The organism is Pseudomonas brassicacearum (assembly GCF_918698105.1).
GTDB lineage: Bacteria > Pseudomonadota > Gammaproteobacteria > Pseudomonadales > Pseudomonadaceae > Aquipseudomonas > Aquipseudomonas brassicacearum_F.
Window position 1 is genome coordinate 1 of the sequence record NZ_CAKKMI010000001.1, and the last position, 56,541, is coordinate 56,541.

General features: G+C 61.9%; 51 protein-coding genes and 1 pseudogene (1 of these 52 only partly in view). 33 read left to right on the forward strand and 19 right to left on the reverse strand.

Annotated elements, in window-relative coordinates:
• Positions 1-96: 96 nt before the first annotated feature.
• Both choX and betC read right to left on the reverse strand, forming a co-directional pair.
• Positions 97-1,017: a choline ABC transporter substrate-binding protein gene (gene choX, locus LQ215_RS00005; protein WP_230146851.1), complete on the reverse strand. Its 921-nt coding sequence runs from the start codon at positions 1,015-1,017 to the stop codon at positions 97-99.
• Positions 1,018-1,032: 15 nt separating this feature from the next.
• Positions 1,033-2,547, reverse strand: a complete 1,515-nt coding sequence (gene betC, locus LQ215_RS00010) for a choline-sulfatase (protein WP_230146852.1) — start codon at positions 2,545-2,547, stop codon at positions 1,033-1,035.
• 114 nt (positions 2,548-2,661) lie between these two features.
• On the opposite strand from betC, the gene LQ215_RS00015 reads away from it, so the two are divergent.
• Positions 2,662-3,609: a choline sulfate utilization transcriptional regulator gene (locus LQ215_RS00015; RefSeq protein WP_230146853.1), complete on the forward strand. Its 948-nt coding sequence runs from the start codon at positions 2,662-2,664 to the stop codon at positions 3,607-3,609.
• Here LQ215_RS00015 and LQ215_RS00020 read toward each other — a convergent pair.
• Positions 3,606-4,274: an NAD(P)-dependent oxidoreductase gene (locus LQ215_RS00020; RefSeq protein WP_230146854.1), complete on the reverse strand. Its 669-nt coding sequence runs from the start codon at positions 4,272-4,274 to the stop codon at positions 3,606-3,608. The two genes, LQ215_RS00015 and LQ215_RS00020, sit on opposite strands and share 4 nt — an antisense overlap.
• A gap of 84 nt (positions 4,275-4,358) precedes the next feature.
• Here LQ215_RS00020 and LQ215_RS00025 point away from each other — a divergent pair, with 84 nt between their 5' ends.
• The 10 genes from LQ215_RS00025 to LQ215_RS00070 all read left to right on the forward strand — a co-directional run bounded on the left by LQ215_RS00025 (position 4,359) and on the right by LQ215_RS00070 (position 15,646).
• Positions 4,359-4,697: a DOPA 4,5-dioxygenase family protein gene (locus LQ215_RS00025; RefSeq protein ID WP_230146855.1), complete on the forward strand. Its 339-nt coding sequence runs from the start codon at positions 4,359-4,361 to the stop codon at positions 4,695-4,697.
• A 366-nt stretch (positions 4,698-5,063) separates the two neighbouring features.
• A complete protein-coding gene (locus LQ215_RS00030; RefSeq protein ID WP_230146856.1) occupies positions 5,064-6,371 on the forward strand; it encodes a CitMHS family transporter in 1,308 nt (435 codons plus the stop codon).
• Positions 6,372-6,432: 61 nt separating this feature from the next.
• Positions 6,433-7,200: a TerC family protein gene (locus tag LQ215_RS00035; protein WP_230146857.1), complete on the forward strand. Its 768-nt coding sequence runs from the start codon at positions 6,433-6,435 to the stop codon at positions 7,198-7,200.
• A 336-nt stretch (positions 7,201-7,536) separates the two neighbouring features.
• Entirely contained in the window at positions 7,537-9,195 is a 1,659-nt protein-coding gene (locus tag LQ215_RS00040) for a Na/Pi cotransporter family protein (protein ID WP_230146858.1), read from the forward strand.
• Positions 9,196-9,381: 186 nt separating this feature from the next.
• Positions 9,382-10,773: a M16 family metallopeptidase gene (locus LQ215_RS00045; protein WP_230146859.1), complete on the forward strand. Its 1,392-nt coding sequence runs from the start codon at positions 9,382-9,384 to the stop codon at positions 10,771-10,773.
• 274 nt (positions 10,774-11,047) lie between these two features.
• On the forward strand, positions 11,048-12,073 hold the full coding sequence (locus LQ215_RS00050; protein WP_230146860.1) for a DUF5924 family protein: 1,026 nt from the start codon (positions 11,048-11,050) through the stop codon (positions 12,071-12,073).
• A gap of 52 nt (positions 12,074-12,125) precedes the next feature.
• Positions 12,126-13,274 (forward strand): ABC transporter permease, encoded by a 1,149-nt coding sequence (locus LQ215_RS00055; protein ID WP_230146861.1) that lies wholly within the window; start codon positions 12,126-12,128, stop codon positions 13,272-13,274.
• Positions 13,271-14,074 carry an ABC transporter ATP-binding protein gene (locus LQ215_RS00060; RefSeq protein ID WP_230146862.1) on the forward strand — a complete coding sequence of 268 codons (804 nt, stop codon included), beginning with the start codon at positions 13,271-13,273 and terminating at the stop codon, positions 14,072-14,074. Before LQ215_RS00055 ends, LQ215_RS00060 begins: the two co-directional genes overlap by 4 nt.
• A 1-nt stretch (position 14,075) precedes the next feature.
• The gene (locus LQ215_RS00065; RefSeq protein WP_072343875.1) at positions 14,076-15,014 is read left to right on the forward strand and encodes an MlaD family protein; all 939 of its coding nucleotides are present in this window, start codon (positions 14,076-14,078) and stop codon (positions 15,012-15,014) included.
• On the forward strand, positions 15,011-15,646 hold the full coding sequence (locus LQ215_RS00070; protein ID WP_230146863.1) for an ABC-type transport auxiliary lipoprotein family protein: 636 nt from the start codon (positions 15,011-15,013) through the stop codon (positions 15,644-15,646). Before LQ215_RS00065 ends, LQ215_RS00070 begins: the two co-directional genes overlap by 4 nt.
• A gap of 20 nt (positions 15,647-15,666) precedes the next feature.
• Here the strand turns inward: LQ215_RS00070 and LQ215_RS00075 are convergent, their stop codons facing one another.
• From LQ215_RS00075 to LQ215_RS00095, 5 genes are all read right to left on the reverse strand, one after another.
• A complete protein-coding gene (locus LQ215_RS00075) occupies positions 15,667-16,896 on the reverse strand; it encodes a nucleoside recognition domain-containing protein (protein WP_230146864.1) in 1,230 nt (409 codons plus the stop codon).
• A 254-nt stretch (positions 16,897-17,150) separates the two neighbouring features.
• Positions 17,151-18,482 (reverse strand): glutamate/aspartate:proton symporter GltP, encoded by a 1,332-nt coding sequence (gltP, locus tag LQ215_RS00080; protein WP_230146865.1) that lies wholly within the window; start codon positions 18,480-18,482, stop codon positions 17,151-17,153.
• 701 nt (positions 18,483-19,183) lie between these two features.
• A complete protein-coding gene (locus LQ215_RS00085; RefSeq protein ID WP_230146866.1) occupies positions 19,184-19,648 on the reverse strand; it encodes an inhibitor of vertebrate lysozyme family protein in 465 nt (154 codons plus the stop codon).
• A 2-nt stretch (positions 19,649-19,650) separates the two neighbouring features.
• Complete coding sequence (locus LQ215_RS00090; protein WP_003177151.1) at positions 19,651-19,815, reverse strand: DUF1328 domain-containing protein; 165 nt, start codon at positions 19,813-19,815, stop codon at positions 19,651-19,653.
• A gap of 80 nt (positions 19,816-19,895) precedes the next feature.
• The gene (locus LQ215_RS00095; protein ID WP_230146867.1) at positions 19,896-20,183 is read right to left on the reverse strand and encodes a hypothetical protein; all 288 of its coding nucleotides are present in this window, start codon (positions 20,181-20,183) and stop codon (positions 19,896-19,898) included.
• A gap of 437 nt (positions 20,184-20,620) precedes the next feature.
• Here LQ215_RS00095 and algB point away from each other — a divergent pair, with 437 nt between their 5' ends.
• Both algB and LQ215_RS00105 read left to right on the forward strand, forming a co-directional pair.
• On the forward strand, positions 20,621-21,967 hold the full coding sequence (gene algB / locus LQ215_RS00100; protein ID WP_230146868.1) for a sigma-54-dependent response regulator transcription factor AlgB: 1,347 nt from the start codon (positions 20,621-20,623) through the stop codon (positions 21,965-21,967).
• 10 nt (positions 21,968-21,977) lie between these two features.
• The gene (locus LQ215_RS00105; RefSeq protein ID WP_230146869.1) at positions 21,978-23,768 is read left to right on the forward strand and encodes an ATP-binding protein; all 1,791 of its coding nucleotides are present in this window, start codon (positions 21,978-21,980) and stop codon (positions 23,766-23,768) included.
• 16 nt (positions 23,769-23,784) lie between these two features.
• Here LQ215_RS00105 and LQ215_RS00110 read toward each other — a convergent pair whose 3' ends face one another.
• From LQ215_RS00110 to LQ215_RS00140, 7 genes are all read right to left on the reverse strand, one after another.
• Complete coding sequence (locus tag LQ215_RS00110) at positions 23,785-25,398, reverse strand: EAL domain-containing protein (protein ID WP_230147011.1); 1,614 nt, start codon at positions 25,396-25,398, stop codon at positions 23,785-23,787.
• A 75-nt stretch (positions 25,399-25,473) separates the two neighbouring features.
• Positions 25,474-26,253, reverse strand: a complete 780-nt coding sequence (locus tag LQ215_RS00115; RefSeq protein WP_230146870.1) for an N-acetylmuramoyl-L-alanine amidase — start codon at positions 26,251-26,253, stop codon at positions 25,474-25,476.
• A gap of 104 nt (positions 26,254-26,357) precedes the next feature.
• Entirely contained in the window at positions 26,358-28,454 is a 2,097-nt protein-coding gene (locus tag LQ215_RS00120; protein ID WP_230146871.1) for a diguanylate cyclase, read from the reverse strand.
• Positions 28,451-29,329 carry an endonuclease/exonuclease/phosphatase family protein gene (locus LQ215_RS00125; RefSeq protein WP_230146872.1) on the reverse strand — a complete coding sequence of 293 codons (879 nt, stop codon included), beginning with the start codon at positions 29,327-29,329 and terminating at the stop codon, positions 28,451-28,453. Before LQ215_RS00125 ends, LQ215_RS00120 begins: the two co-directional genes overlap by 4 nt.
• Before the next feature lie 15 nt (positions 29,330-29,344).
• Positions 29,345-29,986, reverse strand: coding sequence for a thiol:disulfide interchange protein DsbA/DsbL (locus tag LQ215_RS00130; protein ID WP_230146873.1), 642 nt, complete (start codon positions 29,984-29,986; stop codon positions 29,345-29,347).
• Between the two features lie 198 nt (positions 29,987-30,184).
• Positions 30,185-30,796 carry a c-type cytochrome gene (locus LQ215_RS00135; RefSeq protein WP_230146874.1) on the reverse strand — a complete coding sequence of 204 codons (612 nt, stop codon included), beginning with the start codon at positions 30,794-30,796 and terminating at the stop codon, positions 30,185-30,187.
• A gap of 46 nt (positions 30,797-30,842) precedes the next feature.
• Positions 30,843-31,133 carry a c-type cytochrome gene (locus LQ215_RS00140; protein ID WP_003177141.1) on the reverse strand — a complete coding sequence of 97 codons (291 nt, stop codon included), beginning with the start codon at positions 31,131-31,133 and terminating at the stop codon, positions 30,843-30,845.
• Between the two features lie 191 nt (positions 31,134-31,324).
• On the opposite strand from LQ215_RS00140, the gene yihA reads away from it, so the two are divergent.
• Positions 31,325-31,966 (forward strand): ribosome biogenesis GTP-binding protein YihA/YsxC, encoded by a 642-nt coding sequence (gene yihA, locus LQ215_RS00145; protein WP_003196227.1) that lies wholly within the window; start codon positions 31,325-31,327, stop codon positions 31,964-31,966.
• Positions 31,967-32,429: 463 nt separating this feature from the next.
• Here the strand turns inward: yihA and polA are convergent, their stop codons facing one another.
• Entirely contained in the window at positions 32,430-35,198 is a 2,769-nt protein-coding gene (polA, locus tag LQ215_RS00150) for a DNA polymerase I (RefSeq protein WP_230146875.1), read from the reverse strand.
• Between the two features lie 74 nt (positions 35,199-35,272).
• Here polA and LQ215_RS00155 point away from each other — a divergent pair, with 74 nt between their 5' ends.
• Positions 35,273-35,563: a DUF2782 domain-containing protein gene (locus LQ215_RS00155; RefSeq protein WP_230146876.1), complete on the forward strand. Its 291-nt coding sequence runs from the start codon at positions 35,273-35,275 to the stop codon at positions 35,561-35,563.
• A 60-nt stretch (positions 35,564-35,623) separates the two neighbouring features.
• Positions 35,624-36,574, forward strand: a complete 951-nt coding sequence (locus tag LQ215_RS00160) for a homoserine kinase (protein ID WP_230146877.1) — start codon at positions 35,624-35,626, stop codon at positions 36,572-36,574.
• A 133-nt stretch (positions 36,575-36,707) separates the two neighbouring features.
• On the opposite strand, the gene znuA is transcribed toward LQ215_RS00160, so the two are convergent.
• Positions 36,708-37,637 carry a zinc ABC transporter substrate-binding protein ZnuA gene (gene znuA / locus LQ215_RS00165; RefSeq protein ID WP_230146878.1) on the reverse strand — a complete coding sequence of 310 codons (930 nt, stop codon included), beginning with the start codon at positions 37,635-37,637 and terminating at the stop codon, positions 36,708-36,710.
• Positions 37,638-37,703: 66 nt separating this feature from the next.
• Between znuA and zur the strand changes: the two genes are divergently transcribed.
• Genes zur through LQ215_RS00185 form a run of 4 tightly spaced genes read left to right on the forward strand, consistent with a single transcriptional unit; the run spans position 37,704 to position 40,500 of the window.
• Positions 37,704-38,186, forward strand: coding sequence for a zinc uptake transcriptional repressor Zur (zur, locus tag LQ215_RS00170; RefSeq protein ID WP_109752856.1), 483 nt, complete (start codon positions 37,704-37,706; stop codon positions 38,184-38,186).
• Positions 38,186-38,968 (forward strand): zinc ABC transporter ATP-binding protein ZnuC, encoded by a 783-nt coding sequence (gene znuC / locus LQ215_RS00175; RefSeq protein ID WP_230146879.1) that lies wholly within the window; start codon positions 38,186-38,188, stop codon positions 38,966-38,968. Before zur ends, znuC begins: the two co-directional genes overlap by 1 nt.
• A complete protein-coding gene (gene znuB, locus LQ215_RS00180; protein WP_230146880.1) occupies positions 38,961-39,749 on the forward strand; it encodes a zinc ABC transporter permease subunit ZnuB in 789 nt (262 codons plus the stop codon). Before znuC ends, znuB begins: the two co-directional genes overlap by 8 nt.
• Positions 39,750-39,786: 37 nt before the next feature.
• Entirely contained in the window at positions 39,787-40,500 is a 714-nt protein-coding gene (locus LQ215_RS00185; RefSeq protein WP_230146881.1) for a PA5502 family lipoprotein, read from the forward strand.
• Positions 40,501-40,623: 123 nt separating this feature from the next.
• On the opposite strand, the gene katE is transcribed toward LQ215_RS00185, so the two are convergent.
• Positions 40,624-42,828, reverse strand: coding sequence for a catalase HPII (gene katE / locus LQ215_RS00190; protein WP_290369057.1), 2,205 nt, complete (start codon positions 42,826-42,828; stop codon positions 40,624-40,626).
• Positions 42,829-43,025: 197 nt separating this feature from the next.
• Between katE and LQ215_RS00195 the strand changes: the two genes are divergently transcribed.
• From LQ215_RS00195 to LQ215_RS00205, 3 genes are all read left to right on the forward strand, one after another.
• Positions 43,026-44,033: a methionine ABC transporter ATP-binding protein gene (locus tag LQ215_RS00195; protein ID WP_230146883.1), complete on the forward strand. Its 1,008-nt coding sequence runs from the start codon at positions 43,026-43,028 to the stop codon at positions 44,031-44,033.
• Complete coding sequence (locus tag LQ215_RS00200) at positions 44,033-44,707, forward strand: methionine ABC transporter permease (protein WP_003196204.1); 675 nt, start codon at positions 44,033-44,035, stop codon at positions 44,705-44,707. The genes LQ215_RS00195 and LQ215_RS00200 overlap by 1 nt, the downstream gene beginning before the upstream one ends.
• Before the next feature lie 79 nt (positions 44,708-44,786).
• Entirely contained in the window at positions 44,787-45,560 is a 774-nt protein-coding gene (locus tag LQ215_RS00205) for a MetQ/NlpA family ABC transporter substrate-binding protein (RefSeq protein ID WP_230146884.1), read from the forward strand.
• Between the two features lie 102 nt (positions 45,561-45,662).
• Here the strand turns inward: LQ215_RS00205 and LQ215_RS00210 are convergent, their stop codons facing one another.
• Positions 45,663-46,010 (reverse strand): DUF6124 family protein, encoded by a 348-nt coding sequence (locus LQ215_RS00210; RefSeq protein WP_230146885.1) that lies wholly within the window; start codon positions 46,008-46,010, stop codon positions 45,663-45,665.
• Between the two features lie 527 nt (positions 46,011-46,537).
• Between LQ215_RS00210 and LQ215_RS00215 the strand changes: the two genes are divergently transcribed.
• From LQ215_RS00215 to LQ215_RS00260, 10 genes and pseudogenes are all read left to right on the forward strand, one after another.
• Positions 46,538-47,404: a LysR family transcriptional regulator gene (locus tag LQ215_RS00215; RefSeq protein ID WP_230146886.1), complete on the forward strand. Its 867-nt coding sequence runs from the start codon at positions 46,538-46,540 to the stop codon at positions 47,402-47,404.
• 148 nt (positions 47,405-47,552) lie between these two features.
• Positions 47,553-48,593, forward strand: coding sequence for a putative 2-aminoethylphosphonate ABC transporter ATP-binding protein (locus LQ215_RS00220; RefSeq protein WP_230146887.1), 1,041 nt, complete (start codon positions 47,553-47,555; stop codon positions 48,591-48,593).
• Positions 48,593-50,302, forward strand: coding sequence for a putative 2-aminoethylphosphonate ABC transporter permease subunit (locus LQ215_RS00225; protein ID WP_230146888.1), 1,710 nt, complete (start codon positions 48,593-48,595; stop codon positions 50,300-50,302). Before LQ215_RS00220 ends, LQ215_RS00225 begins: the two co-directional genes overlap by 1 nt.
• Positions 50,303-50,319: 17 nt before the next feature.
• Positions 50,320-51,147 carry a phosphonoacetaldehyde hydrolase gene (gene phnX, locus LQ215_RS00230; RefSeq protein WP_230146889.1) on the forward strand — a complete coding sequence of 276 codons (828 nt, stop codon included), beginning with the start codon at positions 50,320-50,322 and terminating at the stop codon, positions 51,145-51,147.
• Positions 51,148-51,191: 44 nt separating this feature from the next.
• Complete coding sequence (locus LQ215_RS00235) at positions 51,192-52,211, forward strand: putative 2-aminoethylphosphonate ABC transporter substrate-binding protein (RefSeq protein ID WP_230146890.1); 1,020 nt, start codon at positions 51,192-51,194, stop codon at positions 52,209-52,211.
• Positions 52,212-52,361: 150 nt separating this feature from the next.
• A pseudogene (locus tag LQ215_RS00240) lies at positions 52,362-53,492 on the forward strand (TIGR03364 family FAD-dependent oxidoreductase); the annotation flags it as partial.
• Positions 53,493-53,624: 132 nt separating this feature from the next.
• Positions 53,625-54,098, forward strand: coding sequence for an HD domain-containing protein (locus LQ215_RS00245; RefSeq protein ID WP_230147012.1), 474 nt, complete (start codon positions 53,625-53,627; stop codon positions 54,096-54,098).
• Positions 54,099-54,335: 237 nt separating this feature from the next.
• Positions 54,336-54,710: a lysozyme inhibitor LprI family protein gene (locus tag LQ215_RS00250; RefSeq protein ID WP_033062452.1), complete on the forward strand. Its 375-nt coding sequence runs from the start codon at positions 54,336-54,338 to the stop codon at positions 54,708-54,710.
• Positions 54,711-55,080: 370 nt separating this feature from the next.
• A complete protein-coding gene (locus LQ215_RS00255) occupies positions 55,081-56,205 on the forward strand; it encodes a GGDEF domain-containing protein (protein WP_230146891.1) in 1,125 nt (374 codons plus the stop codon).
• Positions 56,206-56,369: 164 nt separating this feature from the next.
• On the forward strand, positions 56,370-56,541 hold the 5' portion of the coding sequence (locus tag LQ215_RS00260) for a hypothetical protein (protein ID WP_230146892.1). It continues 140 nt past the right edge of the window; only the first 172 of its 312 coding nucleotides appear in the window; its start codon is at positions 56,370-56,372; its stop codon lies beyond the right edge, outside the window.

The following is a 56,541-nucleotide window of genomic DNA, read 5'->3' on the forward strand; positions in this document are numbered from 1 at the left end:
GTCTGGGGAAAGATCGCAGCCTCGTTGCACTCGACAGCTCCTACACAGCCCAGCGGGAGCAAGCTCCCTCGCCACAAAAGCCGCTCGCCACCATGCCTAGAGCTTGGCCTTCACCGCCGCCAACGCATCCTTGCCATCGAGGGTCTTCACACCGTCCAGCCATTTATCCAGGACCGCCGGGTTGGCCTTGATCCAGGCCTTGGCCGCATCGGCGTTGCTGACCTTGTTGTTCACCACCTCGGCCATGATGCTGTTTTCCATGTCCTGGGTGAAGCTCAGGTTGGTCAGCAGCTTGCCGACGTTCGGGCAGGCCTGTGCATAACCCTTGCGGGTCAGGGTGTAGACACTGCCGGTGTCGCCGAAGTATTTCTCGCCGCCCTTGAGGTAATGCATTTTCAGTTGCACGTTCATCGGGTGCGGGGTCCAGCCGAGGAAGGTCACGAACTTCTGTTTCTTCACCGCCCGGGAGACTTCCGCCAGCATCGCCTGCTCGCTGGATTCCACCAGTTTCCACTCGCCCATGCCGAAGTCATTGGTCTTGATGATTTCTTTCAGGGAGAGGTTGGCCGGAGCACCGGAACCGATGCCATAGATCTTCTTGTCGAACTTGTCGGCGAATTTGTTCAAGTCGGCAAAGTTATGCACACCGGCGTCCCAGACGTAGTCCGGGACCGCCAGGGTGAATTCGGTGCCGTCGAGGTTCTTGGCCAACTGCGTGACGTCGCCATTGGCCACGAACTTGTCATAAAAGCCCTGCTGCGCCGGCATCCAGTTACCCAAAAACACATCCACCTGGCCATCCTTGAGGCCACCGAAGGTGATCGGCACCGCGAGGGTGTCGACCTTGGCCTTGTAGCCCATCCCGTCCAGCAGGAAACCGGTGATGGCATTGGTGGCGGCGATATCGCTCCAGCCCGGGTCGGCCATCTTCACCGTTTCACAGCTTTGCTCGGCCCAGGCCGAAACACTGCTCAACGCCAACAGTCCAGCGGTCAGTACTGTGGATAACTTTTGCATGGCTTGCCCCTTACGTTATTGGTTTTGGCAGGGTTGTGGATAACGGGCCTTGCGCTCCAGATCGTCGAGGTCGATGTGGTTACGCATGTACTGCTGGCTGGCGTCCACCAGCGGCTGGTGATCCCAGCTCTTGAGTTTGCCCAGGGTCAGCGCCTGGGCGACGAAACGGCGACGGCGCTGGCTGGCGAGCACCTGTCGATGAATAGCCGGGATGTCCCATTTGGCACGGGCTTCGGCGAGAAAATCGGCGAACAAGGCTTGATGCTCAGGGGATTGGCTGAGATTTTCCAGTTCCTTGGGATCGTTGCGCACGTCAAACAGCAGGCACGGGTCATCTTCGCTGTAAATGAATTTCCACGGGCCGCGACGGATCATCATCAACGGGCTGATGGTGCCTTCGGCCATGTATTCACCGAAGACTTCGTCGTGCCCGCCCTGCCCTTGCAGGTGCGGCACCAGCGAACGGCCATCCAGCGGCAAGCCCGGTTCCAGCGTGCCGCCGGCCAGCTCGACCAGGGTCGGCAGCAAGTCGGCAGTGGACACGGCCGCACCCACCCGGCCGCTGGCGAACTGCCCCGGCGCACTGATCAGCAAGGGTACGCGGGCAGCCATTTCGAACCAATGCATTTTGTACCAGAGGCCCTTTTCGCCGAGCATGTCCCCGTGATCGCCGGAGAACACGATGATCGTGTCGTCCAGTAGACCGGTGTCTTCCAGGGTTTGCAGTAGCTTGCCGACGTTACTGTCGATGTAGCTGCACGCGCCGAAATAGGCGCGGCGGGCATCCCGAATTTTATCCACAGGCAGTGGCTTGTCCCACAGGTCATAGACCTTCAGCAGCCGCTGGGAGTGTGGATCGAGCGTAGTTTGCGCCGGGGTCTGCGGCAAAGGGATGTCGTTGTCGTCATACAAATCCCAGAACGCCTTGGGAATCGTGTACGGGTCGTGTGGGTGGGTCATCGATACGGTGAGGCAAAACGGCTGGTCACCGTCCTCGCGGATGTGGTCGAACAGGTACTGCTGGGCCTTGAACACCACTTCTTCATCGAAATCCAACTGGTTGGTGCGCACGCACGGCCCGGCCTGCAACACCGACGACATGTTGTGGTACCAGCTCGGCCGCACGTCCGGCTCGTCCCAGTTCACCGACCAGCCATAGTCGGCCGGGTAAATGTCGCTGGTCAGGCGTTCTTCGTAGCCGTGCAGTTGGTCCGGCCCGCAAAAGTGCATCTTGCCGGACAGCGCTGTGCGATAGCCGAGGCGGCGCAAGTAGTGGGCATAAGTCGGCACGTCCGCCGGGAAATCCGCCGCGTTGTCGTAGGCGCCGATCTTGCTCGGCAACTGGCCGCTCACCAGGGTAAAACGCGATGGGGCGCACAGTGGGCTGTTGCAGTAGGCGGCATCGAACACCACGCCCTCGGCGGCCAGGCGCGACAGGTTCGGCAGCTTGATCGGCGAAGGACCGTAGATCGGCAACATTGGCGCGGCCATTTGATCGGCCATGATGAAAAGAATGTTCTTGCGCTTCATGTATTCGCGGCATTCCATAGTAGGCAGTTATGCGACATTGCTGCGATTGAGCATGTAGCCCCCGGGTTTTGGGGTAAAGCCCATGCAGGATAATGACTAGGATAAGCACAGCTTATGTATGACGCCTTGGGTAACCTGTCTCTGGAACTGCTCCGTGCCTTTGAAGCCGCCGCGCGACAACAAAGTTTCACCGCGGCGGCGATTGAGTTGGGCACCACGCAACCGGCCATCAGCCAGCAGATCAAGCGCCTGGAAGAGCAACTGGGGACGCGGTTGTTCGACCGTATCTACCGCGGCATCGAACTGACCGAGGCCGGGACCATCCTGTTCGAGCAGGTACAAGCCGGCTTGCAAAGCATCGATGCCGGGCTGAGCGCGATCACCGCCCAGCATCAGCATGAGGTGCTGCAAGTCGCCACGGACTTCGCATTCGCTGCCTATTGGCTGATGCCGCGCCTGCATCGCTTTCACGCCGCCAACCCGCAGGTGGACGTTAGCCTGGTGACCAGCGAACGCAACCACAACATGCTGCGCACCGATATCGACGTTGCCGTACTGTTCGGCGACGGTCGCTTCAAACAAGGCGAAAGTCGCTGGTTGTTCAGCGAAGAAGTCTTTCCGGTGTGCAGCCCGCTGCTGCTCAAGGAACGCCCCATGCCCTTGCCCGCCCAGGCCTTGGCGGAATTCCCGTTGCTGCACCTGCGAGCGGGGAACAACAACTGGTTCGAGTGGAGCGGCGTATTTCGCGAGCTGGGCATCACGTCACCGCCCGCCCCTGGCCAGTTGCGCTTCGACAACTACACGCTGCTCATCCAGGCGGCGATTGGCGGCCAGGGCGTTGCCATCGGCTGGCGGCACCTTGTGGATAACTTATTGGCCCAGGGGCTGCTGTGTCGTCCGATCGCTGAAACGGTGCTGTCGCGGCTGGGGTATTACGTGGTTTTGCCCCAGCGTAAACGCCGCGGTGTATTGATCAGGCAATTCGTCGATTGGCTGATGGAAGAACAGGCCAACAGTGCCGAATCGCTCACCGGGTTGCCGCTGCCTTCCATTGCCGTTTAATCCGCCTGCATGGCCGCGACAAAACTCACATGCTCGCCCACATGCAGGTTCAGGCGCAGCTCATCGGCGATGCCGACCGCCACGCGGTTGAGTCGCTCCAGGGATTCGGCCATGCCGGGTTCCAGGCTGGTGCTGACCTGGCTGAAATGTTCGATGCCCAAGCCTGGCGCGGCATAGGGTGCGTTGATCAAGGTCCACTGCAAGGTGCTGTTCTTCAGGGCATCGAGCACTTCTTCAGCGGCATGGCGCTGCAAATCATCGTCCGTCGGCTCCTCGTCGAGCATCGCAAAGTCGCCCACCAGGAACAGCCGGGGAATGTTCACTGCCTGCATGCCGGCGATCAGGGCATCTACGGCCAATACTTGCTCGACCGGGCCGGGAATCACTGTGCGCTCCACCTGCTCGCTGTTCATCGGCAACCCCGGCGCGTTCAGCAGACACACCACGGCGCTGGCTCCGGCAACACTTTGCTTGACCCGCTCGGGATCGAACAGGTCACCGGTCTTGGTCCGCAGGCCCGGGCGTGGGGCCAGGGCAGTAAGATCGTCGAGAATGGCGATGACTTCGTACTGACGCCGCAGCATCTCAGCCATCAACGCACTGCCGAGGCTGCTCATGGCACCATAGAGCACCACTTTGGTGACCGGGGTTTCGGCGTTTTTCATGGCTGCTTTCCTCTTTATCCCGCGTGTAAAGGCTCTGACCCGCGGCAAACGGCGAGGGTTCGGCCTCTTTTCAAGGAGTGACAGATGCAGCGGATCAAGGGCTACCACGCCCACGTGTATTTCGACGCCAGCACCCTCGACCAGGCGCGGGCCCTGTGCGAGGAAGCGGCGCAACTGTTCCCGTTGAAAATGGGCCGCGTCCATCAACGCCCGGTCGGCCCGCACCCGGACTGGAGCTGCCAGCTGGCGTTCGACCCGCAGTACATCGGCGTGGTCTTGCCGTGGCTGGCCCTCAATCGCAAAGGCCTGGTGATTTTCCTGCACCCGGAGACCGGCGATGACCTGGCCGACCACACCGACCATGCGATCTGGATGGGCGCGGTGCGGCCGTTGAATCTTTCGGCATTCAAAGCAAACACCTGATTCACCCCCTTGTGGCGAGGGAGCTTGCTCCCGCTCGGGCGCGCAGCGGCCGCAAAATACTGGGGCCGCTTCGCAGCCCAGCGGGAGCAAGCTCCCTCGCCACAAAAGCTGGACCAACCAATATCACTGGCGAAAGCTTACTGAAAGCTAGCGCCATTAGGATCACCTCACTACCGGCAACAGACCGGTCGGCCAAAGCGAGTTTTCAAGGCTCGTTCGGCCCTTTTAACAACAACAATGGTGATCCTGATGTCCGCTGCTACCTGTCCCGCTGCGCCCACTCCATCCGTCCGTCCCGTGCTCTGCATCACGCGCTGACCTGTCCGGTTCGCCTTTGCCCGCCGCGCCACGCCTGGAGTATTTCCCATGCTGACTTTCCTTGGCTTTGCCATGGTCATCACGTTCATGTTCCTGATCATGACCAAGCGCCTGTCCGCGCTGATCGCCTTGATCATCATCCCGATCCTGTTCGCCCTGTTCGGTGGCTTTGCGCCGAAAATCGGCCCGATGATGCTCGAAGGCATCACCAAGCTCGCCCCGACCGGGGTGATGCTGATGTTCGCGATTCTGTATTTTGCCCTGATGATCGACTCCGGCCTGTTCGACCCGGCCGTGCGCAAGATCCTCAAGCTGGTCAAGGGCGACCCGTTGAAAGTTTCGGTCGGTACCGCCGTTCTGGCGCTCGTCGTTTCCCTTGATGGTGACGGCGCGACCACTTATATGATCTGCGTGGCCGCGATGCTGCCGCTCTACAGCCGCATCGGCATGAGCCCACGCATCATGGCTGGCCTGATCATCCTCGCCGGCGGCGTGATGAACATGACCCCGTGGGGCGGCCCGACGGCCCGCGCCGCCAGTGCGCTGCACGTGGACCCGTCCGACATCTTCGTGCCGATGATTCCTGCAATGGCCGCCGGTGTGGTGGCGATCCTGCTGATCGCCTACATGTACGGCAAGCGCGAGCGCGCACGCCTGGGAGAATTGCATCTGGTCGGTGATGAAATCGACCACAGCGAAATCAGCGTTTCCCAGTTCCCGGACGCCCGTCGTCCGAAGCTGATCTGGTTCAACGGCGCGCTGACCCTGGGCCTGATGTGCACCCTGATCGCTGGCCTGTTGCCGCTGCCGGTGCTGTTCATGGTGGCCTTCAGTATCGCGATGATCGTCAACTACCCGTGCCTGCAACAGCAGAAAGACCGCGTTGCGGCCCACGCCGGCAGCGTGCTGGCGGTGGTCGGGTTGATTTTCGCGGCCGGTATCTTTACCGGTATCCTGTCCGGCACCGGCATGGTCGACGCCATGTCCAAGAGCCTGCTGGCGGTGATTCCGGAGTTCCTCGGCCCGTACCTGGCAGTGATTACCGCGCTGGTGAGCATGCCGTTCACGTTCTTCATGTCGAACGATGCATTTTATTACGGGGTGTTACCGGTTCTTGCCGAGGCAGCCAGCCATTACGGCATCACCGCTGTTGAAATGGCCCGTGCCTCCATCGTCGGCCAGCCCGTCCACCTGTTAAGCCCGCTGGTTCCGTCGACCTACCTGCTGGTAGCCTTGGCCGGGATCGAGTTCGGCGATCACCAGCGCTTCACCCTGAAGTGGGCAGTACTGGTTTGCCTGTGCATAATGTTCGCCGCCCTGCTGATGGGGATTTTTCCGCTGTTCAGTACTCTATAAAAGCAACGCCCGCTGCGCCGCCATCGGTGGCGCGGCCTAACACTCGCTCAAAGGAACTCACATGGAATGGCTGACCAACCCGGAAATCTGGGTTGCCTTCTTTACCCTGACCGCCCTGGAAATTGTCTTGGGCATCGACAACATCATCATGATCTCGATCCTGGTCAGCCGCATGCCCAAGCACATGCAGGCGCGCACCCGGATCTTCGGCCTGGCGCTGGCCATGGTCACGCGGATCCTGTTGCTGCTGTCCATCACCTGGGTCATGCGCCTGACCGCCGATTTGTTCGAAGTGTTCGGCCAGGGCATCTCCGGTCGTGACCTGATCCTGTTCTTCGGTGGCCTGTTCCTGCTGTGGAAAAGCTCCCAGGAGATGTACCACGCGCTGGAAGGCGAAGATGAAACCAACGACGAACCTTCGGGCAAGGGCGGCAGCTTCATCTACACCATCATCCAGATCGCGATCATCGACATCGTGTTCTCCCTGGACTCGGTCATTACCGCCGTCGGCATGGTTTCCCATGTACCGGTGATGGTGGCGGCGATTATCGTGGCGGTGCTGGTGATGATGTTGGCGGCGGGCACTATCAGCGAGTTCATCGACAAGCACCCGTCGCTGAAAATGCTGGCGCTGTCGTTCCTGCTGGTGGTCGGTACCGTGCTGATCGCCGAGTCGTTCGACGTGCATGTGCCAAAAGGCTACGTCTACTTCGCCATGGCGTTCTCCCTGGCGGTCGAAGCGTTCAACATCAAGATGCGCACGGCCATGGCGCGCAAGCGCAAGCAGCAGGACCCTGTGAAACTGCGCAAGGATATGCCGGGTCAGTAACGGTATAGGGCAATGAATGAAGGGGCTCTTGGAGCCCCTTTTTCATGCCCGCAAAAAAGTGGCCGGATGCAAAACCTGTGGGAGCGAGCTTGCTCGCGATGAGGCCATGACATCCAACATCTTCTTTGGCTGTCAGGCCGCTATCGCGAGCAAGCTCGCTCCCACAGGGGTTTTGGGTGTTTTCGAGGAATGTATTTTATGACGGTTTTGTTTCAAACGATTCTTTAGCTGTGCAATGCTGGCGCCCGAACCGTTCGCCAACTACAGCTTAAGTACAAGAACGAAGAATGTGGCATCGTCAATTTGTCCTTTTGGGACGCTAACAGGGGGCTTCTCATGCTGACCCTGCTGAACTTGCTCTCCGCCGTGGCCCTGCTGATCTGGGGCACGCACATCGTGCGTACAGGCATCTTGCGGGTCTATGGCTCGAACCTGCGCCATGTCATCGGCCAGAACATGTCCCGGCGCTGGCTGGCGTTTGTCGCCGGCATCATGGTCACGGCCATGGTCCAGAGCAGCAATGCCACGGCCATGCTCGTCACCTCGTTCGTCGGCCAGGGCCTGATGGCGCTGACCCCGGCCCTGGCGACCATGCTCGGCGCCGATGTCGGCACCGCGCTGATGGCACGGGTGCTGACCCTCGACCTGTCGTGGCTGTCGCCGCTGCTGATTTTCCTCGGGGTGATTTTTTTCCTCTCGCGCAAGCAGACCCGCGCCGGGCAAATGGGCCGGGTCGGCATCGGCCTGGGCCTGATCATCCTGGCCCTGCAATTGATCGTCGAAGCCGCCGCGCCCATCACCCATGCCCAGGGCGTGAAAGTGATTTTCGCCTCGCTGACTGGCGACATCCTGCTCGATGCCTTGGTCGGCGCGCTGTTCGCGATGATCTCCTATTCCAGCCTGGCCGCCGTGCTGTTGACCGCGACGCTTGCCGGTGCCGCGGTGATCAGCCTGCCCGTGGCCATCGGCCTGGTGATCGGCGCCAACATCGGCAGCGGCGTACTGGCGTTCCTCAGCACCAGCATGCAGAACACCGCCGGACGCCAGGTGGCGCTGGGCAGCCTGCTGTACAAGCTGATCGGGCTGTTGTTGATCATTCCGGTGCTCGATCCGCTGGTGGGCTGGCTGGACAACTTGGATTTCAGTCCCCAGGAAACGGTGATCGGTTTCCATCTGCTCTACAACTCCGTACGGTGCCTGGTGCTGCTGCCCAGCGTCGGGCCCATGGCCCGGCTCTGCGCCTGGTTGCTGCCGGAACGTCCGGACACCAACGGCACGGCCAAGCCGCGACACCTGGACCCTACCGCCCTCGCCACCCCGAGCCTGGCGCTGGCAAACGCGGCCCGGGAAACCTTGCGCATCGGCGATCTGATCGAAAGCATGCTCGAAGCCATGCTGGACGTGCTGCGGGGTACGCAGACGGCGGTGACCCAGGAAATACGGCGCATGAATGACGACGTCGAAGCCTTGTGCAGCGCAATCAAGTTGTACATGGCGCAAATGCCCCGTGAGGACCTCAGTGAGCAGGACAGCCGCCGCTGGGCGGAAATCATTGAGCTGGCGATCAACCTGAAACTGGCCAGCGACCTGATCGAGCGCATGTTGCGCAAGGTCCAGCAACAGAAGACCTCCCAGCGTCGGTCCTTTTCCGAGGTGGGCCTGGAGGAATTGGCGGGGCTGCACAGCCACTTGATCGCCAACCTGCGGCTGGGGCTGTCGGTATTTCTCAGTGCCGACCGGGAAAGCGCCCGCCAGTTGCTGCGTGAGAAACGTCGCTTTCGGGCGCAGGAACGGCGCATGGCCCATGCCCATGTCAGCCGCCTGCAGCGCAAGGTCGTGCAAAGCCTGGAGACCAGTTCCCTGCACCTGGAGCTGATCGCCGACATGAGGCGCCTCAATTCGCTGTTTTGCGGCAGCGCCTACGTCGTGTTGGAAACCTCCGAGATCGGCGCGCTGGCGGCGGATGAAATTTCCGACATTACCCATTCGCCGTGAACGACTGGCGCATTGGCCAGTCAGTAACAAAAGCCGGGGCCTGAAACCGTTTGCCAGCCCGCCTGCTCCCGCTGTCATGAACACCGCATAGATTCGATAGGGGGAGCGAACCGCCTCCGGGCGGCGCTGCGCCGATGACGGCCGGCCCGGCACCATGGACCCCCACTCAGCCGCCAGGAAGCCCTTATGCGTTGTCTGTTGCTCGCCTTTCTTTTGCTCGGCTCACTGCCCGTTGTCGCCCTGGACCGGTTCCAGGTCGAAGGCTATACGTTGCCCAACGGCATGCAGTTGTTGCTCAAGCCGGGCAGCGAGCGCGGGCATGTGGCGATCCGCTTGGTGGTCGGCGTGGGCCTGGACGACTTCAGTTGCGCCGACAAGGAACTGCCGCACCTGCTCGAACACCTGCTGTTCAGCGGCGTCGACGAGAGCGGTGAAGGCGGCCTGGAGGAGCGCATGCAAGCCTTGGGTGGCGAGTGGAATGCCTTCACGAGCAACGCCGACACCACGTTCGTCATCGAGGCGCCGGCGCGTAATCAACGCAAGGTCCTGGACCTGCTGCTGGCGCTGTTGACGCGCACCCGCATCGACGAGAAAGCCCTGGAGGCGGCCAAGCGAGTGGTGGAACGCGAGGACGGCGGCCACTACACCCACCTGCAACGCTGGCTCGATCACCAGGACCTGGGCCACAAGGCCAGCAACCAGCTGGCGGTTGAGCTGGGCCTGCGCTGCGCGGAACGGGCCGAGGTCCAGCGCCACACCCTCGCCCGCCTCGAACAGGTGCGCAACGACTGGTACGCACCGAACAACATGACCCTGATCGTGGTCGGCGACCTCGACCGACTGTTGCCGGCCTACCTGGAACGCGCCTTTGGCGAACTCGAGCCGGTGGAGCCCAGCCCGCACGAGGCGCTGCCGCAGATCCGCTACAAAGCAGTCACCAAGCGCAACCTGATCCATGGCCTGGTCGGCAACAGCGCCAAGCTGCATTGGCTGTTCCCGGAGCCGGTACTGGATGAGCAGCATGACGAAACCTTCGACCTGCTCAAGGATTACATGGACTGGGCGCTCTATCGCCAATTGCGCCTGGCCCGAGGCTTGTCCTACGGACCGTGGACCGAGCGCGAGGTGTTCGGCGGCGTTGGCTTCTTCAGCCTGAACGCCGACCTGTCCCGCGAAGACTTGCCCGAAGCCGAACAGGCGCTGGAAGAACTGCGCAAGACATTGCTCAAGGATGGCCTGGACCCCGCCGGCTTCGTGCGCATCAAACGCGCGGCCATTGCCCACCAGTCCTGGGCGGTTCAAGGCAACAGCGCACTGGCCGATTACTACTGGAGCGCCCTGGGCGATTATGAAGACGGCCGCTTCGCCAACCCGGCCCTGCGCCTGCAGGAGGTGAGCCTGGAACAGGCCAACGTGGCCCTGCGCGAATTGCTCAAGGACCCGGGTTACCTGCGCGTCGAGAAGCCGTTGCTCAGTGATGATGAGCTGGTTTGGGGGATGGCTGGTTTGCTGGGGTTGCTATTGCTCGGAATGGTGGTGTGGCAAGTACGACGGCGGGCCCGACCAGAATCTGGTTGATCCGCCCTGTGTTCGAGCTTGCTCGCGATGACTCCAGCCCAGGGCAACTCAAATCCCGTGGCGAGGGAGCTTGCTCCCGCTCGGCTGCGCAGCAGGCGCAAACCGGGCGATGCGGTTTACCTGGATAAATGCTGGGGCCTGCTTCGCAGGCCAGCGGGAGCAAGCTCCCTCGCCACAAAAGAGCATCACGACACGCGTCGCGATCCTCGCCATGTCACCGCCCTGACGATACTCTGTCAGGGATATTTCCTACGACTTACTGTGAAACCACCGAATGCAAAACCTGACGGTCTACATCCAGCGCATCCTTGAATTGATGAAGCGCTATCCAGGGGTCATTGCGCTCGGTGGTTTTATCTCCGGGGTCGGCAGTTTCATGCTGGTGGACCGCCAGCAGGGCCTGGCGACGTGGATCGCCATCATGATGCTGGTGAGCTGGCTCTGGCTGATGGTCGAGAACAGCATGACCCGGCTGTTCGCGCGGATTTTCAAACGGGAAATCCCCCAGCCGCTGTTGCGCTACGCCACGCAGATGATTCACCAGGAAAGCCTGTTTTTCGTCCTGCCGTTTTTCTTCATCACCACCACCTGGAACAGCAGCCAGCTGGTTTTCACCGGCCTGCTGACGATCGCGGCGCTGATTTCGATCATCGACCCGCTGTACTACAAATGGCTGGCGCCCCGGCGCTGGGCGTTCCTGGCGTTGCACACGCTGACGCTGTTCGCCGCCCTGCTCACGGCGCTGCCGGTGATCCTGCACCTGACCACCGACCAGAGCTTCAAGCTGGCGCTGGGCATTGCCATGCTGCTGTCGTTTCCCAGCCTGGCCTCGATCTTCCCGATCCGCACCGTGCGCAACGCCCTGGCGATCCTGTGCATCACGGTGGGGATTGGCGCCGCCGGCTGGGTGCTGCGCTCCTGGGTGCCACCGGCCACGCTGTGGATGACCGAAGTGGCGATCAGCACCCAACTGGAAGACCGCACGCCGGGCGCCAGCCTCAAGGAAGTCAGCGCGGCCCAGATTCGCGGCAACGGCCTGTATGCCTACACCGCCATCAACGCGCCGCGCGGGCTTGATGAGCGGATTTATCACGTCTGGCAGTTCAACGGCAAAGAAGTCGACCGCATCGCCCTGGACATCCACGGCGGGCGCAAGGAAGGCTATCGCGCCTGGACCCACAAGCAGAACTTCCCGCAAGACCCGACGGGTAAATGGCAAGTGCGGGTGCTGACGGAAAATGGCCAGATGATCGGCGTGCTGCGTTTCAAGGTGAACGCTGACGCACCCGAGGCAAAATAACGGCGGTCGTGCTATTAGGTAGCGCTGTTCAAGTCGAACGAGCATGGAGCTTATGACCCCCGGATCCCCCACTGGCACCGCCCGGCTGGACACGTCTCGCTCTCCGGCGCAGCTCTGGGTCGGCGGCGACTGGACGCTGGCCCATTACGCGCAGCTCAAGCGCTTGAGCGAATCCTTGCGCGGCCAATACGACGAAAACACCCTGATCGACCTCAACGGCCTCGGCGCCCTCGACACCGCCGGGGCTTCGTTGCTGGTGGAACTGCTGGGCTCCGAACGGCTGGGCAAGACCGCCGAGCACCCCGATTGCAGCTTGCCGGCCGCCGAGCGGGCGCTGTTGCAGACGGTCTATTGCTCGCTGACGGACTTTTGTGTGCCGGTGAAAGAGCCGCAGGTCAGCGTGCTGACACAGTTGCTGACGCGTATCGGCCGCGCGGTGGAAAAAATCTGGCAAGACACCCTGCAACTGCTGGGTTTTGTCGGCCTGATCCTGGAAACCCTGGCCCGCAACCTGTTTCGTCCCAGGCGCTGGCGCATGACAGCGATGGTCGTTCATATCGAACAGACCGGCCTGGACGCAGCCCCCATCGTCGCCCTGCTGACGTTTTTGGTGGGCGCGGTGGTGGCCTTTCTCGGCGCGACAGTGCTGGCCGATTTCGGCGCCAGTATCTTTACCGTGGACCTGGTGGCGTTCTCGTTCCTGCGTGAATTCGGCGTATTGCTCACGGCCATCCTCATGGCGGGCCGCACCGCCAGCGCGTTCACCGCGCAGATCGGCTCGATGAAGGCCAACGAAGAAATCGACGCGATCCGCACCTTGGGCCTCGATCCAGTCGAGTTGCTGGTGATTCCACGGGTGCTGGCGCTGTTGGTGGCGCTGCCGATGCTGACCTTCCTGGCCATGCTCTCGGGCATTATCGGTGGCGGCGTGGTCTGCGCTGTGTCGCTGGGTATTTCCCCGGCCATGTTCCTGACGCTGTTGCAGTCGGACATTGGCGTGCAGCATTTCCTGGTGGGGATGGTCAAGGCGCCGATCTTTGCCTTCCTGATCGCCGCCGTGGGCTGCCTGGAAGGTTTCAAGGTCAGCGGCAGTGCCGAATCGGTCGGGGCCCACACCACGTCCAGCGTGGTGCAGTCGATTTTCGTGGTGATTGTGCTCGATGCCGTGGCCGCGCTGTTTTTCATGGAGATGAACTGGTGAGCCAACCCCCGCGACCACCCGCCGAGGCGGTGATTCAAGTGCGCGGCCTGTGCAATCGCTTTGGCCGCCAGAGCGTGCATGAAAACCTCGACCTGGACGTGTACAAGGGCGAGATCCTTGCCGTGGTCGGCGGCTCCGGCAGCGGCAAATCGGTGCTGCTGCGCAGTATCGTCGGCCTGAACCGGCCCAGCGAGGGTTCTGTGCGGGTATTCGGCGAAGACTTGCCGAGCCTGCCCCCGGAACAACGTTCGCGGGTGGAACGGCGCTTTGGCGTGTTATTCCAGAAAGGCGCGCTGTTTTCGTCACTGACCGTGACAGAAAACGTCGCCCTGCCGCTGATCGAACACGCCGGGCTCAGCCGGGCCGATGCCGAGCACCTGGCGGCGGTGAAGCTGGCCTTGGCCGGCCTGCCGTTATCGGCCGCCGACAAATACCCCGCCTCGCTGTCCGGCGGCATGATCAAGCGCGCGGCCCTGGCCCGTGCGCTGGCCCTGGACCCGGACATCCTGTTTCTCGACGAACCCACCGCCGGCCTCGACCCCATTGGTGCGGCGGCGTTCGACCAATTGATCCTGACACTGCGCGATGCCCTGGGCTTGAGCGTGTTCCTGGTCACTCACGACCTGGACACCCTCTACACCATCAGCGACCGGGTGGCGGTGCTGGCGCAGAAAAGAGTCCTGGTGGCCGATGTCATCGACAAGGTGTCGGAAACCGACGACGCCTGGATTCACGAATACTTCCATGGCCCTCGCGGCCGCGCGGCCTTATCGGCCGCTACACAATCCAACGAGGTTTGACATGGAAACCCGAGCCCATCATGTGCTGATCGGCCTGTTCACCGTCATTGTGGTGGCCGGCGCCCTGTTGTTTGGCCTGTGGCTGGCCAAGTCCAACGTGGACAGCGAATTCAAGTATTACGAAGTGGTGTTCAACGAGGCGGTCAGCGGGTTGTCCCGGGGCAGCTCGGTGGAGTACAGCGGGATCAAGGTCGGCGATGTCGTCAACCTGCGCCTGGACCCGAACGACCCACGTCGGGTGTTGGCGCGGGTGCGCTTGAGCGGGGAAACGCCAATCAAGCAAGACACCCAGGCCAAGCTGGCACTGACCGGCATCACCGGCACCTCGATTATCCAGCTCAGTGGCGGCACGCCCCAGAGCCCGGCGCTGACCGGGCACGACGGGGAGCCGCCAGTGATCATCGCCGCGCCCTCGCCTATCGCCCGCCTGCTCAACAACAGCGATGACTTGATGACCAGCATCAACCTGCTGCTGCACAACGCCAATGAGGTGTTTTCCTCGGACAACGTCCAAAGCCTGGGCAAGACGCTGGAGCATCTGGAACAAACCACCGGGGTCATTGCCGAGCAGCGCGGCGATATTCGCCAGGCCATGCAGCAACTGGCGTCCATCGGCAAACAGGCCAGCGCCACGCTGGAACAGACCACGGCATTGATGCGCAACGCCAATGGTCTGCTCAACGACCAGGGCAAACAGGCGTTCGGCAACGCCGGCCAGGCCATGCAATCCCTGGCGCGCAGCACCGCGACCCTCGACAAGCTGCTGAACGACAACCGCGATTCGTTGAATAACGGCATGCAGGGCCTCAATGCCCTGGCGCCAGCCGTGCGTGAACTGCGCGAAACCCTGAGCGCCCTGCGGGGGATCTCCCGGCGCCTGGATGCCAACCCCAGCGGCTATCTGCTGGGCAATGACAAGGACAAGGAGTTCACGCCATGAAGCCGTCCAACCGGTTTATCCGCCCTCTTCTCTTGCTGGCAGGTTTTGCCCTGGTGGGCGGCTGCTCGATTTTGCCCAAGGCCGAACCTTCGGATGTGTATCGCTTGCCCGCCACTCAGGCCCCGGCATCTGCGGGCACGGCGGTGAGCTGGTCGCTGCGCCTGGCCAGTCCCCAGGCCAGCGAGGTGCTCAACAGCCCGAAAATCGCGGTGATCCCCCAAGGCAATCTGTTCAGCAGCTACGCCGCCTCGCGCTGGAGCGACCCGGCCCCGGTGTTGTTGCGCAACCGCCTGCTCGATGGCTTCGCCCAGGATGGACGCGTCAGGCTGTTGAGCGTCGCCGACAGCAACCTGCAAGCAGACCTGGAGCTGGGCGGGCAATTGCAGGCGTTCCAGACCGAATACCAAGGCACTGCGGCCAGCGTGGTGATTCGCCTGGACGCGCTGCTGGTGCGCGGCTTCGACCAGCGCATCCTGGCCAGTCGCCGTTTTGAAGTGCGCCAGCCGTTGAGCGACGTGAAAGTGCCAGCGGTGGTGGACGGCTTTGGCCGTGCCGGTGACCGGCTGACGGCCGAAGTGGTGGCCTGGGCAGTGGAGCAAGGCCAGCGTTTCGCAACGCCGACCCAACCCTAGGGGCTGCGCAGAGACTCAGGTCAACCGAAGAACCAGTAGCAAACCCCAATCGCCGCCACGACCCCGGAAAATTCGGCCAGCAGCGCACACCCCACGGCATGGCGCGCCCGCTGGATGCCAACGGCGCCGAAATACACCGCCAGCACGTAGAACGTGGTTTCGGTGCTGCCCTGGATGGTCGCCGCCACCAGGGCCGGGAAGCTGTCGACGCCGGAGGTCTTCATGGTCTCGATCAGCATCGCCCGGGCGGCGCTGCCGGAGAACGGCTTGACCATGGCGGTCGGCAAGGCATCGACGAAGCGCGTGTCCCAGCCGGCCCACTGCACCAGGTGCCGGATGCCGTCCAGGCCGAAATCCAGCGCCCCCGAAGCCCGCAGCACGCCCACGGCGCAGAGCATCGCGACCAGGTAGGGCAGCAACGTCTTGGCGACGTCGAAGCCCTCCTTGGCGCCCTCGATGAAGGCTTCATACACCTTGACCTTGCGCAGGGCACCCACCACCAGGAACAGGATGATCAGGCTAAACAACGTCAGGTTGCCCAGGATCGACGACAGCCCCGCCAGCGCCGTGGCCGAGAGCGTGGCCAGCAGCGCCATGAAACCGCCCAGCGCCAGCGCGCCCGGGATCAGATAAGCCAGCACCACCGGGTCCCACAACCGCAGGCGCTGCATGAACGCCACCGACAGCAGCCCCATCAGGGTCGAAGCGCTGGTGGCGAGCAGGATCGGCAGGAACACCAGCGTCGGGTCCGGCGCGCCTTGTTGTGCGCGGTACATGAAGATGGTCACCGGCAGCAGCGTCAGCGACGAGGCGTTGAGCACCAGGAACAGGATCTGCGCATTGCTGGCGATGGTCGGGCTGGGATTGAGGTCTTGCAGGGCGCGCATGGCCTTGAGGCCGATGGGGGTGGCCGCGTTGTCCAGTCCCAGGCCGTTGGCGGCGAAGTTGAGGGTGATCAGGCCAATGGCCGGGTGGCCGGCAGGCACTTCCGGCATCAAGCGCAAGAACAGCGGCCCGAGGGCCTTGGCCAGCCAGTCGACGATGCCGGCCTTTTCGGCGATGCGCAAAAAGCCCAACCACAGGGTCAAGGTGCCGAACAGCAGGACCATGACCTCGACCGACAGCTTGGCCATGGCGAAAATGCTTTCCACCATGGCCGCGAAAATTCCGGCGTTGCCGCCGATCAACCACTGCGCCAGCGCCGACACGGCTGCCACGATAAAGAAGCCAAGCCACAGGCCATTGAGCATCGGTCAAATCCCCCGGAAGATGCCGCGAATGATAGCGGGGCTGGCAGAAACGACAAACCCCGGATTTCTCCGGGGTTTGATCGGGCGCTGCACAAGTGATCAGCGAACACCCTGTGGGAGCGAGCTTGCTCGCGATGGCGGTGTGTCAGTCACCATCATTGCTGACTGATCCGGCGCCATCGCGAGCAAGCTCGGCTCCCACAGTGACCGGGTTGTTCAGGCACTTTGCTGCTGGCCTAACCTCCCCTCAGCGATCAACGGCTGGAAGTTTCCCCCGCAGGCAGCGGCTCTTTGCTGCGCCAGTGCGGCAGGGAGTTCCAGTAGCGCTGGCCCTTGGCATCGTCGTACATGCCTTCCCAACGGGCGATGACCAGCACGGCCAGGGCGTTGCCGATGACGTTCAGCGCGGTACGGGCCATGTCCATGATGCGGTCGACACCGGCGATGAAGGCCAGGCCTTCCAGCGGAATGCCCACGCTGCCCAAGGTCGCCAGCAGCACCACGAACGACACGCCCGGCACGCCGGCGATGCCTTTGGAGGTGACCATCAAGGTCAGCACCAGCAGCAATTGCTGGCTGATGGACAGGTCGATGCCGTACAGCTGGGCGATGAAAATCGCCGCGATGCTCTGGTACAGGGTTGAGCCATCGAGGTTGAACGAATAGCCGGTGGGCACCACGAAGCTGCAGATGGCTTTCGGCGCGCCGTAGGCTTCCATCTTCTCGATCACGCGCGGCAGCACGGTTTCGGAACTGGCGGTGGAGTAGGCCAGCACCAGCTCATCCTTGAAGATGCGCATCAGCTTGAGCACCGAGAAGCCGAACAGCCGCGCGATCAGGCCCAGCACCACAAAGGCGAAGAAGGCGATGGCGACGTAAACCAGGATCACCAGCTTGGCCAGCGGCAGCAGCGAGGCGAAGCCGAAGTTGGCGACCGTCACCGCGATCAGGGCGAACACGCCGATGGGGGCGTATTGCATGATCATGTGGGTGACCTTGAACATGCTTTCCGACACGCCCTGGAACATTTTCACCAGCGGCTCGCGCAGGTCCGATTGCAGGCTGGACAGGCCCAGGCCGAACAATACGGAGAAGAAAATGATCGGCAACATCTCGCCACGGGCAACGGCGGCGAAGATGTTCGACGGGATCAGGTTGAGGATGGTCTGGACGAACGCATGTTCATGCTGGACTTCCGCGGCCGTGGCCTGGTACTTGGAAATATCCACCGTACCCAGGGTGCTCATGTCGATGCCGCTGCCGGGCTGGAAGAAGTTGGCCAGCAGCAGGCCAACGACGATGGCGATGGTGGTAACGACTTCGAAGTAAAGGATGGTCTTGAGACCGATGCGCCCGAGCTTCTTGGCATCACCGACCCCGGCAATGCCGACGATCAGCGAGGAAATCACAATCGGGATCACGATCATCTTGATCAGACGGATAAAGATATCGCCCGCCGGTTGCAGCACGTTGCTGATCCACCAGGCCTTTTCGGCACTGAAATGGTTGAGCAGCGCGCCCAATGCAATCCCGAGCACCAGACCGATGAGGATCTGCCAGGCGAGGCTTAGTCGTGCCTTCTTCATATCGTTACCCTTACTTCAGTTGGACTCGGACAGTGGTGCGAACGGATCGTCGATGACGAAAAACATCCGCGCCACTGCCCCCGTATAAGGTCACCCCGAGCGCGTTAGCGGCTTACTGGCAGGCGAAAAAAGGCGCAACTATTGCGATGCAAGGGGGGCTCGTCTAATGCCGTAAACGCCTACCCTATGCCGAATCGGCATGAGTTTTTTTAAACGAAACCCGCCCTCCAAGCGGTTCGAATACGACATTTATGCAGGCATAAGTGCCGTGAACCGGCCATTTCAGCGTAGCTGGGCTTTCTCTCGCAAGCGTGGGGAACCGATGAAACGGCAGCGAATCGAGACGCGGCCCATAGGAGAAATTGCCTCGGCATTCTCCGATATACGGTCAGCAAATGGGGGATAAATCAGCGGGAGGAGACAAAATGCCGCATCGGGGAGCGAATTGCAGCGGCCAATCGACCAAGCGCTCTGAGCCGCGTCTTTGCGTCACGAAGCTCCACGCAAGTTCGCCAAGCCGTGTTGGCTTTGCGAACTTGCGTCGCAGCTTTTACCTGACCCGGCCCTTTCGCAGGCACCCCTTGTGCCCGTAGGTCACTCCGACGCTCATCCGTCAGAACGTCCCAGCCCCCTGGTCATGCACTGGCCCTCCTCGGGCTGTGCAGCAGGGAAAAGCAGGGCTGCTTTTCCCATTTTCAGAATCAGTACCAGTTCGGATCTTTCTTGAGTTGTTCCATTAACAGTTCTTGCATACCCTCATTGGGATTACCGAGGAAACGGTAGTCGGCATGGCGGGTCGGCGACTTGTCGGCCGGCAGCCCCGCAGGGACTTCCACCAACATGGCATAGGCCTCGTCCTTGTCGAAACTGAAGGCGACGATCAAGCGTTTGCTGAGGCAGGTCGCCTGGGTTTCACACAGCGGTCCCACCAAATACTTGTCGCCATCTTCCTCGACAGCATTCATCTGGTCCGAATCGCCCGAGAGGTTCATCACCCATTCGGGCAGGCGTTCTTCTTTTTTCACGACGTGCTGCCAGGTCTGGCGGTATTGCGGGTCCGCCTCCAGCAACTGGTTGACGCGCATCTGTCCGTCATTGGCAGCCATTGCCATGGCACTGCCGCCCAACAAGAGGGCGGCGGCCAGTCCTTTGAATGACACGCTCATGGTCAGCCTCGACCGCGACGGCCAAAGAAGAAGGAAGCGATGAACATCACCAGGAACACAACAAAGAGAATCTTGGCGATGCCCGTGGCGGTGCCTGCGATACCACCGAAGCCCAGTACGGCGGCGATGATGGCAATGATCAGGAAAGTAATTGCCCAGCTCAACATGGTGATTCTCCTTACGCTTTTCTATTTAGTGAGGGTCTTGCGGTGATGGTTCCGGCGCAATGGACGACCGGTACATCGGGTTAAAACACCCAGCGCTCTTCACGCGGCATGGCGTTCAATGGCTGAGCCTGGTCGACATCCATCATGCGCATTGAAGCCGAGGCTTCCTTAAGGCTGCTGACGGCGCTGAAATGGGTTTGCGGTGCACGCTGAATCGACACCTGCGGCGCTTCGGGCTGTTGGCTTTCATGCCAGAGCAACCATTGCTGGCCCACCACGAGCGTGACCAACAGTGCGAGGGCAGCCCATAAGCCCTGCTGGATGTTCAAGGAAGAGAGTCGAAACTGCGCGGCACATTGACGATTCATCCTGAAATTCCTCCCCACCCGGGTGTGGTGATCTGGTTGAGGCACTCTTGCGCCACGTTGACCAAAGCATTGCAGCCGGCGTGCCAGGATTTTTTAAGAGTTAAACTCTTTTAAAATCAAATAGTTATTGATTAGCCGCGACACCTGGGGGACGCATCCTGCACGATGGTCCGCGCGCACGTCGTGCGTATTGCACGAACGGAAGGGAAAAGGCGTAAGGTTGTTTTGGAATTTCCTGTCAGACACAGCCGTCGGAATGAGCGATGCGAACCGTCCGATCCGGACGAATCATAAAAAAAGGAACTCAAATCAGTCTTTTAGGAGTCAGACGTCCACAGGGTCCTTCTCGATGAGTAAGATTCCCTCAGAATCGACCATGCAACTTGCCCGATTTTTCTGACACTAACCAACATCATTCATTAAGGAGCGTAGGAAAAATGGAATCCGCCACTGAGCACCAAGGCCGCATTCTGCTGGTAGACGACGAGTCCGCCATCCTGCGTACGTTCCGATACTGCCTGGAAGACGAAGGCTATAGCGTCGCCACTGCCAACAGCGCCGCCCAGGCCGACACACTGCTGCAACGCCAGGTATTCGACCTGTGTTTCCTCGACCTGCGCCTGGGGGAGGACAACGGCCTGGACGTCCTGGCACAAATGCGTATCCAGGCACCCTGGATGCGCGTGGTCATCGTCACCGCCCATTCGGCAGTCGATACCGCAGTCGATGCGATCCAGGCCGGGGCAGCCGACTATCTGGTCAAGCCTTGCAGCCCCGATCAATTGCGCCTGGCGACTGCCAAGCAATTGGAAGTACGCCAGCTGTCGGCCAGGCTCGAGGCCCTTGAAGGGGAAGTGCGCAAACCCAAGGACGGCCTCGACTCCCATAGTCCGGCGATGAAAGTCGTCCTGGAAACCGCGCGCCAGGTCGCCAGTACCGATGCCAACATCCTGATCCTCGGCGAGTCCGGCACCGGTAAGGGCGAGTTGGCCCGAGCGATCCATGGCTGGAGCAAGCGCGCGAAAAAGTCCTGCGTCACCATCAATTGCCCGTCACTGACCGCTGAACTGATGGAAAGCGAATTGTTCGGCCATAGCCGTGGCGCTTTCACCGGCGCCAGCGAGAGCACGTTGGGACGGGTCAACCAGGCCGACGGCGGCACGCTGTTTCTCGACGAGATCGGCGATTTTCCCTTGACGTTGCAACCCAAGTTGTTGCGTTTCATCCAGGACAAGGAATATGAGCGGGTAGGGGACCCAGTCACCCGCCGCGCCGACGTGCGGATTCTGGCAGCGACCAACCTCAACCTCGAAGATATGGTGCGCGACGGGCGTTTTCGCGAAGACCTGCTGTATCGCCTGAACGTCATCACCCTGCACCTGCCGCCGCTGCGAGAGCGCGCCGAAGACATCCTGACCCTGGCCGACCGTTTCCTGGCCCGCTTCGTCAAGGAATACGCGCGCCCGGCCCGGGGCTTCAGCGACGAAGCGCGCGAAGCGCTGCTGGGCTATCGCTGGCCGGGCAATATCCGGGAACTGCGCAATGTGGTCGAGCGCGCCAGCATCATCTGCCCTCAGGAAAAAGTCGAAATCAGTCACTTGGGCATGGCCGAGCAACCGGTCAACAATGCGCCGCGCATCGGCGCCGCACTGAGCCTCGACGAATTGGAAAAAGCCCACATCGGGGCGGTGCTGGCCACGGCCGACACCCTCGACCAGGCGGCCAAGACCCTGGGTATCGATGCCTCCACGCTGTACCGCAAACGCAAGCAGTACAACCTGTGAGCGACACCTTATGAAACTGGCGATGAAGCTGCGCACACGACTGTTTCTCAGCATCTCGGCCCTGATCACCGTGGCCTTGCTGGGATTGGTGCTTGGCCTGGTCAGCGTGATGCAGATGGCCAATACCCAGGAACAATCGGTACGCGACAACTTCATCCTGCTGGACCTGGGCCTCAAGCTGCGCCAGACCCTCGGCGATCAGTTGATGATCATGCTCGACGACAAACCCAACCTGGCGGCGCTGGAGGCCTCCAAGCAGCAATACCTGGCGCTGATCGACGAGGGCATCGCCCACGAACAAGGGCTGGACGATACGGCAACCAGCTTCAGCAAGGCCAAGGCCGACTACATTGAGTTTCTTGAAGCCTTCACCGCGTCGCGCCAGCAGCCGAGCCCGCTCACGAGCATCAAGGACCTCACCGAAAAATTCAACGTGCTGCGCAACGGGCTGATCGAGGGCTATCGCCAGGCCCTCACCAACATCAGTGAAACCCAGGACCGCGCTCGTGAACGCGCGATGTGGATTTCCGGACTGCTGGGGTTGGTGGGGTTTGCGGTGCTGATCATCGGGTTTATCACGGCCCATGGCATTGCCCGGCGTTTCGGCGCGCCGATCGAGGCACTGGCCGCAGCGGCGGACGACATCGGCCAGGGCAATTTCGAGGTCACGCTACCCGTTTCCTCGGCCGCGGAGTTGAATCTGCTGACCCGGCGCTTCGGGGTCATGGCCGAGGCCTTGCGTGCGCATCAGGCCACCAACGTCGACGAACTGCTCGCCGGCCAGCAACGTTTGCAAGCGGTGCTCGACAGCATCGACGACGGCTTGTTGATGATCGACCGCCAAGGTCAGCTGGAGCACCTCAACCCGGTGGCCCAGCGTCAATTGGGCTGGGATGAGGAACGCCTCGGGCAAGGACTGGGCGAGGCGCTGGGACGCCTCGAACTGGATGAAGAATTGCACCTGGTCCTGCGCGGTGGAACCCTGGAGCGCGCGCCGGACGACCTGAGCATCGAAGTGGATGGCGAGTCGCGCGTGCTCACCTACAGCCTCACCCCGGTCAGCCATACCCAGGGCCACATCCTCGGCGCGGTCATGGTGCTGCATGACGTGACCGAACAACGCGCCTTCGAACGGGTGCGCAGCGAGTTCGTCCTGCGTGCCTCCCATGAGCTGCGCACGCCCGTGACCGGCATGCACATGGCCTTCGGCCTGTTACAAGAGCGCCTGCATTTTCCAGAGGAGTCGCGCGAGGCCGACCTGCTCAACACCGTCACGGAAGAAATGCAGCGGCTGATGCAGCTCATCAATGACCTGCTGAACTTCTCTCGCTACCAGAACGGCCTGCAGAAGCTGACCCTGGCGCCGTGTTCCGTCGACGATCTATTGGAAGCGGCCCGGCTGCGGTTTGCCGAGCAGGCCCAAACCAAGGATATCGAACTGCTCGTGGCGATCCAGGGCCCGCTCCCGCGCCTGCATGCCGACGCGGCGCAACTGGATCGCGTGCTCGATAACCTGATCGATAACGCCTTGCGCCACACCGCCGAAGACGGCCAGATCCGCTTGCAGGCCCGGCGTCATGGCGAGCGGGTGATCATCAGTGTCGAAGACAACGGTGAAGGCATTGCCTACGGCCAGCAGGGACGGATCTTCGAACCTTTCGTCCAGGTCGGACGCAAGAAGGGTGGCGCGGGCCTCGGCCTGGCGCTATGCAAGGAAATCGTCCAACTCCACGGCGGGCGCATGGGCGTTTATTCAAGGCCGGGGCAGGGCACACAGTTCTACATGGCGCTGGCGATCTGAGCTCATGGCCAGAGGCTCAGGCTTCGTCATCAAGGCGGCGTCCACGCAGGCGTCGGCCACGGGTAATCAGTTCGATGAGCTGCACCGCGCTGAGGGCATGGGCGAACAGCCAGCCCTGGCCGAACTTCACCCCTTCGCTGCTCAAGTAGGAAGCCTGGGCTTCATGCTCGATGCCTTCGGCAATCACCTTGAGTTGCAGCGCATGGGCCATGCGAATGATGTGCGGGGCCACGCCGCTGCTGGCGGCATCGTGGCCCAAGGCGTCGATGAAGGCCTTGTCGATTTTCAGGCAGTCCACCGGCAAGGTTTGCAGGTAGGCCAGGCTGCAATAACCGGTGCCGAAATCATCGATCAACACCTGGTGCCCGACGTCGCGCAGCGATTGCAGGTTATCCCGGGCGACCAACACATCGACCAACCCACGCTCGGTCACTTCGAAGGCAATCTGGTGCGCCGACACGCGATGCAGCGCCAGCAGGCGGGCGATCACTTCGCCAATACGCGGCACCATCACATCGCAGGCCGCCAGATTCACCGAGATATACAACTGCGGATTGGCCCGCAACAGCTGGCCCAATTGATCGAACAGCCGCTGCAGCACGAAATCCGTAATCTGGCGGATCTGCCCGGTGTTCTCGGCCATCGGGATAAACAGGTCCGGGCTGGTCAGGGTGCCGTCCGGTCGTCGCCAGCGCAGCAAGGCCTCGGCCCCGACGCAGTTGCGGCTGCTCAGGTCGAAAATCGGCTGGTAAAGCACCTGCAATTCACCACGCCGGATGGCCCCGTGCAGTTCGGCATCCATGGACTGGCGCTGGCGCGCCAGCAGAAACACCTGGAAACCAATCCCCAGGCCCAGCAGCAGGCTGATAGGCAGCATCCACCAGGCATTGGCCGGAACCTGAAAACCGTTGCGCGGGGCGATCAACACCAGTTGATAGACCGGGCTGTCGGTCGGCATTCGATAGATCAACCGGTTCTGGGTCACTTGCAAGGCATTGTGGCTTTTCGGTGGCCAGGGCTCGACCGGCGGCCAGTATTGGTCAGTCCCGAGTACAGGAATGGCCCGTTTACCGTTATCCAAGACGACCAGCAGGCTGCTGCCCGGCGGTAAATCGACCACATCGGTCAAGTGCCCGCGGGATGTGGCCACCCGAAAGTTGCCGCGGCCCAGCATCAATGCTGCGCGGTCTTCGTCGGGCTCGGTGGTGGTGTTGAGCCAGTAATTGTAGGTCGGCCCACGGATGTCGGGCGGGCGGGTCACGGACAACCCACTCTGGCGTGGCCGATTGGAGCAGACGCCGCTGCCATCGATATACACCGCCTCGTAGACGAAACGGTAGTTGAAGCTGACCTGTTGCAATGTTGCGATCATGTCATCGTCGCAACCGCGCAACGGTTGGTTTTGCAGGTCGTCGAGGCTTTCGCGCAGTTGCCCGAAAAGCTGCTCCAGACGCTGCAGGAAGCGCTCGCCCTGGGCATTCATCTGGTCGCTTTCGCGTTGCTGGATCTGCTGCACGACCACGAGCAGACTCCCCGCCAGCAGCAGGACGGTGCTCAGGGCAGTCGCTATCATCGCCAGGAAAAGAGGGCGATGGAGCCAGCTGTGTAGGGTTTCGCGGGCAGCCGTCATCATGGGTAATCCGAAAGTTACCAATGAGTTATAGCTTCTGATTTGGATTTAGCCCGATTCGTCAGACGGGCGTCATTATTTTGTCTGGTTGAGCACCTGCAGGATCGCCGCGCTTTGTGCATCCGGCGTGCCGTCGAAGCGGGTCGGTCGGTAGTGCATCTGGAAGGCAGCCAGTACATGGTGGGTGGCCACGTCCCACTCCCCGGTCTGGGGCGTTGGGTAACCCAGGCGGGCCAGCTCGGCCTGGAACCAGCTGGCAGGCGGCAGCTGTGGCGTGAAGACAGCCTGCTGACGGGCGACGGCCTGTTCGTCTGGCCAGGCCCCTAAACCGGCTTGCGCCAGGCGCTTCCAAGGGAACAGCGGGCCCGGATCGAGTTTACGCAGGGGCGCGATGTCGCTGTGACCGATGATGCTGCGCGGGTTGATCCCATTGCGCTGGACGATGTCCTTGAGCAACACGATCAAGGCCTGGACCTGGGCTTCGCTGTAGGGATACCAGAGGCGCCCGGTGGGTGTGTCGACAAAACCCGGATTGACGATCTCGATGCCGATGGAACTGGAATTGAGCCAGGTCCGGCCTTCCCATTCACTTTCCCCGGCGTGCCAGGCGCGTCGGCCTTCATCCACCAGTTTGTAGATGGTCGCGCCTTTATCGTCGCCGATCAGGTAATGGGCACTGACCTCGCCATGGGTCAATAGCGCCAGTGAGCGCTCCAGGGAAGCCGAGGTGTAATGCACCACCACGAATTGGATACGGTTGTCATGGTTGACGGAGGGATGACTGGTGTCGAACCGCGGGCCACTGGTGCAGCCGGCCAGGATAAATAAAGAAACAATGATCGAAAAAAATTTCATGGCGGAAGGCAATACGGGCTAGGAGTAATGCAACAGTGTAACGTATCGCCCCGCGATGATCTGGTGCGCGCGGCGATATTAAACAAATTGGAACAATTAGCCCCTTAGCCCAGTTCCACGCGATTGCGCCCGGCATTTTTTGCCCGATAAAGCGCCTGATCGGCTCTTTTAAGCACCAAATCGCTGTGTTCACCGGGCTTGAAAGCGGTCAGCCCAATGGACACCGTCACCGTCACCGGCTCGCCCTTGAAATGGAACGGACAGGCTTCGATGGCCAGGCGCAGCGCCTCGGCCAGCTTGGCGCCGGCAGCCATGGGCGTATCGGGCACCAGCAGGACAAACTCCTCGCCACCAAAACGCGCAATGAAATCACCACCACGCAGGCGTTTACGCAGGACCGAGGCGATGAGTTTCAACACCCGGTCACCCGCCAGATGGCCGTAGTTGTCATTGATACGCTTGAAATGATCGAGATCGAGCATGGCCAGCAGCAAACTGTTGCCGTGTTGCTGCCACTGGGCGACTTCGTGCTCCAGGCGCTCGGACCAGGCGGCGCGGTTGGGCAGCCCGGTGAGCGGATCGATCAGGGCTTTTTGCCGCTGTTCCTCGAGATTCTCCCGCACGACCTGGGCATCCTGCTCCATCAGCGCGACGCGATCGGCCAGGCTTTTCAGGCGAGTCGAGACCTCTTGCTCGCGTAGATCGCGTTGCTGGCGGTGGTGGTTCATCGTACCGAGCAAGCCTTCAAGGTGATTCTCCAGCACCTGCTTGAGGCTTTCCAGGTCATCGGCTTCCTTCACGCTGCTTTGCAGCCCGTCCACCTGCTCACGAATCTGGGTGTCCATTTCCCTGGAGACCGACAGGTTTTCGGCGTGGTCTTCACTGGCGGCCTGCAGGCTGCTCTGGAATGACTCGAGCCGGTCGTTGAGGCGCTGCAGGTACGCTTCGAACTCATGCTGGCCGGTGTCCGTGATGGCGAGCATCAGTACGGCGAGATCATCGAGGATCGGCAGCAATTCGTACCAGTTCAAGCCATTGCGCAGACGCTCACACATGGCTTCGGCTTGTGGTCGGTGACGCTCGGGCAAGGTCAGGTCGCCCAAGAGGCCCAACAGCGTGTCTTCGATATGCTTGGCGACGGAGCTGTAGGACGGCTCCGGCGAGTCGGGCAGGGCGTACTGGGCGTCGGCCACATCGACGCCTTCCACAGGCTCGTCGAGCTCCGCAGGCGGCAGCGAGGGAGCGGGCAGGGCCTGGGTAGGCTCCTCGGGCATCAGCTCGTCAGGGTTCTCAAGTGCGGGCGTCGCCACCAGGCGTTCTTCGGCCACCGGCGTCGGCAGCGGCGCGGGCTGGGTCGCTTGGTCGTCCGGCTTAATAGCGGGCAGAATCACTTCGGCTGCGGGTGTTGGAGCAGGTGTTGAAGCGATCTCGAGCTGCGGCGCAGTCAGGGCAACCGGTTCGGGCGTCGTCTCCAACGCTGGCGCTTGCTCCGCCACCGATGGCTGCGGTGCTGGTGCTGGTGCTGGTGCTGGTGCTGGTGCTGGTGCTGGTGCTGGTGCTGGTGCTGCGGATTCTGCGGTTATTGCCGGCGCCACTGCCACGGGCAAGGCAGTTTCCGACGCAGGCGCCACGCTGCCCTGGCCTGGTTCGTGGGGCCGGGGCGTCGCGTCCTCATGGCCTTGGCCCCCAAACAACCGTTGCAGCAGGCCGGGGCGACTCGGTTCGACAGGGGCATCCAGGGCATTGAGTGCCTTGCCTTGCAGGCCGCTCAACTCGCTGAGCAGCAGCGGAATCTCCCGGGCCTGGTCGGCCCGATCCTCCAATTGCTTGGCAAACTTCTTCAGCGACCGGCTGACTTCCTTGGGCAGCGGCAGGCGCTGCAACTGGGCAACCAGGGCCGTCAACGCGGCGCTCGTCTGTTCGACCCGGGTTTCGCGGCGCTGCTCGGAATCGAGTACGGCTTTCTCCAGGCGCGGCAGCAGGGCAGCGAGGCCGGCATCCATGTCATCGGTGCGCACCACCTCGCGCATCTCTTTCATGCATTGATCGACAGCCCGGTCAGTGCCCTCGGCGGCCAGGGTGCTGCGTACCAGGCCACGACGCAGCAAGTCGAGCCGAGCCTCCCAACGGCGCTCGAGCTTTTCCTGCTGTTCGATACTCTTGAGGTACTTCTCTCTCCAGCGTTCAGCGTCGTCGCTCATTCATCGGATCCGCGAGGGGCAGGACTCAGCGCGGGGAATGCATCGGCCGTGAGCGAACCTGGCAAACGAATTTCTACCGCGACCGGCAGGTGATCGGAAATGGGTTGGGCCAGCACCTCGACGCGTTCGAGGGTCAGGGTTGGGCTCAACAGGATATGGTCCAGGCAGCGCTGGGGGCGCCAGCTGGGGAATGTCGCTTCCAGTTGTGGCGCAAGCAGACCGAGGTCGCGCAAGGGCGAAGTCTGCAGCAAATCGGTGGCATGGGTGTTCATGTCGCCCATCAGCACCTGGTGCTTGTAGCCGCCGATCAGCTCGCGGATGTACGCCAGTTGCATCGTCCGGGTACGCGCCCCGAGCGCCAGGTGCATCATGACCACGACCAGCGCCTCGGGACCTTCGCCGAAACGCGCGAGGATCGCCCCGCGGCCCTTGGGCCCCGGCAGCGGATGGTCTTCGATCGCCCACGGGCGCAAGCGACTCAACACACCATTGCTGTGCTGGCCGAAACGTCCGAGGTTGCGATTGAGTTGCTGGTACCAGTAGGGAAAGGCGCCCAATTGGGCCAGGTGTTCCACCTGGTTGACGTAGCCTGAGCGCAAGCTGCCGCCGTCGGCCTCTTGCAGGGCCACCAGGTCGAAGTCCTTGAGCAGGTCGCCGATTTTCTGCAGGTTACCGGCACGCCCGGTGTGCGGCAGCAAATGTTGCCAGCCGCGAGTCAGGTAATGCCGGTAGCGCTCGGTGCTGATGCCCACCTGGATATTGAAGCTGAGCAGCCGCAAGCGGCTGTCGCCAGGCAGGCCCGTGGACGTGACATGGTGCTCGTTGACCCGTGGTTCATGCAGGCCAACGATGCGTTCGGTGCTCCAGCGGGCCATGGGCGTGGGCCGCGCTTAGTTGGCGGCAGCCTTGGTGGCCGCTCGCTCTTTGGCGATCAGTTGGTCGGCCAGTTGCAGCGCTTCATTTGCGCCACCGGCGGAGCCGATGTCAAAACGGTATTTGCCGTTGACGATCATGGTCGGTACGCCGGTGATCTCGTATTTCTTCGCCAGCTCGCGGGCCTTCTTGATCTGGCCCTGGATGGCAAAGGAGTCGAACGTGGCGAGGAACTTGTCCTTGTCGACGCCTTGGGTGGCGAGGAATTCCGCCATCTCTTCTTTCTTGACCAGCTTCTTGCCTTCTTTCTGGATCGCGTTGAATACCGCCGCGTGAACCTTGTGCTCGACGCCCATGGCTTCGAGGGTCAGGAACATCTGGCCGTGGGCGTCCCATGGGCCGCCGAACATGGCAGGAATGCGCACGAAGTTAACGTCCGAAGGCAGTTTCTCGACCCATGGGTTGATGACCGGTTCAAAAGCGTAGCAATGCGGGCAGCCGTACCAGAACAGCTCCACGACTTCGATCTTGCCAGGCACCGCCACCGGAACGGGGTTAGTCAATTCGACATAAGGTGCGGCGGGCTTTTCAGCGGCTTGGGCAGTTACGCCGAACAGGCTGGCGGCGACGAGCGCGGCGCTGATGATCAGATTACGCATGCTTTACTCCTGGACAATGAGGGGGCCTCGCAAGGCCTGTTTCTAAGACAGACCGTGGCGGGTTCAAGTTCTCTAGTGTAACGGCAGCGGCCACAAAAAAGGGCGGCCAAGGCCACCCTTTTGATGCTCGCATCGACAGATTAATCGAGCGTTAACGTTGCAAGGGATGTACGCCCCTCGCAACGCCAGCCAAAGGCCTCAGTGCAGGCCCTGGATGTAGCTGGATACCGCGGCGATATCTTCGTCGCTCAGCTTTTTCGCAATGCTCTGCATCGGCTTGGTATCGCCATCGTTGGTCCGGCCACCGTCTTCTTTGCGGAAGTCGGTCAGCTGCTTGCCGACGTACTGGGCATGCTGGCCGCCCAAGTGCGGGAAGCCGGCTGCAGCGTTGCCTTTGCCGTCAGGCGAGTGGCAGCCGGTGCAGGCTGGAAGCCCTTTGTCCAGGTTGCCACCGCGAAAGAGCGCTTCACCACGGGCCACGAGCTTCGGATCGGCGGCGCCGACACTGCCTTTCTGGCTGGCGAAATACGCCGCGATGTCCGCCAGGTCCTGATCACTCAGGTTGGTCAGCAGGCCGGTCATCTCCAGCACCGTACGCTTGCCGGACTTGATGTCGTGCAGTTGCTTGTTCAGGTAACGTTCGCCCTGGCCCGCCAGTTTCGGAAAGTTGGGCGCCATGCTATTGCCATCCGGGCCGTGGCAGGCTCCGCATACGGCCGCCTTCGCCTGACCGGCAGCGGCATCGCCAGCGGCGTGGGCTACGCCGGATATCCCCAAGGTCAACAGCAGACTCACGATCAGTTTGTTCATCAGCTAATCCAACTACGGCTAAGGGTTAAAGAGTTATGGACCGGGTTCACTCGCTCATCCACTGGATGATGGCTCGGTAATCCTCGGCACTGCAGTCCATGCACAAACCACGCGGCGGCATCGCCTTGAAACCCTGGGTCACGTGTTGCACCAGCGTCTCCATACCTTTCGCCAACCTCGGCGTCCAAGCTTCCTGATCGCCCTTGCGGGGCGCCGTGGGGAGTTGGCCGGAATGACAGGCACCACAAACACGGTTGTACACAGCTTCCGGATCCTGTGTAGCCTGAGCGCTGTAAAGCGGCATCAAGACACCGGCAGCTAGCAGCCATTTCGTCATAAAACGACCTTTTCAGGGTTGGGAACGAGCTGCGTTCTAATGCGCAATTTCGGTCGGTCGCTCCCGTGAACTTCATCCTACGCTGGGACAAAGCGCACACAAAATCTGCGGCATTATATACTGGCGTCACTGAAACGGAAACGACACAGCTTGCCGCGTCCATTCCCGACGCCGCCCACATCGGAAATCCCATGCAACTGAAGAACCCCATCCTCGGCCTGTGCCAACAGTCCACCTTCATGCTCAGCGCCGCCAAAGTCGATCAATGCCCAGACGACGAAGGCTTCGAAGTAGCGTTTGCCGGGCGTTCCAATGCCGGCAAATCCAGCGCGCTGAACACCTTGACCCATGCAAGCCTGGCACGCACCTCGAAAACCCCGGGGCGCACGCAGCTCTTGAACTTCTTCAAGCTAGACGATGAACGGCGTTTGGTCGACCTGCCCGGCTACGGCTACGCCAAGGTACCGATCCCGCTCAAGCAGCACTGGCAGCGTCACCTGGAAGCCTACCTGGGCAGCCGCGAGAGCTTGAAAGGCCTGATCCTGATGATGGACATTCGCCATCCGATGACCGACTTCGACCTGTTGATGCTCGATTGGGCGGTCGCCAGTGGCATGCCGATGCACATCCTGTTGACCAAGGCCGACAAGCTCACCTACGGCGCAGCCAAAAATACCTTGCTTAAAGTGCAGTCGGAAATTCGCAAAGGCTGGGGCGACGCGATCACCATCCAGCTGTTCTCGGCGCCCAAGCGCATGGGGCTGGAAGAAGCCTACACGGTGCTGGCCGACTGGATGGAACTGGCGGACAAGGGCAGCGAAGAGGCCGAATAAGCCAAATCGCAGGCAAAAAAAACCCCGGACTTCTTATGGGGAGGGGGAAGTTCGGGGTCCAAGTTCCGGACCGCTAGGGCGGGGTCCAGATATCTGCCAACACTTAACACAACATAGGAGCATTGAAGGGCTTCACCAGCCATTCAGAATCTCTGAGTGGCGATTCACGGGTTTAGTTCAGATTATTTTTGGAAATAACCGTAGGAATTTTCAGAGCTAATAAAGCCGCGCCCAGGTTTCGGTGCCTCAATGTGGAAGGCGCTTATTCACGCCAAGACTCGAAGCAGCCCTGTAGGAGCTGTCGAGTGCAACGAGGCTGCGATCTTTCCCCTGACGCTTGAGTCTCAGGTGAAGACCAAGATCAAGATCAAAAGATCGCAGCCTTCGGCAGCTCCTACAGGGCGCAGCCGAGCGGGAGCAAGCTCCCTCGCCACAAAAGCTTAGAGGCCTCAAGACGAAAGGATCAGTGCGCCTCGTCCCAGTTGTTACCCACGCCCACTTCCACCAGCAGCGGCACGTCCAGCGTGGCGGCGGCGCTCATGTGCTGGCGGATTTCCTCGCGCACCTGGTCGACCAGGTCTTCACGCACTTCCAGCACCAGTTCGTCGTGCACCTGCAGGATGACCTTCGCATCCAGCCCGGACTCCGCCAGCCAGCGGTCCACAGCCACCATGGCTTTCTTGATGATGTCGGCCGCCGTGCCCTGCATCGGCGCGTTGATGGCGGTGCGCTCGGCGCCTTTGCGCAGGGCCGGGTTTTTCGCGTTGATGTCCGGCAGGTACAGCCGGCGACCGAAAATGGTTTCGACAAAACCTTGCTCGGCCGCCTGGGCGCGGGTGCGCTCCATGTACGCCAGCACACCCGGGTAGCGGGCGAAGTAGCGGTCGATGTAAGCCTGGGACTGCTTGCGATCGACGCCGATCTGCTTGGCCAGGCCGAACGCACTCATGCCGTAGATCAAACCGAAGTTGATCGCCTTGGCGCTGCGGCGCTGGTCCTGGGTGACGGCTTCCAGCTCAACGCCGAACACCTCCGCAGCAGTGGCACGGTGCACATCCAGGTTATGGCGAAACGCATAGAGCAAGCCTTCGTCCTTGGCCAGGTGCGCCATGATCCGCAGTTCGATCTGCGAGTAGTCCGCCGCCAGCAGCTTGTAGCCTTTCGGCGCGATGAAAGCCTGGCGGATACGTCGACCTTCGGCCGTACGGATCGGAATATTCTGCAGGTTCGGGTCGATAGACGACAGGCGCCCGGTCGCGGCGACGGCCTGTTGATAATTGGTATGGACGCGGCCGGTGCGGCTGTTGATCTGTTCCGGCAGGCGATCGGTGTAGGTGCTCTTGAGCTTGCTCAGCGAGCGGTACTGCATCAGCACCTTGGGCAGTGGGTAATCCTGCTCCGCCAGCTCGGCGAGCACCGCTTCGGCGGTGGATGCCTGGCCCTTCGCGGTTTTGCTGAGCACCGGCAAACCGAGTTTTTCGTACAGGATCACGCCCAATTGCTTCGGCGAGCCCAGGTTGAATTCCTCGCCGGCGATGGCAAACGCCTCACGCTCCAGCGCCACCAGTTTCTCGCCCAACTCGACACTCTGCACACCCAGCAGGTTGGCATCGACCAAGGCACCCTGGCGCTCGATGCGTGCCAGGACCGGCATCAATGGCATTTCGATGTCGTTGAGCACTGTGCCCAGGCTTGGCGTGGCGGCCAGCTTTTCCTGCAACGCCTGGTGCAGGCGGAAGGTCACGTCGGCGTCTTCGGCGGCGTAAGGGCCGGCCAGTTCCAGGGAAATCTGGTCAAAAGTCAGCTGCTTGACCCCTTTACCCGCGATGTCCTGGAAATCGGTCTTGCTTTGGCCCAGGTACTTGAGCGCCAGGCTGTCCATGTCGTGGCGGGTCGCAGTGGAGTCCAGCACGTAGGATTCGAGCATGGTGTCGAAGGCGATGCCCTGGACCAGGATGCCGTTGTTCTGATCGCCACCGATGGCGCAGTTGGCCAGGATGTTGGTTTCGAACTTGGCGTGCTGGCCGACCTTGAGCTTGTTCGGGTTTTCCAGCAGCGGCTTGAGCGCCTTGAGCACCGTGTCGCGATCCAGTTGCTCCGGTACGCCCATGTAGGAATGGGTCAGCGGGATGTAGGCTGCCTCGAAAGGGGCCACGGCGAACGACAAGCCAACCAGTTGCGAATGCTGGGCATCGCCGCCGTTGGTTTCGGTGACGAAGGCAAACAGCGGCGCTTTGTCCAGTTTGGCCAGCCACGCGTCGAAGCGCGCCTGATCGAGGATGACTTCGTAGTTGGCCTCGGCAGCGCCGGGCTGTTGTTCTGCAACTTCGACGATCTCCTGGCCGGCACGCTTGGCGTCCCGCTGGTTTTCTTCGAACCAGCTCTTGAACTCCAGCAGCGTGTACAGCTCGGCAAGTTTCTCGTGATCCGGTTGGCCCATTTGCAGGTCGTCGAGGCCGATATCCAACGGCACGTCGGTCTTGATGGTCGCCAGCTCGTAGGAAAGCAGCGCCATTTCCTTGTGCTCTTCGAGCTTGGCGGCCAGGGTCTTGGCTCCACGGATCGGCAAGGTGGCGACGATGTCCAGTTGCGCATACAGCTCGGTCAGACCGCCATTGACGCCCACCAGCAGGCCGGAAGCGGTCTTCGGTCCGATACCCGGGACGCCCGGAATGTTGTCGGAAGAGTCGCCCATCAACGCCAGGTAATCGATGATCTGCTCGGGAGCGACGCCAAACTTCTCCTTCACGCCAGCCACGTCCAGGGCGCTACCGGTCATGGTATTGACCAAGGTAATGTGCCCGTCGACCAGTTGCGCCATGTCCTTGTCGCCGGTGGAGATCACAACCGGACGGTCGGCCGCCGCGCTGCTGCGGGCCAGGGTGCCGATCACGTCATCGGCTTCGACGTTGTCCACGCACAGCAGCGGGAAGCCCAGGGCCTTGACGCTGGCATGCAGCGGCTCGATCTGCACGCGCATGTCGTCGGGCATGCTCGGGCGGTTGGCCTTGTATTCGGCGTACAGCGCATCGCGAAACGTCCCACCCTTGGCGTCGAAGACCACGGCGAACGGACTGTCCGGATATTGCTTGCGCAAACTCTTGAGCATGTTCAGCACGCCCTTGACCGCACCGGTCGGCAGGCCTTTGGACGTGGTCAGCGGCGGCAGCGCGTGAAAGGCGCGGTACAGGTAAGAAGAACCGTCCACCAGGACGAGGGGAGCTTGGCTCATGAGCAGGATCAACCTTTTCGGCGGGTCCGGGGCTAGAATAGCGGGACCGTTGACGACAAAGGGACAAGGTTATCATGCGTACACTAAATCGCCTGTTACTGGCTGGCTTGTTTGCAATCACCCCGCTGGCCGTCATGGCGGCGGACGACGCACCCTCGGCGGACCCGGATGTCACCATCCGCACCGAAGGCGATAAAACCATTCAGGAGTATCGCCAAAACGGATTTTTGTACGCGATCAAGGTCACGCCGAAAAACGCTCCGCCGTATTTCCTGGTGCGTGCCGACGGCACTGATGCAAACTTCATCCGCTCGGATCAGCCGGATATGCTGATTCCGTCGTGGAAAATTTTTGAGTGGAAGTAGTTTTTTAACTTTAATCGGCGCCGTGTCAATCACGGCGCCCGAACTGAGCAGTTTTTGACCATGTCTGTGTTCACCCCCCTGGCTCGGCCCGAGCTGGAAACCTTTCTCGCCCCTTATGGGCTTGGTCGCCTGCTTGATTTCCAGGGGATCGCCGCCGGCAGCGAAAACACCAATTTCTTTATCAGCCTGGAGCAGGGCGAATTCGTCCTGACCCTGGTCGAGCGCGGCCCGGTGCAGGAAATGCCGTTCTTCATCGAACTGCTGGACGTGCTGCATGACGCCGACCTGCCGGTGCCTTACGCCTTGCGCACCACCGATGGCGTAGCGCTGCGGGAACTGGCGGGCAAGCCGGCGCTGTTGCAACCGCGCCTGGCCGGCAAGCACATCAAGCAGGCCAACGCCCAGCACTGCGTCCAGGTCGGCGAGTTGCTGGCGCATCTGCACTTGGCGACCCGCGACAACATGATCAAGCGCAAGACCGATCGCGGCCTGGACTGGATGCAGGAGGAGGGCGCCAAGCTGCTCTCGCACCTCGACGCCGAGCCGCGTCGGCTGCTCGGGGCGGCGCTGGATGAAATCGCCCTGCAGAAGGTCGGCATCCTGGCGCTGCCGCGCGCCAACATCCATGCCGATCTGTTCCGCGACAATGCGATGTTCGAAGGCACGCACCTGACCGGGCTGATCGACTTCTACAACGCCTGCTCCGGGCCGATGCTGTATGACGTGGCCATTGCCTTGAACGACTGGTGCTCGGACGACGACGGCGTGCTCGATGGCCCCAGGGCGCGAGCGCTGCTGGGCGCCTATGCGGCGCTGCGACCGTTTACCGCCGCTGAGGCGCAACTGTGGCCGACCATGCTGCGCGTGGCGTGCGTGCGGTTCTGGCTGTCGCGGTTGATCGCCGCTGAATCCTTTGCCGGGCAGGATGTGTTGATCCACGACCCGATGGAGTTCCAGCAGCGCTTGGCGCAGCGGCAGACGGTTCATACGGTGTTGCCTTTCGCCCTCTGATAACCGACAGGTGCACGAAGGCTTTTGTGGCGAGGGAGCTTGCTCCCGCTCGGTTGCGCAGCGACCGCAAGATTTTTAGGGCCGCTTCGCAGCCCAGCGGGAGCAAGCTCCCTCGCCACAAGAGCAGCCGGGGTTACAACGACTCCAGGCACCCCGCCAAATCATTCCCCAACTTCTCCAACAACTGCTCATACCCCTGCGCCGTCGCCGGGGTGTAGCCGCCCAGTGCATCGAGCTCCGCCAGCTTCACCGGGAGCCCGGCCACCAGGGTTTCGGCCAGGCGCGGGCGCAGGGGCGGTTCGCTGAAGACGCAGGTCTTGCCCACGGCCTGCAAGCGCGTGCGCATCGCCGCCACATGCTGGGCGCCGGGCTGGACTTCGGCGGCCACGGCGAACACCCCGGCGTGCTTGAGGCCGTAGTTGTCTTCGAAATAGTCAAACGCCTCGTGGAAGACGAAATACGGCTTGCCCGCGACCCCCGCCAGACGCGCCTTGAGGCGTGTGTCCAAGGCATCGAGACGCTGGTTGAAGCCCTTGAGGTTGCTTTGATAGCGGGCCGCGTTGGCCGGATCCGCCGCGCTCAGGTCAGCCGCCATCTTGGCGGCGATTACCCGTGCATTGAGCGGCGAGAGCCACAGGTGGGCATCCACGGTGCCGGGGCGATGGTCGTGATCATGTTCATCGGCGTCATGGTCATCATCTTCGTGGGACGCGCTGTCCTGGGCGAAGTGACGCAACTTGAGCCCGGGCAGATCCTGGATGGCGACGGAGGGCTGCGTGCGACCGTTCAACACCCGCGGCAGAAAACCTTCCATATCGGGGCCGATCCAATACAGCAGATCCACCGATTGCACCTTCCGTACATCGGATGGCCGCAAGGCATAGTGATGCGGCGAAGCACCAGGCGGCAGCAACACTTCCGGAACCGCCACGCCGTCCTGCACCGCAGCGGCAATCAGCTGCAACGGCTTGATGCTGGTGAGCACCTTGACGTCGGCCTGGGCCGAGCCAATCAGTAGAAAACTTGCGACAAAAGCGACAAAGAGCGAAAAAAATCGGGACACGATGACCACTCGTAGAGGCGAGAACGGGTAACATAATAACGTCTCTCACTAAACTCGTCGCTGCCCATGCCTATAACACCCCTTGCCAGTCGTCCCCACGATCACTCCCACTGCGTGCACAGCGCGCTGTCCGAGGCCGACGCCATCTGCGCGCGCCAGGGGTTGCGCCTGACCGCCCTGCGTCGGCGCGTGCTGGAATTGGTCTGGCAGAGCCACAAGCCACTGGGCGCCTACGACATCCTCGCGGTGCTCAGCGAACAGGACGGCCGTCGCGCCGCGCCGCCGACGGTCTACCGGGCACTGGATTTCCTTCTGGAAAACGGCCTGGTGCATCGCATTTCGTCGCTGAACGCCTTCGTCGGCTGCAACCATCCGGAGCACGCCCACCAAGGCCAGTTCCTGATCTGCCGCGAATGCCACGCCGCCATCGAGCTGGAACAGAAGTCCATCAGCGATGCCATCATCGCCAGCGCCAAGGAGGTCGGCTTCGTGGTCGACACCCAGACCGTCGAAGTGGTCGGTCTCTGCTCCGGCTGCCAGGGGGCCTGATGAGCAATGCGTTGATCCGCCTCGATCAGGTGGCCGTGACGTTCGCCGGGCAGAGCGTGTTGGACAACATCCACCTGAGCGTCGAGCCGGGGCAGATCGTGACCTTGATCGGCCCCAACGGCGCCGGCAAGACCACCCTGGTGCGCGCCGTGCTGGGTTTGCTCAAGCCCGACAGCGGCAGCGTCTGGCGCAAGCCCAAGTTGCGCGTCGGCTACATGCCGCAAAAACTCCACGTAGACCCGACACTGCCGCTGTCGGTGCTGCGCTTCCTGCGCCTGGTGCCGGGCGTGGATCGCGAGCGAGCCTTGGCCGCGCTCAAGGAAGTCGGCGCCGAACAGGTGATCGACAGTCCGGTGCAAAGCGTGTCCGGTGGCGAGATGCAGCGCGTATTGCTGGCCCGGGCCTTGTTGCGCGAACCCGAACTGCTGGTGCTCGACGAACCGGTACAAGGCGTTGACGTGGCGGGGCAGGCCGAGCTGTACAGCCTGATCACGCGCCTGCGCGACCGCCACGGCTGCGGCGTACTGATGGTCTCCCACGATTTGCACCTGGTGATGAGCACCACCGACCAGGTGGTCTGCCTCAACCGCCATGTCTGCTGTTCCGGGCATCCCGAGCAGGTCAGTGGCGATCCGGCCTTCGTCGAATTGTTCGGAAAAAACGCACAAAGCCTGGCGATTTATCACCACCACCATGACCACGCCCATGACCTGCATGGTTCGGTGGTCAGCGCTCCTTCTGCTTCCAATCATGTTCATGGAGATGGCTGCAAGCATGGCTGATTTTCTGTTGTACGCCCTGCTCGCAGGCCTGGCTCTCGCGATGGTGGCCGGCCCCCTGGGTTCGTTCGTGGTCTGGCGGCGCATGGCCTATTTTGGCGACACCTTGTCCCACGCAGCGTTGCTCGGCGTGGCCTTGGGGTTTCTGCTGGACGTCAGCCCGGCGGTGGCGGTGACCGTTGGCTGCCTGTTGCTGGCGGTGGTGCTGGTGACCTTGCAACAGCGCCAGCCGCTGGCGTCCGACACGCTGCTGGGTATTTTGGCCCCGAGCACCCTGTCCCTCGGGCTGGTGGTACTAAGCTTCATGCATGACGTGCGGATTGACCTGATGGCCTATTTGTTCGGTGATCTGTTGGCGATCAGTCCGACCGACCTGTCGTGGATCCTCGGCGGTAGCGCGGCGGTGCTACTGTTGCTGGTGGCGCTCTGGCGTCCCTTGCTGGCCGTTACCGTTCACGAGGAACTGGCACGGGTCGAAGGCCTGCCTGTGCTGGGCTTGCGGCTGGCGCTGATGCTGTTGATTGCGGTGGTCATCGCGGTGGCGATGAAAATCGTCGGGGTGTTGCTAATCACTTCATTGCTGATCATTCCGGCGGCTGCGGCACAGCGTCACGCCCGCTCCCCTGAGCAAATGGCCCTGGGCGCGAGCCTGCTGGGCATGCTCGCGGTGTGTGGCGGCCTGGCACTTTCCTGGTTCAAGGACACCCCGGCCGGCCCGTCGATCGTGGTCAGCGCCGCTGCGTTGTTTCTGCTGAGTTTTGTCCTGCCCCGTCGAGGGGTGTAGACTTGCTCGCTTTTTGCGCAAATAGAGAGTCGCAGGAATGAAGCCGTTCGCCTCCCGTTATCTGCTCCTTGTCGCATTTTCCCTGCTGCTGGGCGCTTGCCAGAGTACACCGCCGGTCACCCAGGCCCCCGATACGCGGGGCCCGGCCATCGCGCAGCTCGAGCAAAGCCTGGCCAGCAATGAGCTGGCCACCGCCGAAGACCAGTTGGCTGCCTTGCAAGCCCAGTCGCCCGAAGACCGATCGCTGGAACCCTACCAGCGGCAATTGGCCGAGGCGTATCTGCGCCGCAGCCAGATCGATCTGCAAAAAGGCGACGTCAACGCCGCCGCCACCGCCCTGAGCCGTGCCCGAGCCTTGATGCCCAAGGCCCCGGCGCTCACCGGCGAGGTCAACAGCGCCATTGCCGAAGCGCGCAAGGCCGACCTGGAAAAAGCCGAAGCCGCCCTCCAAGCCGCCGAAGCCAAACCGGTTGCCAAAGTGATCGACCCCAGCGCACCCAGCACCACGGTTGCGCTCAACCTCGCCGATATACAGCAAATGCGTCGACAACTGGACGCCATCGCCGCCGACGTGGTGAATTATCAGTGTGACGTCAGCATCCAGGCACCGCGCACCGATGATTATCCGTGGTTGGCGACTTTGCTGACCAAGCGGGTCATGAAACTGGACCCGGGGTTTGATTTGAAACTGCAGAAGCAGATTTTGCGCAGCGTGCCGGCGCAGGTCGTGCTGACTCCGCGTAAGCCCTAAAAGCATCGCGGGCAAGCCTTGCTCCCACAGGGCAATGTGTTCCCTGTGAGAGTTGATCCTGTGGAGCTGATCTGTGGGAGCAAGGCTTGCCCGCGATAGCGCCCTACCAGACAACACATCTCCTTAGGCTGGAACCGCCTTGGCCTTCGGCTCCCGCATCCAAACCCGATGCTGAGCAATCGCCGCAAAAAACCGCGAAAAACCGCTCGCGTCCGCATCTTCGATCAACCCCGCATCCACCTCCAGCTTCAACTCCACCAACAACTGCCGGGCCTCACCATGAAGCCCAATGGCTTTCAGATGCTTGTAGGCCTCCAGCACGTAATGCAACGCCACGCCGTCGCGACTCAAGGCCTTGATCGACTCCGCGCCACCAGGCACGAACACCGCGTCAAAGGCAATCGACGGCAAGCCTTCCATGGACGCATCCACCGCCAGCGTTTTCCCATCGGCCGTGGTTACCGGCGCGGAGGTCGGCCCCAACACTTTGGCGTGGGCGCCCTCGGCCTCCAGAGCCGTCTTGAGCACATCGATGATCGCCCCATCGACTCCGTTAGCCACCAGCACCGCCACTTTGCGCGTCTTGATGTCGCCGGACAGCAGGTTCGCCTGGCTCAAGGCCGGAGATTGCTCCAGCGAAGGTGTCGGAACGTCGACAGTTCCAGCGGTCGGTGCCGGCAAGCCGAGGTTTTTCGCTACCCGCCCGGCCAGTTCCAGGTCGATATTGGCGAGGATCTCATTGACCTGCCGCGCCCGGATGAACTCACGCTCCACCTTGCCCAGCTCGAAACTGTAGGCAGCGATGATGTGCTCCTGCTCATGAGGGCTCATGCTCTTGTAGAACAACCGCGCCTGGGAGAAATGATCACCGAACGAATCGCTGCGTTGGCGGATCTTGTAGGCGTCGATGCGCTCTGGATAACTTTCAAAGCCGCCGTCTTCCGGGCCGGGCGGGGTTTCCTTCGGCCAGCCGCCGTCGATGGAGTTCGGCTCGTAGGACGCACGCCCCTTGTCGATGGTGGTCCGGTGCATCGCATCACGCTGGCCGTTGTGCACCGGCGTGATCGCCCGGTTGATCGGCAACTCGTGAAAATTCGGCCCACCGAGTCGGCTGATCTGCGTATCGGTGTAGGAAAATAGCCGCCCCTGCAGCAATGGGTCATTGGAAAAGTCGATACCTGGCACGATGTGCCCGGGGCAGAACGCAACTTGCTCGACCTCGGCGAAGAAATTGTCCGGGTTGCGGTTCAACACCATCTTGCCCAGGGGCGTGATGGGCACCAGCTCTTCAGGGATGATCTTGGTCGGGTCGAGCAGGTCGAAGTCAAACTTATGCTCGTCCTCCTCGGCGACAATCTGCACGCCGAATTCCCATTCCGGGTAGTCGCCCATCTCGATCGATTCCCAGAGATCGCGACGGTGGTAGTCCGTATCTTTACCCGCCAGTTTCTGGGCTTCGTCCCACACCAATGAACACGTCCCGGCTGTAGGGCGCCAGTGGAATTTGACGAAGCTGCTTTTGCCTTCGGCGTTGATCATGCGGAAGGTGTGCACACCAAAACCCTGCATCGTGCGTAGGCTTTTTGGAATGGCCCGGTCAGACATCGCCCAGATCACCATGTGCGCCGATTCCGGCACCAGCGAGACAAAATCCCAGAACGTGTCGTGGGCCGAGCCGCCTGTAGGAATTTCGTTATGGGGCTCGGGTTTTACCGCGTGGACAAAGTCCGGAAATTTCACCGCGTCCTGAATGAAAAACACCGGCATATTGTTGCCCACCAGATCGAAGTTGCCTTCGTCGGTGAAGAACTTCACCGCAAAGCCACGCACGTCGCGCACGGTGTCGCCGGAGCCGCGTGGGCCTTGCACAGTGGAAAAACGCACGAAGACCGGGGTTTTCTTGCTCGGATCTTGTAGGAAACCGGCTTTGGTCAATGCCGAATGCGCATCGTAGCTCTGAAAATAACCATGGGCGCCGGTCCCACGGGCGTGGACGATGCGCTCCGGGATACGCTCATGGTCAAAGTGCGTGATTTTTTCACGCATGATGAAGTCTTCCAGCAACGAAGGGCCGCGAGGGCCGGCGCGCAGGGTGTTCTGGTTATCGGCGATCTTCACGCCCTGGTTGGTGCGCAACGCTTGTTCGGTGGCGTCGGAGCGAAACTGCTCCAGGCTTTCGAGCTTGGCGTTGGTGTTGCCGCGATCCAGCGTGTCGGTCCCGGCCAGTTGGCTCTTGTTGACCGTGGGCTTTTGGGTACTCATCAGGCATGACTCCTCTTTGCGTTCCTCGCCGTGGCCAGGAATCTGAGTTCGATGCCGCAGGTGCATGACCCCGGCATTTCGAGTGGCTTAATGAGTGACCTATGCCGTTTGGCTGTGTTCCTTTTTTATGGCCATTGATCGCGTTATTGCCAAATGACAGGTCCGATCGCAAATAAATGCTAAGAACCTCTATACGGACAGGCTAAAATGCGCGCCCGGCTAACCGCTGATCCTTTTCCAACGCGCCCCACAAGGTTCGCTACGTGATCGAGTTTCAAGACGTCCATAAAACCTACCGAGTCGCCGGTAGGGATATTCCCGCCCTGCATCCGACCAGTCTGACGATTGAGAACGGTCAGGTCTTCGGCCTGATTGGCCATTCCGGTGCGGGAAAAAGTACCCTGCTGCGCCTGATCAATCGCCTGGAAGATTCCACGGGCGGCAAGATCATCGTCGACGGCGAGGAAGTCACCGCCCTGGACGCCAGCGCCCTGCGCCGCTTCCGCCAGCAAGTCGGGATGATCTTCCAGCACTTCAACCTGCTGGCGTCCAAGACCGTGGCCGACAACGTAGCGCTGCCACTGACGCTGGCGGGCGAGTTGTCCCGCAGCGACATCGACCGTCGAGTGGCCGAGTTGCTGGCGCGGGTGGGCCTGTCCGACCACGCCCGCAAATACCCGGCGCAACTGTCCGGCGGCCAGAAGCAGCGCGTCGGCATCGCCCGCGCCCTGGCAACCAAACCCAAGATTTTGCTGTGCGACGAGGCCACCAGCGCCCTCGACCCACAGACTACCGCCTCGGTGCTGCAACTGCTGGCGGAAATCAACCGCGAGCTGAAGCTGACCATCGTGCTGATCACCCATGAAATGGACGTGATCCGCCGCGTTTGCGATCAAGTGGCCGTGATGGACGCCGGCGTGATCGTCGAGCAAGGCCCCGTGGCCCAGGTGTTCCTGCACCCCAAGCACCCGACCACCAAGCGTTTCGTCCAGGAAGATGAGCAAGTCGACGAAAGCGAACAGCGCGACGATTTCGCTCACGTCCCAGGGCGCATCGTGCGTCTGACGTTCCAGGGCGAAGCGACCTACGCGCCCTTGCTCGGCACCGTCGCCCGGGAAACCGGCGTGGACTACAGCATCCTGGCCGGTCGTATCGACCGCATCAAAGACACCCCCTACGGGCAACTGACCCTCGCCATCACCGGCGGTGACATGGAGGCGGCGTTTGCCCGCTTCACCGCGGCCGATGTCCACATGGAGGTGCTGCGCTAATGGAACTGTTGAGTTCGTTCTTCTCCAACATCGACTGGCTGGAAATCTGGCTGGCGACGGGCGACACCTTCCTGATGCTGTTCGGTTCGCTGCTGTTCACCGTCCTGCTCGGCCTGCCGCTGGGGGTGCTGTTGTTCCTGTGCAGCCCGCGCCAGTTGCTCGAAGCCCGCGGCGTTTATGCGCTGCTGTCGCTGATCGTGAACATCCTGCGTTCGCTGCCGTTCATCATCCTGTTGATCGTGATGATCCCGTTCACGGTATTGATCACCGGCACCTCCCTGGGCGTGGCCGGCGCGATCCCACCGCTGGTGGTCGGCGCCACACCATTCTTCGCCCGCCTGGTGGAAACGGCCCTGCGCGAAGTCGACCGCGGCATCATCGAAGCGACCCAGGCCATGGGCGCGACAACCCGGCAAATCATCGTCAACGCCTTGCTGCCGGAAGCCCGCCCAGGCATTTTTGCAGCGATTACGGTGACAGCGATTACGCTGGTTTCCTACACGGCCATGGCCGGTGTGGTCGGCGCTGGTGGTTTGGGCGACCTGGCGATCCGCTTCGGTTACCAGCGTTTCCAGACCGATGTGATGGTGGTCACGGTGGTGTTGCTGCTGGTGCTGGTGCAGGTCCTGCAAACCGTGGGCGACAAACTGGTTGTGCATTTTTCTAGAAAATAAGGCCTCGCGGCCAATAAATCATGAGCCGGCCATTCGCTGGCAGGCGCCAAGAGCAGGCGCCCCACAAGGAGTTAGCTGAATGAAAAAACTACTGGTTGCCTTCGCTGCCGCCGCCGCGTTTTCCGCCCACGCCGCCGACACCCTGACCGTCGCGGCCACGCCGGTCCCGCACGCGGAAATCCTCGAATTCGTCAAACCGGCCCTGGCCAAAGAAGGCGTGGACCTCAAGGTCAAGGTCTTCACCGACTACATCCAGCCGAACGTACAAGTCGCCGAAAAGCGCCTGGACGCCAACTTCTTCCAGCACCAGCCGTACCTGGATGAGTTCAACAAAGCCAAGGGCACGCACCTGGTGAGCGTGGCCGGTGTGCACCTGGAACCCCTGGGCGCGTATTCCAGCAAGTACAAGGCACTGACAGAACTGCCGGGCGGCGCCAACGTGGTGATCCCGAACGACGCCACCAATGGCGGCCGTGCACTGTTGCTGCTGGCGAAGGCTGGGGTGATCAAGCTGAAGGACTCGAACAACATCCTGTCGACGACCAAGGACATCACCGAGAACCCGAAGGATCTGAAATTCCGTGAGCTGGAAGCGGCGACCATTCCACGGGTGCTGACCCAGGTGGACCTGGCGTTGATCAATACCAACTATGCGTTGGAAGCCAAGCTTGATCCTTCCAAGGATGCGCTGGTTATCGAAGGTAGCGACTCGCCTTATGTGAACATCCTGGTGGCTCGTGAGGATGATAAGGACAGCGAGGCGATGAAGAAGCTGGTTGCAGCGCTGCATACGCCGGAAGTGAAGGCTTTTATTCTTGAGAAGTACAAAGGCGCGGTTTTGCCGGCTTTTTGATCTGATCAGGTGGTGAAAAAACGGGGCTGCGTGGGAATGCAGACCCGTTTTTTTTATGCTCGAAAATGTGTGGCGTCACGGAAAGACCCGCAAGATCACGGGCTATCGCGGATCAACGTTATCCAACACCCGATTCGCCAGCAATGAACTCAATTCAATCAACTGCTGGATGCCGAGAAGGATGTGACGGCGCGGGCCTTCCAGGTCGAAGGCCAGGTTGCTGACCATCGCGTCGGCTGCCGCCAGGGTTTCGCTGAGGTTGGCGAGTAGGCACTCGTTGTCGGCGTTTTTTGCGACGGTGAAGAGTTGGCCTGGTTGGGACGCATCTTCGGACTTTTCAGGTTTTGGTAGCAGGTAATGATCCAAGGCGCGTTTGGTGGCTTCGTCGTGCTTTTTTGCTTTGGATTTGGCGTGGCCTGTCTCTGGAGGGTTTGGAGTAGGTTTGAACATTGGGACTTTCCTATATAGGGCCGCCACCATCTCGCTACTAAACGAAAGGAGGCAGCTGTGCGCAAGTTAGTAGACCGGTAAAGTCACCAAACCCGGCGCGCCCGAAGGCGCCTTGCGCACAGCCACCATCAAGTGCAGGCAAACGCCTGAATGGATGACACTCATGCAACCGTAGATGACTAACCGAGCTACTAAACCCGACCACTGATGGGCAGTGGCAGGGAAACGATAGAACCCGGGGGCAAGGCGCACAAGCGGGCGGATTCTGGCGTAGTTGTAGGCAATGGCGCAAGGATTCGTAGCTTGATGGAAGGGTGGCGCTAGCGGAATAAACATGGCTTCGTTTTGCCTTGGAATTCGGAGCCAGAGGGCCGGTTTTAGCGATGGAGCCTGACGTTGTTGTATCGCGTTACAAAACGCTGCAAGTCAATTTGCCCGTCATGCTTTACTGACGTTCTGTCACTTCCAACCTGTAACGTATGCTCACGCGCCTTCAAGGGTGATCCGTACCGAGAGCCGTATACATAATGTCCTTCGCTGAGCTGAAATCCTTCCACATGGTCGCCCGCCTGGGCAGCATTACCCAGGCGGCGAAGAAGCTCGGCCTCAGCCAGCCCACGGTCACCACGCAGATCCGCAGCCTCGAAGGGCAGTACGGCGTCGAGCTGTTCTACCGGGGTGGTCGGCGTCTGACCCTGAGCGATGAAGGCGTGCGCCTGCTGCCCATGGTGCAACAGTTGCTGCAGCAGGAGGCCGACATTGAGTTCTTCTTGCGCAACTGCGGCCAAGTACAAGGTGCCCTGCGCATCGGCGCCACTGCGCCTTACTACATGCTCGACCTGGTTCGGCGCTTTCGCGAGCAGCTGCCGCAATGCGAGGTGACGCTGGAGATCGGCAACTCGCAGCAGGTGATCGAAGCGTTGGAAGATTACCGCGTCGACCTTGCCGCCTCCTCGCTGTTGGTCGAAGACCCGCGGCTGACCCGCCTGCTGTTGGGCCACGATCCACTGGTGTTGGCCGTACACCGTGGTCACCCGCTGGCCGCGCGGGAACGCGTGCCGCTCGCAGCCCTGGCCGGGCACTGCCTGCTGATGCGCGAGAAAGGTTCGACCACTCGCGTGCTCACCGAACAGTTGCTGCGCGACGCTGGCGTGGCGCTGGGTTCGTTGTTGGAGATTGGCAGCCGCGAGTCGATCCACGAAGCGGTGCTGCGCAATATCGGCATCAGCATCACCGCCCGCCACGAAGTGCCGGCCAGCGCCGAGCTGCGGGTGATCGAACTGGAAGGCGCGCCGCTGATTGCCGAGTACCTCTACTGTCTCAAGGAGCGCCGCAGTGCGCGCCTGCCGGCGGCCTTTCTTGCGCTGGCGCGGGAAGCCGCGGGCACCTCGTAGGACGCTTCGCTGCCCTCCCGCCGGGGCGCAAACACATCGTCTACACAAATCCACCGATGCCACTATCGGCAGTTTTTGCCCAACTGCCATAAAGCCTTAGCACCCTGTGTCCAGAATGGACCTCGTATTCCACCGACGAGGTTCCGCCATGGCTACGGTCAGCTTGCAACTGCGCGACATACACAAGGCCTTCGGCGCCTTTCAGGCGCTGGACGGAGTGTCGCTGGACGTCTCTGCTGGCGAGCTGGTGTGCCTGCTCGGCCCCTCGGGCTGCGGCAAGACCACCCTGCTGCGCTGCATCGCCGGGCTGGAGCGCCAGGACGGCGGCCATATTTTCTTCGGCAATCGTGATGTCTCAACGCTCCCACCACAGGCGCGCGACTACGGCATCCTGTTCCAATCCTATGCGCTGTTTCCCAATCTCACGGTGGCGCAAAACATCGGTTACGGCCTGGCCGGCAATAGTCGCGAGGCTATCCGCGCGCGGGTCGCCGAGATGCTCGAACTGGTCGGCCTCAAGGGCAGCGAGCAGAAATACCCCGGCCAGCTCTCCGGCGGCCAACAACAGCGCGTGGCCCTGGCCCGTGCCCTGGCGCCGGCGCCCCAGCTCCTGCTGCTGGACGAACCGATGTCGGCCCTCGACGCTCGCGTGCGCGAACACCTGTGCGGCGAGCTGCGCCAGTTGCAGAAGAGCCTGGGCATCACCACCGTGATGGTCACCCACAACCAGGACGAGGCCATGCTCATGGCCGACCGTATCGCAGTGATCAACCACGGTCGGGTCGAGCAATACGCTACGCCCCAGGAGATCTATCGCGCGCCCGCCACGCCTTTCGTCGCCGAGTTCGTCGGCCAGGGCAACTGGCTGCCCTACGAGCGCGACGGCGAGCACGCCCGGGTTGGCGAGCTTAGCTTGCGTCTGCACGGCGTCCGCCCGGCCGAACGCGGTCGCCTGTTCTGCCGCCCCGAGGCGGTGGTGATCAACCCGACGATGCATGAGGACAACCTGTTCAGCGCACAGATGCGCGAGATCACCTTTCTCGGCAATCGCTGCCGCCTGAGTTTCGAGCTGGACGCCCTGCCGGGTCATGCCCTGCTGGCCGAGCTGGCGCCGGACGCCATGCCGCGCCTGGCCGCCCCGCATATCTGGGTGGCCCTGCCGCCGCGCAGCCTGCAAGTGTTCGTCTGATGGAACAGGTATTGCTGAGCAAGCCCCAAGCCGGCGCGCGGCGCCTGCCTGCCGACCTCGCCGACCGGATATTCGTCCACGGTGGCCAGTGGTTGCTGTTGGTGTTGCTGGTGCTCGCCGTGCTGCTGCCGCTACTGGCCATGCTTTGGCGAGGCTTTGCCAGCGAGCCCGGGCAGGGCGGTGGGCTGACGGCGGCGGCCGAGCTGTTCGGCAGCGCCAACTTCCGCTGGCTGCTGGGCAACAGCCTGGCGGTCTCGCTGACCGTGGCCGCCATCGTCGTGCCGCTGGCCTACGCCTTCGCCTATGCGCTGCAGCGTACCTGCGTGCCGGCCAAGGGCCTGTGGCGCGGCATTTCCCTGCTGCCGCTGCTGGCACCGTCGATACTGCCGGGCATCGCGCTGATCTACCTGTTCGGCAACCAGGGCGCGCTTCGGCACCTGCTCACGGACAATATCTATGGCTTCTGGGGCATCGTCATCGGCGAAGCCATCTACACCTTTCCCCATGCGCTGATGGTGCTGCTTTCGGCCCTGGCCCTGGCCGATGCGCGCCTGTTCGACGCCGCCTCGAGCATGGGCGCTTCACCGTGGCGGGCATTTCGCAGCATCACCTGGCCGGGCAGCCGACAGGGCGTGTTCGCCGCCTTCTGCCTGGTGTTCACCCTGTGCATCACCGATTTCGGCGTGCCGGTGGTGGTCGGCGGCGATTATCAGGTGCTGGCGCTGGAGGCCTACAAAGCAGTGGTCGGGCAGCAGCAGTTCGGCCGCGGCGCGCTGATCGGCATGGTCCTGCTGCTGCCGGCGCTGTTGAGTTTCACCGTCGACCTGTGGCTGCGCCGCCGTCAGCGCGATGCAATGAGCGGCCGCGCCCAGGTTTACCAGCCGCAACCGTCGCGCCGCCGCGACCTGGCCTTCCTCGCCGTGGTGCTGCTGATCTGCGCGGCGCTGCTCGGCGTGTTCGGCATGGCGATGTACTCGTCGTTGGTCAAGTTCTGGCCCTACGACCTGTCGCTGTCGCTGCACCACTACGTCTTTTCCGAACTCCCCGGCGGCTGGCAGGTGTACCGCAACAGCCTGCTGCTGGCCAGCTGCACGGCCGTGTTCGGCAGCCTGCTGACCTTCACCGGCGCCTACTTGCTGGAAAAGACCCGGCAGAGCCCGCTGACCCAGGCCCTGCGCCTGCTCAGCTTCGTGCCGATGGCGGTGCCGGGGCTGGTACTGGGCCTGGGCTACGTGTTTTTTTTCAACCTGCCGGGCAATCCGCTGCACGGCCTGTACGGCAGCCTGACCCTGCTGGTCGCGTGCACCATCGCGCACTTCCTGACAACCGCGCAGTTGACCGCCAGCGCCGCGCTGCGCCAGCTCGATGGCGAGTTCGAGGCCGCCGCGCTGTCGCTGAAGGTGCCGCTGCTGCGCCACTTTTTGCGCGTCACCCTGCCGATCTGCCTGCCGGCGTTGCTCGACATCCTGCGCTACCTGTTCGTCTCGGCGATGACCACGGTGTCGGCGGTGATCTTCCTCTACAGCCCGGACAGCCTGCTCGCCGCCATCGCCGTGCTGAACATGGACGACGCCGGCAATGTCGGCGGCGCCGCGGCCATGTCCACCCTGATTCTGCTCACCTCGGCCGCGGTTTCGCTGCTGCTGGCGGGGGCCTCACGCGGCGTGCTGCGTCGGGCCCAAGCCTGGCGCACGGCCGCCGGCCAATGATTACCCTGGAGACTGCCATGCACTACCAACACCCCGACCGCCTGCACGCGGCCATTCTCGACTGGGCCGGCACCGTGGTCGATTTCGGCTCCTTCGCGCCGACCCGCATCTTCGTCGAGGCCTTCGCCAGTTTCGACGTCGAGATCAGCCTGGAGGAGGCGCGCGGGCCGATGGGCATGGGCAAGTGGGACCACATCCGCGCCCTCTGCGACCTGCCGACGATTGCCGAGCGCTACCAACGCCGCTTCGGCCGCCTGCCGAGCGACGAAGATGTGACGGCGATTTATGAGCGCTTCATGCCCTTGCAGATCGCCAAGGTCGGCGAGCACTCGGCGCTGATCCCCGGCGCGCTGGCGTGTATCGCCGCGCTGCGCGAGCGCGGGCTCAAGCTCGGCAGTTGCTCCGGCTATCCCAAACAGGTGATGGACAAGGTGGTCGAGCTGGCCGCCGCCAATGGCTATAGCCCGGACCATGTGGTGGCCACCGACGAGGTGCCGAAAGGCCGGCCGAGCCCGGCCCAGGCGCTGGCCAACGTCATCGCCCTCGGCCTCGACGATGTGGCCGCCTGCGTCAAGGTCGACGACACCGAGCCGGGCATCCTCGAAGGCCGCAGCGCCGGCATGTGGACCGTGGCGCTGCGTTTCTCCGGCAACTTCCTGGGCCTGGACTGGGCGCAGTACCAGGCCCTGACGCCCGCGCAGCGCGAAGCCGAGCGCACGCGCATCGACGCGCTGTTCGCGCCGAGCCGACCGCATTACCTGATCGACACCCTCGCCGAACTGCCGCCGGTGATCGACGCGATCAACGCTCGCCTGGCCCGGGGCGAGAGCCCGCAAGCCAGCTGAATTCGAATAACCAACGCCACGCAATGCCAACCAAGGAGCTCTTCATGTTCAAACGTACCGCTCTGGCCGCCGGCCTGCTCGCCGCTTGCGCCATGCAGGCCCAAGCCAACACCGAGCTGACCGTGTACACCGCCCTCGAAGTGGAACAGCTGGCCGCCTACAAGACCGCCTTCGAAAAGCTGCACCCGGATATCGAGATCAAGTGGGTACGCGACTCCACCGGCATCGTCACCGCCAAGCTGCTGGCCGAGAAGGATCGCCCGCAAGCCGATGTGGTCTGGGGGCTGGCCGGCTCCAGCCTGGCGGTGCTCAAGCAACAAGGCATGCTCGAAGCCTACGCCCCGGCCAACCTGGACAAGATCGGCGCCAACTACCGCGACACCGCCAACCCGCCGGCCTGGGTCGGCATGGACGTGTGGGCTGCGACCATCTGCTTCAACACCATCGAGGCCGAGAAACAGGGCCTGCCCAAGCCGACCAAGTGGGAAGACCTGACCAACCCGGTGTACAAGGGCAAGATCGTGATGCCCAACCCGGCTTCGTCCGGCACCGGCTACCTCGACGTCAGCGCCTGGTTGCAGACCTTCGGCGAGCCCCAGGGCTGGGCCTACATGGACAAGCTGCACCAGAACATCGGCCAGTACACCCACTCCGGCTCCAAGCCATGCAAGCTGGCCGCCGCCGGCGAGTTCCCCATCGGCATCTCCTTCGAGTACCCGGCAGTGCAGCTCAAGCGCAAGGGTGCGCCGCTGGACATCGTCCTGCCGAAGGAAGGCCTGGGTTGGGAGATCGAGGCCACCGGCATCATCAAGGGCACCGAGCAGCTGGAAGCGGCGAAGAAGCTCGCCGATTTCTCCGCCAGCCGCGAGGCCATGGACCTGTACAAGGCGAATTTCGCCGTACTGGCCCAGCCGGGCATCGCCGAGCGCTTTCAGGAACTGCCCGCCGACTACGAGCAGCGCCTGATCAAGAACGACTTCGCCTGGGCCTCGGAGAACCGCGACAAGATCCTCGCCGAATGGCGCAAGCGCTACGACGGCAAGTCCGAACCTGTCGCCCAGTGACGTGGCCGGTAGAACCTTGCTGGCGGTGTGACGCGGGTTTGCTGTACGGCTCGCCCGCCAGCCTTGCCAGAGGGGTTCTGCCCATCATTGCTGCACGTTGATCCATCCGGCTGCGTTGGCGGCCGCCTTTTTCGTTCCAGGAGTTTCCCCATGAGTCAGCACGACTGCGATCTGTTGATCGTCGGTGCCGGCATGCTCGGCCTCGCCCATGCCTGGGCCGGCGCCAAGCGCGGCCTCAAGGTCCGTGTGTTCGAGCGCAGCCACACGCCGCTCGGCGCCTCCATCCGCAACTTCGGCCAGGCCCTGGTCACTGGCCAGGCACCCGGCGTGATGCTCGACCTGGCCCGCCAGTCCCGCGGCCTGTGGGCCGAGCTGGGCCAGGCCGCCGGCCTGCAGCTCAAGCAGCAGGGCTCACTGCTGTTTGCACGCAGCGAAGCCGAAGAAGCCTTGCTCGAAGCCTTCTGCGCAGGCCGCGCCCGTGAACACGGCTACCGCGTCGAACTGCTGCGCGGCGCCGCCTTGGATGGGCTGTACGGCGGACGTTTCGCCCACCATCGCGCCGCCCTGCATGGCCTCGACGACCAGCAGCTGTATTCCCGTGAGGCGCTGCCGCAGATCGTCGATTACCTGCGCGGGTTGGGCGTGCAGTTCCACTTTTCCACCCTGGTGCGTGACGTCGAGCCAGGTAGCGCCCTGACCAGCGCCGGGCGTTTCAGCGCCAGGCACATCGTGGTCTGCTCCGGACACGACTATCAGACGTTACTGGCCGAGCCGCTGGCCGCGCTCCAGCCTTCGGTGTGTCGCTTGCAGATGCTGCGCGCCCGCCTGCAACAGCCGCTGGACCTGCAGCACGCGGTGCTCACCGGTCTGAGCTGCGTGCATTACGGCGCTTTCGCCGATTTGCCGGAAGCCGAGGCCATCCGCGCGCAGATCCGCCGCGAGCAGCCGGAACTGGAACCCCACGGCATCCACCTGCTGGTCAGCCCGACGCCCCATGGCGAGCTGATCATCGGCGACTCCCACGACTACGGCGATGACGCCTCGCCGTTCAATGCCGAGGGCGTGGACGACCTCATGCTGGCGCTGGCCGAGCACACCCTGGGCGGCAAGCTGCAGGTACTGGAGCGCTGGCAGGGCGTATACGGCTCGCGCGGGCCCGGCCCGTTCAGCGTGGTGCAAGCCGGAGCAGGCGTCAGCGCTGTACTGATGCACACCGGCCTGGGCATGAGCGTCGGCCTCGGCCTCGGTGAGCGCAGCCTGGCGGCCATGCTCGGCGAAGGAGAATGGCCGCGGGCCAGCGCCGCAAGCCTGCATCGCATGAGCGCGGAACAAGCGGTGGCCGAGCTGTTTGCCCTGTGCCGCCAGCAGGCGCAGGCGGACTACATCGGCGAGGCGGTCAGCCAACTCGAGCATATGGTCCAGGCTGCCGAACTGGCACGTGACGAAGGGGCAGACGAGGAGTTGGTGCTGGCCGCTTTCTGCCACGATGTCGGGCACTTCTGTGCGCCGCTGACGACGGACAACTCAATGGCCGGCCTGGGCCGTCGAGGCCACGAGCGAGTGGGCGCCAACTGGCTGCTGGGGTTGGGCTTCTCCCAGCGCCTGGCGGGGCTGGTGGCGCGGCATGTAGACGCCAAGCGTTACCTGAGTTGGCGCGATCCGGCTTATCTGGCCGGGTTGAGTGAGGCCAGCCGGCAGACCCTGGACTGGCAGGGTGGGCCGATGACAACCCGTGAAGCCGAGGCCTTCGAGGCCGACCCGCTGTTCGCCGACAGCCTGCGCTTGCGCCGCTGGGACGAGGCAGCCAAGGTCGCCGGGAGACCGTCAACCGATCTCAGCGATTTGGAACAGCTTGCGATACGTGTTTACCAGGCCGCGATACCTTGATGGAAGGATCACACCAGCGGAATAAACAGGGCTTGGTTTAGGCCCGTAAATGGGGGCCCGAGAGCGGCGGGAACGACGAAGTCTCTTTCAGCAATTACTTGCTCGCGCCCCCGATAAGCATCTGTCCGTTGTTCGAGCCGAATGAACCATTAGGATCTGCTTCATTGTTCTACAACCCGCATGATAAATTCCCGCCGCGACCTCTAATCAATAGAGGGCATTCAGGGAGAGAAGTAAGTGATCAAGTCTTTGTTGGTTGGGGCATTGCTGGCAATGGCATCCGCATCGGCATCTGCGATGAGTTGCGATAACCCTAGAAACGCCTATGACAGAACCTATTGCGCGTCGCTGAAAATGGTTCAGTCGGATCAGGACATCAATGATCAATACAAGAAGACGATGAGTGCGCTGAACCCGGATCAAAAGAAAAAAGTGAAAGCCGCTCAAATCCAGTGGATCAAAAATCGTGACAGTGCCTGTTCCAACGATGGCCTGCTCTACCTGGACTGTGCCAACGAGAAGACCGAGGCGCGTATCGTCATACTCAAAGCTGTCGAGCGCGAATGCCGTGCTGCCGGTTGCGACGACGCCAAGCTGTCGCAAGTCGAGTAACCCGTAAACGACGTCGGGCTTGCCCTCGCTGAAAAAACCCGACGTAACGCGTCGGGTTTTTCTTTGGCGGGTTCACCCGCTATCGCGGCTCAATGCAGTCCAACACCCGATTCGCCGGCAACGAACTCATCTCGCCCCCTTGCCCTCTTTTTTCGTGCCTGGGGCAGGCTGGTCATCAGGCACGGTTTGTCTGGTTGAAATGCATGGGGCTGCTTCGCAGCCCAGCGGGAGCAAGCTCCCTCGCCACGGAGGGTTTGTGTTCCTGCATAGGGTTTGGGAATAAATCCATTCGTCACAGTAATTCAGTTGTTTGCGCTAATGGCAGGGTGCCACAATCACTTTTTTGTTGCGTCATAACCAGGTGGTTCAAATGTATGGCCCAAGATTGCGCAATGGCCAGGATTTTGTAATAGCCGAACAAGTGCGAACTGACCGATTGCAGCAACTGTTTCGCCAATCCGTTTCTGCGGTTTTTGGTAGTTACCTGGCTGCCATCATGCTGAGTTGGCTGTGTTGGGATCGGTTTGAGCACAGCACCATCTTTTGGTGGTTGGCCATCCTGGCCGCATCGACGCTGGTGCGTATCGCGATGTTCGTTGCCTATTTCCGCAGCGACGAAAGTCAGCGCACGCCTCAATATTGGGAGCGCAAATACTGGGTCACGCTGGTGCTATCCGCCAGCATCTGGGGCGGTGGGGCGTTTGTGCTCATGCCGGCGGACGACCTGTTGTCGCAGGCGTTGGTCATGCTCTTTACCGTCGGCATGTCCGTCAGCGCGGTGTCCTGCTACTCGGCCTATCGCGATATGACTCTGGTCTCCATTGGCGTGGTGTTATTGCCGTGCACCGTCTGGCTGCTGTTTCAACCGTCCCCGGTTCAAGTCGGCATGGCGCTTTCGATTTTGGTGTTCACGGCATTTGCGGCCCGCGCCACGCACAAAATGTCCCAGGCACTGGAAGTCGCCTTTCGACTCACCCGGGAAATGGAACAGGCCAACAGCATTTCAACCCGCGCGGCACAAACCGATGAATTGACCGGCCTGAAGAGTCGACGGGCATTTTTCGAGCATGCCCAGCAGCTTTACAACGAATGCAAGGCCAAGCGGCAAGGGTTGTGCGCGGTCATGTTGGACATGGATCACTTCAAGCACATCAATGACACCTACGGCCATCAGGTCGGGGATCAGGTTTTGCGCCAGATGGGGGCGGTCATCAGCTCGTCGTTTCGGGCAACGGATATCCACGGTCGGCTCGGGGGTGAAGAGTTCGCCATTTTGCTTCCCGACACGTCCATTGAGGTCGCCACCCAGATTGCAGAACGGCTCATCGATACGATCGCGGGTTTGACGATCGAGCCTGTTCACCATATCTCAGCCAGCCTTGGCGTCGCATCGACGGAGGCCTGTAATAAGGATCTTCACAGCTTGATGAATGATGCGGATAAAGCCCTGTATCGAGCGAAGGCGCAGGGGCGTAATCGGGTGGCTGTTGCTTAGTCAGGTTGGCTTTGCATCATCAGTCGGAATTTGATCGTGTCCATGCTCTGCGTCACCTTCCAGAAGCGGGACGCGGAGCGTCCCAGGCGGCATTCCCGCGCAGGAGCGTGGGAATGATCGAGAAATATTTCAGCTAGATTTTTAGCAAAAAATAGGAAGTTCTAATGGCATCCGAAGAAAGTCTCAGCAGCTACCAGAAGCGGGTAAGCGAGGCAGACCGCTGGGTTATAGGAATGAAGGGGCCGAAGCCTAAACACAACGAAATCAGCTATGCCGTAGCATCGCTCATGATCACCATGATTATTTCCATGATCGCCCTTGCGCTCGCGAACGTTC

Excerpts from the sequence above, each read along its gene's own strand:
- choX (WP_230146851.1), bottom strand. The coding sequence starts at position 1,017 with ATGCAAAAGTTATCCACAGTACTGACCGCTGGACTGTTGGCGTTGAGC.
- betC (WP_230146852.1), bottom strand. The coding sequence starts at position 2,547 with ATGAAGCGCAAGAACATTCTTTTCATCATGGCCGATCAAATGGCCGCG.
- LQ215_RS00015 (WP_230146853.1), top strand. The coding sequence starts at position 2,662 with ATGTATGACGCCTTGGGTAACCTGTCTCTGGAACTGCTCCGTGCCTTT.
- LQ215_RS00020 (WP_230146854.1), bottom strand. The coding sequence starts at position 4,274 with ATGAAAAACGCCGAAACCCCGGTCACCAAAGTGGTGCTCTATGGTGCC.
- LQ215_RS00025 (WP_230146855.1), top strand. The coding sequence starts at position 4,359 with ATGCAGCGGATCAAGGGCTACCACGCCCACGTGTATTTCGACGCCAGC.
- LQ215_RS00030 (WP_230146856.1), top strand. The coding sequence starts at position 5,064 with ATGCTGACTTTCCTTGGCTTTGCCATGGTCATCACGTTCATGTTCCTG.
- LQ215_RS00035 (WP_230146857.1), top strand. The coding sequence starts at position 6,433 with ATGGAATGGCTGACCAACCCGGAAATCTGGGTTGCCTTCTTTACCCTG.
- LQ215_RS00040 (WP_230146858.1), top strand. The coding sequence starts at position 7,537 with ATGCTGACCCTGCTGAACTTGCTCTCCGCCGTGGCCCTGCTGATCTGG.
- LQ215_RS00045 (WP_230146859.1), top strand. The coding sequence starts at position 9,382 with ATGCGTTGTCTGTTGCTCGCCTTTCTTTTGCTCGGCTCACTGCCCGTT.
- LQ215_RS00050 (WP_230146860.1), top strand. The coding sequence starts at position 11,048 with ATGCAAAACCTGACGGTCTACATCCAGCGCATCCTTGAATTGATGAAG.
- LQ215_RS00055 (WP_230146861.1), top strand. The coding sequence starts at position 12,126 with ATGACCCCCGGATCCCCCACTGGCACCGCCCGGCTGGACACGTCTCGC.
- LQ215_RS00065 (WP_072343875.1), top strand. The coding sequence starts at position 14,076 with ATGGAAACCCGAGCCCATCATGTGCTGATCGGCCTGTTCACCGTCATT.
- LQ215_RS00070 (WP_230146863.1), top strand. The coding sequence starts at position 15,011 with ATGAAGCCGTCCAACCGGTTTATCCGCCCTCTTCTCTTGCTGGCAGGT.
- LQ215_RS00075 (WP_230146864.1), bottom strand. The coding sequence starts at position 16,896 with ATGCTCAATGGCCTGTGGCTTGGCTTCTTTATCGTGGCAGCCGTGTCG.
- gltP (WP_230146865.1), bottom strand. The coding sequence starts at position 18,482 with ATGAAGAAGGCACGACTAAGCCTCGCCTGGCAGATCCTCATCGGTCTG.
- LQ215_RS00085 (WP_230146866.1), bottom strand. The coding sequence starts at position 19,648 with ATGAGCGTGTCATTCAAAGGACTGGCCGCCGCCCTCTTGTTGGGCGGC.
- LQ215_RS00090 (WP_003177151.1), bottom strand. The coding sequence starts at position 19,815 with ATGTTGAGCTGGGCAATTACTTTCCTGATCATTGCCATCATCGCCGCC.
- LQ215_RS00095 (WP_230146867.1), bottom strand. The coding sequence starts at position 20,183 with ATGAATCGTCAATGTGCCGCGCAGTTTCGACTCTCTTCCTTGAACATC.
- algB (WP_230146868.1), top strand. The coding sequence starts at position 20,621 with ATGGAATCCGCCACTGAGCACCAAGGCCGCATTCTGCTGGTAGACGAC.
- LQ215_RS00105 (WP_230146869.1), top strand. The coding sequence starts at position 21,978 with ATGAAACTGGCGATGAAGCTGCGCACACGACTGTTTCTCAGCATCTCG.
- LQ215_RS00110 (WP_230147011.1), bottom strand. The coding sequence starts at position 25,398 with ATGACGGCTGCCCGCGAAACCCTACACAGCTGGCTCCATCGCCCTCTT.
- LQ215_RS00115 (WP_230146870.1), bottom strand. The coding sequence starts at position 26,253 with ATGAAATTTTTTTCGATCATTGTTTCTTTATTTATCCTGGCCGGCTGC.
- LQ215_RS00120 (WP_230146871.1), bottom strand. The coding sequence starts at position 28,454 with ATGAGCGACGACGCTGAACGCTGGAGAGAGAAGTACCTCAAGAGTATC.
- LQ215_RS00125 (WP_230146872.1), bottom strand. The coding sequence starts at position 29,329 with ATGGCCCGCTGGAGCACCGAACGCATCGTTGGCCTGCATGAACCACGG.
- LQ215_RS00130 (WP_230146873.1), bottom strand. The coding sequence starts at position 29,986 with ATGCGTAATCTGATCATCAGCGCCGCGCTCGTCGCCGCCAGCCTGTTC.
- LQ215_RS00135 (WP_230146874.1), bottom strand. The coding sequence starts at position 30,796 with ATGAACAAACTGATCGTGAGTCTGCTGTTGACCTTGGGGATATCCGGC.
- LQ215_RS00140 (WP_003177141.1), bottom strand. The coding sequence starts at position 31,133 with ATGACGAAATGGCTGCTAGCTGCCGGTGTCTTGATGCCGCTTTACAGC.
- yihA (WP_003196227.1), top strand. The coding sequence starts at position 31,325 with ATGCAACTGAAGAACCCCATCCTCGGCCTGTGCCAACAGTCCACCTTC.
- polA (WP_230146875.1), bottom strand. The coding sequence starts at position 35,198 with ATGAGCCAAGCTCCCCTCGTCCTGGTGGACGGTTCTTCTTACCTGTAC.
- LQ215_RS00155 (WP_230146876.1), top strand. The coding sequence starts at position 35,273 with ATGCGTACACTAAATCGCCTGTTACTGGCTGGCTTGTTTGCAATCACC.
- LQ215_RS00160 (WP_230146877.1), top strand. The coding sequence starts at position 35,624 with ATGTCTGTGTTCACCCCCCTGGCTCGGCCCGAGCTGGAAACCTTTCTC.
- zur (WP_109752856.1), top strand. The coding sequence starts at position 37,704 with ATGCCTATAACACCCCTTGCCAGTCGTCCCCACGATCACTCCCACTGC.
- znuC (WP_230146879.1), top strand. The coding sequence starts at position 38,186 with ATGAGCAATGCGTTGATCCGCCTCGATCAGGTGGCCGTGACGTTCGCC.
- znuB (WP_230146880.1), top strand. The coding sequence starts at position 38,961 with ATGGCTGATTTTCTGTTGTACGCCCTGCTCGCAGGCCTGGCTCTCGCG.
- LQ215_RS00185 (WP_230146881.1), top strand. The coding sequence starts at position 39,787 with ATGAAGCCGTTCGCCTCCCGTTATCTGCTCCTTGTCGCATTTTCCCTG.
- katE (WP_290369057.1), bottom strand. The coding sequence starts at position 42,828 with ATGCACCTGCGGCATCGAACTCAGATTCCTGGCCACGGCGAGGAACGC.
- LQ215_RS00200 (WP_003196204.1), top strand. The coding sequence starts at position 44,033 with ATGGAACTGTTGAGTTCGTTCTTCTCCAACATCGACTGGCTGGAAATC.
- LQ215_RS00205 (WP_230146884.1), top strand. The coding sequence starts at position 44,787 with ATGAAAAAACTACTGGTTGCCTTCGCTGCCGCCGCCGCGTTTTCCGCC.
- LQ215_RS00210 (WP_230146885.1), bottom strand. The coding sequence starts at position 46,010 with ATGTTCAAACCTACTCCAAACCCTCCAGAGACAGGCCACGCCAAATCC.
- LQ215_RS00215 (WP_230146886.1), top strand. The coding sequence starts at position 46,538 with ATGTCCTTCGCTGAGCTGAAATCCTTCCACATGGTCGCCCGCCTGGGC.
- LQ215_RS00220 (WP_230146887.1), top strand. The coding sequence starts at position 47,553 with ATGGCTACGGTCAGCTTGCAACTGCGCGACATACACAAGGCCTTCGGC.
- LQ215_RS00225 (WP_230146888.1), top strand. The coding sequence starts at position 48,593 with ATGGAACAGGTATTGCTGAGCAAGCCCCAAGCCGGCGCGCGGCGCCTG.
- phnX (WP_230146889.1), top strand. The coding sequence starts at position 50,320 with ATGCACTACCAACACCCCGACCGCCTGCACGCGGCCATTCTCGACTGG.
- LQ215_RS00235 (WP_230146890.1), top strand. The coding sequence starts at position 51,192 with ATGTTCAAACGTACCGCTCTGGCCGCCGGCCTGCTCGCCGCTTGCGCC.
- LQ215_RS00245 (WP_230147012.1), top strand. The coding sequence starts at position 53,625 with ATGGTCCAGGCTGCCGAACTGGCACGTGACGAAGGGGCAGACGAGGAG.
- LQ215_RS00255 (WP_230146891.1), top strand. The coding sequence starts at position 55,081 with ATGTATGGCCCAAGATTGCGCAATGGCCAGGATTTTGTAATAGCCGAA.